52 protein-coding genes, 1 pseudogene and 1 riboswitch (2 of these 54 only partly in view) are annotated in these 57,671 nt (G+C 42.0%); of the genes and pseudogenes, 38 read left to right on the top strand and 15 right to left on the bottom strand.

What is annotated here, in order from left to right; genetic code table 11:
- The 3 genes from MHI53_RS13680 to MHI53_RS13670 all read left to right on the top strand — a co-directional run.
- A protein-coding gene (locus MHI53_RS13680; RefSeq protein ID WP_340371534.1) for an ATP-binding protein crosses the window boundary here: on the top strand, positions 1-804 show its 3' portion. It extends 612 nt beyond the left edge of the window; 804 of the gene's 1,416 nt are visible here — the last part of the coding sequence; its start codon lies off the left edge, out of view; it ends in the stop codon at positions 802-804.
- A 19-nt stretch (positions 805-823) separates the two neighbouring features.
- Entirely contained in the window at positions 824-1,261 is a 438-nt protein-coding gene (locus MHI53_RS13675) for a FixH family protein (RefSeq protein WP_340371533.1), read from the top strand.
- Positions 1,262-1,925: 664 nt separating this feature from the next.
- Positions 1,926-2,687, top strand: a complete 762-nt coding sequence (locus MHI53_RS13670) for a CAP domain-containing protein (RefSeq protein ID WP_340371532.1) — start codon at positions 1,926-1,928, stop codon at positions 2,685-2,687.
- Positions 2,688-2,823: 136 nt separating this feature from the next.
- Here MHI53_RS13670 and MHI53_RS13665 read toward each other — a convergent pair whose 3' ends face one another.
- On the bottom strand, positions 2,824-3,234 hold the full coding sequence (locus MHI53_RS13665) for an Hsp20/alpha crystallin family protein (protein WP_340371531.1): 411 nt from the start codon (positions 3,232-3,234) through the stop codon (positions 2,824-2,826).
- A gap of 216 nt (positions 3,235-3,450) precedes the next feature.
- On the opposite strand from MHI53_RS13665, the gene MHI53_RS13660 reads away from it, so the two are divergent.
- Positions 3,451-4,221, top strand: a complete 771-nt coding sequence (locus MHI53_RS13660; RefSeq protein ID WP_340371530.1) for an SDR family oxidoreductase — start codon at positions 3,451-3,453, stop codon at positions 4,219-4,221.
- Between the two features lie 37 nt (positions 4,222-4,258).
- Here the strand turns inward: MHI53_RS13660 and MHI53_RS13655 are convergent, their stop codons facing one another.
- From MHI53_RS13655 to MHI53_RS13645, 3 genes are all read right to left on the bottom strand, one after another.
- On the bottom strand, positions 4,259-5,614 hold the full coding sequence (locus MHI53_RS13655) for an MATE family efflux transporter (protein WP_061140465.1): 1,356 nt from the start codon (positions 5,612-5,614) through the stop codon (positions 4,259-4,261).
- Positions 5,615-6,488: 874 nt separating this feature from the next.
- Positions 6,489-6,926: a mechanosensitive ion channel domain-containing protein gene (locus MHI53_RS13650; protein ID WP_340371529.1), complete on the bottom strand. Its 438-nt coding sequence runs from the start codon at positions 6,924-6,926 to the stop codon at positions 6,489-6,491.
- Entirely contained in the window at positions 6,812-7,600 is a 789-nt protein-coding gene (locus MHI53_RS13645) for a mechanosensitive ion channel domain-containing protein (RefSeq protein ID WP_340371528.1), read from the bottom strand. The genes MHI53_RS13650 and MHI53_RS13645 overlap by 115 nt, the downstream gene beginning before the upstream one ends.
- Positions 7,601-7,783: 183 nt before the next feature.
- On the opposite strand from MHI53_RS13645, the gene MHI53_RS13640 reads away from it, so the two are divergent.
- Positions 7,784-8,872, top strand: coding sequence for an undecaprenyldiphospho-muramoylpentapeptide beta-N-acetylglucosaminyltransferase (locus MHI53_RS13640; RefSeq protein WP_340371527.1), 1,089 nt, complete (start codon positions 7,784-7,786; stop codon positions 8,870-8,872).
- Between the two features lie 54 nt (positions 8,873-8,926).
- Entirely contained in the window at positions 8,927-9,070 is a 144-nt protein-coding gene (locus MHI53_RS13635; RefSeq protein ID WP_081092263.1) for a DUF2639 domain-containing protein, read from the top strand.
- Positions 9,071-9,115: 45 nt separating this feature from the next.
- On the opposite strand, the gene MHI53_RS13630 is transcribed toward MHI53_RS13635, so the two are convergent.
- From MHI53_RS13630 to MHI53_RS13615, 4 genes are all read right to left on the bottom strand, one after another.
- Positions 9,116-9,799 (bottom strand): LrgB family protein, encoded by a 684-nt coding sequence (locus tag MHI53_RS13630; protein WP_340371526.1) that lies wholly within the window; start codon positions 9,797-9,799, stop codon positions 9,116-9,118.
- A complete protein-coding gene (locus MHI53_RS13625) occupies positions 9,774-10,166 on the bottom strand; it encodes a CidA/LrgA family protein (RefSeq protein ID WP_061140468.1) in 393 nt (130 codons plus the stop codon). The genes MHI53_RS13630 and MHI53_RS13625 overlap by 26 nt, the downstream gene beginning before the upstream one ends.
- Before the next feature lie 186 nt (positions 10,167-10,352).
- A complete protein-coding gene (locus MHI53_RS13620; protein ID WP_061140469.1) occupies positions 10,353-10,907 on the bottom strand; it encodes a GNAT family N-acetyltransferase in 555 nt (184 codons plus the stop codon).
- A 351-nt stretch (positions 10,908-11,258) separates the two neighbouring features.
- Positions 11,259-12,038: an undecaprenyl-diphosphate phosphatase gene (locus tag MHI53_RS13615; RefSeq protein WP_061140509.1), complete on the bottom strand. Its 780-nt coding sequence runs from the start codon at positions 12,036-12,038 to the stop codon at positions 11,259-11,261.
- A gap of 211 nt (positions 12,039-12,249) precedes the next feature.
- Between MHI53_RS13615 and MHI53_RS13610 the strand changes: the two genes are divergently transcribed.
- The 5 genes from MHI53_RS13610 to dapF all read left to right on the top strand — a co-directional run bounded on the left by MHI53_RS13610 (position 12,250) and on the right by dapF (position 16,842).
- Positions 12,250-12,570, top strand: a complete 321-nt coding sequence (locus MHI53_RS13610) for a DUF4870 domain-containing protein (RefSeq protein WP_061140470.1) — start codon at positions 12,250-12,252, stop codon at positions 12,568-12,570.
- Between the two features lie 183 nt (positions 12,571-12,753).
- Positions 12,754-13,548 (top strand): hypothetical protein, encoded by a 795-nt coding sequence (locus MHI53_RS13605; RefSeq protein ID WP_340371525.1) that lies wholly within the window; start codon positions 12,754-12,756, stop codon positions 13,546-13,548.
- Positions 13,549-13,638: 90 nt separating this feature from the next.
- Positions 13,639-14,214, top strand: a complete 576-nt coding sequence (locus MHI53_RS13600) for a carbonic anhydrase (RefSeq protein ID WP_061140472.1) — start codon at positions 13,639-13,641, stop codon at positions 14,212-14,214.
- Positions 14,215-14,368: 154 nt separating this feature from the next.
- Complete coding sequence (locus MHI53_RS13595; RefSeq protein WP_061140473.1) at positions 14,369-15,670, top strand: NCS2 family permease; 1,302 nt, start codon at positions 14,369-14,371, stop codon at positions 15,668-15,670.
- A gap of 185 nt (positions 15,671-15,855) precedes the next feature.
- Positions 15,856-16,842 carry a diaminopimelate epimerase gene (gene dapF / locus MHI53_RS13590; protein WP_340371524.1) on the top strand — a complete coding sequence of 329 codons (987 nt, stop codon included), beginning with the start codon at positions 15,856-15,858 and terminating at the stop codon, positions 16,840-16,842.
- Between the two features lie 267 nt (positions 16,843-17,109).
- On the opposite strand, the gene ligD is transcribed toward dapF, so the two are convergent.
- The gene (gene ligD, locus MHI53_RS13585; RefSeq protein ID WP_340371523.1) at positions 17,110-18,951 is read right to left on the bottom strand and encodes a DNA ligase D; all 1,842 of its coding nucleotides are present in this window, start codon (positions 18,949-18,951) and stop codon (positions 17,110-17,112) included.
- A 152-nt stretch (positions 18,952-19,103) separates the two neighbouring features.
- Here ligD and MHI53_RS13580 point away from each other — a divergent pair, with 152 nt between their 5' ends.
- The 11 genes from MHI53_RS13580 to MHI53_RS13530 all read left to right on the top strand — a co-directional run bounded on the left by MHI53_RS13580 (position 19,104) and on the right by MHI53_RS13530 (position 36,617).
- Complete coding sequence (locus MHI53_RS13580) at positions 19,104-19,943, top strand: Ku protein (RefSeq protein WP_061140476.1); 840 nt, start codon at positions 19,104-19,106, stop codon at positions 19,941-19,943.
- Positions 19,944-20,345: 402 nt separating this feature from the next.
- The gene (locus tag MHI53_RS13575; RefSeq protein WP_340371522.1) at positions 20,346-20,999 is read left to right on the top strand and encodes an MOSC domain-containing protein; all 654 of its coding nucleotides are present in this window, start codon (positions 20,346-20,348) and stop codon (positions 20,997-20,999) included.
- A 106-nt stretch (positions 21,000-21,105) separates the two neighbouring features.
- Positions 21,106-21,204: riboswitch (SAM riboswitch) on the top strand.
- A gap of 103 nt (positions 21,205-21,307) precedes the next feature.
- A complete protein-coding gene (locus MHI53_RS13570) occupies positions 21,308-23,155 on the top strand; it encodes a bifunctional homocysteine S-methyltransferase/methylenetetrahydrofolate reductase (protein WP_340371521.1) in 1,848 nt (615 codons plus the stop codon).
- The gene (gene metH / locus MHI53_RS13565) at positions 23,148-26,597 is read left to right on the top strand and encodes a methionine synthase (RefSeq protein ID WP_340371520.1); all 3,450 of its coding nucleotides are present in this window, start codon (positions 23,148-23,150) and stop codon (positions 26,595-26,597) included. The genes MHI53_RS13570 and metH overlap by 8 nt, the downstream gene beginning before the upstream one ends.
- A gap of 99 nt (positions 26,598-26,696) precedes the next feature.
- Complete coding sequence (locus MHI53_RS13560; protein WP_340371519.1) at positions 26,697-27,461, top strand: polysaccharide deacetylase family protein; 765 nt, start codon at positions 26,697-26,699, stop codon at positions 27,459-27,461.
- 74 nt (positions 27,462-27,535) lie between these two features.
- On the top strand, positions 27,536-28,306 hold the full coding sequence (locus tag MHI53_RS13555; protein ID WP_061140510.1) for a class III extradiol ring-cleavage dioxygenase: 771 nt from the start codon (positions 27,536-27,538) through the stop codon (positions 28,304-28,306).
- Positions 28,307-28,672: 366 nt separating this feature from the next.
- Positions 28,673-31,525, top strand: a complete 2,853-nt coding sequence (locus tag MHI53_RS13550; protein ID WP_061140481.1) for a 2-oxoglutarate dehydrogenase E1 component — start codon at positions 28,673-28,675, stop codon at positions 31,523-31,525.
- A 1-nt stretch (position 31,526) separates the two neighbouring features.
- Positions 31,527-32,813, top strand: a complete 1,287-nt coding sequence (gene odhB / locus MHI53_RS13545; protein ID WP_340371518.1) for a 2-oxoglutarate dehydrogenase complex dihydrolipoyllysine-residue succinyltransferase — start codon at positions 31,527-31,529, stop codon at positions 32,811-32,813.
- 234 nt (positions 32,814-33,047) lie between these two features.
- Entirely contained in the window at positions 33,048-33,803 is a 756-nt protein-coding gene (locus tag MHI53_RS13540) for a DeoR/GlpR family DNA-binding transcription regulator (protein ID WP_340371517.1), read from the top strand.
- Positions 33,800-34,720 (top strand): 1-phosphofructokinase, encoded by a 921-nt coding sequence (gene pfkB, locus MHI53_RS13535; protein ID WP_340371516.1) that lies wholly within the window; start codon positions 33,800-33,802, stop codon positions 34,718-34,720. The genes MHI53_RS13540 and pfkB overlap by 4 nt, the downstream gene beginning before the upstream one ends.
- A gap of 4 nt (positions 34,721-34,724) precedes the next feature.
- On the top strand, positions 34,725-36,617 hold the full coding sequence (locus MHI53_RS13530; protein ID WP_340371515.1) for a fructose-specific PTS transporter subunit EIIC: 1,893 nt from the start codon (positions 34,725-34,727) through the stop codon (positions 36,615-36,617).
- A 150-nt stretch (positions 36,618-36,767) separates the two neighbouring features.
- Here MHI53_RS13530 and MHI53_RS13525 read toward each other — a convergent pair whose 3' ends face one another.
- Positions 36,768-37,181 (bottom strand): hypothetical protein, encoded by a 414-nt coding sequence (locus tag MHI53_RS13525; RefSeq protein WP_340371514.1) that lies wholly within the window; start codon positions 37,179-37,181, stop codon positions 36,768-36,770.
- A gap of 108 nt (positions 37,182-37,289) precedes the next feature.
- On the bottom strand, positions 37,290-37,658 hold the full coding sequence (locus MHI53_RS13520; protein ID WP_061140487.1) for a glyoxalase: 369 nt from the start codon (positions 37,656-37,658) through the stop codon (positions 37,290-37,292).
- Between the two features lie 176 nt (positions 37,659-37,834).
- Between MHI53_RS13520 and MHI53_RS13515 the strand changes: the two genes are divergently transcribed.
- The 3 genes from MHI53_RS13515 to MHI53_RS13505 all read left to right on the top strand — a co-directional run bounded on the left by MHI53_RS13515 (position 37,835) and on the right by MHI53_RS13505 (position 39,527).
- The gene (locus tag MHI53_RS13515) at positions 37,835-38,239 is read left to right on the top strand and encodes a secondary thiamine-phosphate synthase enzyme YjbQ (protein ID WP_340371513.1); all 405 of its coding nucleotides are present in this window, start codon (positions 37,835-37,837) and stop codon (positions 38,237-38,239) included.
- A 23-nt stretch (positions 38,240-38,262) separates the two neighbouring features.
- A complete protein-coding gene (locus tag MHI53_RS13510; protein WP_061140489.1) occupies positions 38,263-38,835 on the top strand; it encodes a GNAT family protein in 573 nt (190 codons plus the stop codon).
- Between the two features lie 92 nt (positions 38,836-38,927).
- A complete protein-coding gene (locus MHI53_RS13505; RefSeq protein WP_061140490.1) occupies positions 38,928-39,527 on the top strand; it encodes a cell wall hydrolase in 600 nt (199 codons plus the stop codon).
- A 69-nt stretch (positions 39,528-39,596) separates the two neighbouring features.
- Here MHI53_RS13505 and MHI53_RS13500 read toward each other — a convergent pair whose 3' ends face one another.
- Entirely contained in the window at positions 39,597-40,184 is a 588-nt protein-coding gene (locus MHI53_RS13500) for a metalloregulator ArsR/SmtB family transcription factor (protein WP_340371512.1), read from the bottom strand.
- Positions 40,185-40,337: 153 nt separating this feature from the next.
- Between MHI53_RS13500 and MHI53_RS13495 the strand changes: the two genes are divergently transcribed.
- Entirely contained in the window at positions 40,338-40,982 is a 645-nt protein-coding gene (locus MHI53_RS13495; RefSeq protein ID WP_340371511.1) for a hemolysin III family protein, read from the top strand.
- Positions 40,983-41,099: 117 nt separating this feature from the next.
- Entirely contained in the window at positions 41,100-41,588 is a 489-nt protein-coding gene (locus MHI53_RS13490) for a YusW family protein (RefSeq protein WP_061140493.1), read from the top strand.
- 278 nt (positions 41,589-41,866) lie between these two features.
- On the opposite strand, the gene MHI53_RS13485 is transcribed toward MHI53_RS13490, so the two are convergent.
- Entirely contained in the window at positions 41,867-42,439 is a 573-nt protein-coding gene (locus MHI53_RS13485; protein WP_061140494.1) for a biotin transporter BioY, read from the bottom strand.
- 759 nt (positions 42,440-43,198) lie between these two features.
- Between MHI53_RS13485 and MHI53_RS13480 the strand changes: the two genes are divergently transcribed.
- The 6 genes from MHI53_RS13480 (at position 43,199) to MHI53_RS13455 (ending at position 50,350) form a co-directional block, all read left to right on the top strand.
- Entirely contained in the window at positions 43,199-43,720 is a 522-nt protein-coding gene (locus MHI53_RS13480) for an NfeD family protein (RefSeq protein WP_061140495.1), read from the top strand.
- 17 nt (positions 43,721-43,737) lie between these two features.
- Positions 43,738-45,270: a flotillin family protein gene (locus MHI53_RS13475; RefSeq protein ID WP_340371510.1), complete on the top strand. Its 1,533-nt coding sequence runs from the start codon at positions 43,738-43,740 to the stop codon at positions 45,268-45,270.
- A 649-nt stretch (positions 45,271-45,919) separates the two neighbouring features.
- Positions 45,920-46,144 carry a hypothetical protein gene (locus MHI53_RS13470; RefSeq protein WP_061140498.1) on the top strand — a complete coding sequence of 75 codons (225 nt, stop codon included), beginning with the start codon at positions 45,920-45,922 and terminating at the stop codon, positions 46,142-46,144.
- A 331-nt stretch (positions 46,145-46,475) separates the two neighbouring features.
- Positions 46,476-46,916: a cell wall hydrolase gene (locus MHI53_RS13465; RefSeq protein WP_061140499.1), complete on the top strand. Its 441-nt coding sequence runs from the start codon at positions 46,476-46,478 to the stop codon at positions 46,914-46,916.
- Positions 46,917-47,218: 302 nt separating this feature from the next.
- Positions 47,219-48,577, top strand: coding sequence for an IS1182 family transposase (locus MHI53_RS13460; protein WP_340371509.1), 1,359 nt, complete (start codon positions 47,219-47,221; stop codon positions 48,575-48,577).
- Between the two features lie 321 nt (positions 48,578-48,898).
- Positions 48,899-50,350 carry a spore germination protein gene (locus tag MHI53_RS13455; protein ID WP_340371508.1) on the top strand — a complete coding sequence of 484 codons (1,452 nt, stop codon included), beginning with the start codon at positions 48,899-48,901 and terminating at the stop codon, positions 50,348-50,350.
- Between the two features lie 246 nt (positions 50,351-50,596).
- Here MHI53_RS13455 and MHI53_RS13450 read toward each other — a convergent pair whose 3' ends face one another.
- Positions 50,597-51,271 carry an HAD family phosphatase gene (locus MHI53_RS13450; RefSeq protein WP_061140349.1) on the bottom strand — a complete coding sequence of 225 codons (675 nt, stop codon included), beginning with the start codon at positions 51,269-51,271 and terminating at the stop codon, positions 50,597-50,599.
- Between the two features lie 19 nt (positions 51,272-51,290).
- Positions 51,291-52,058: a DeoR/GlpR family DNA-binding transcription regulator gene (locus MHI53_RS13445; protein ID WP_061140348.1), complete on the bottom strand. Its 768-nt coding sequence runs from the start codon at positions 52,056-52,058 to the stop codon at positions 51,291-51,293.
- Positions 52,059-52,321: 263 nt separating this feature from the next.
- On the opposite strand from MHI53_RS13445, the gene lacG reads away from it, so the two are divergent.
- From lacG to MHI53_RS13420, 5 genes and pseudogenes are all read left to right on the top strand, one after another.
- Positions 52,322-53,722 (top strand): 6-phospho-beta-galactosidase, encoded by a 1,401-nt coding sequence (gene lacG, locus MHI53_RS13440; RefSeq protein WP_061140347.1) that lies wholly within the window; start codon positions 52,322-52,324, stop codon positions 53,720-53,722.
- A 78-nt stretch (positions 53,723-53,800) separates the two neighbouring features.
- A complete protein-coding gene (locus MHI53_RS13435; RefSeq protein ID WP_061140346.1) occupies positions 53,801-54,115 on the top strand; it encodes a PTS lactose/cellobiose transporter subunit IIA in 315 nt (104 codons plus the stop codon).
- A gap of 15 nt (positions 54,116-54,130) precedes the next feature.
- Positions 54,131-55,843 carry a PTS lactose transporter subunit IIBC gene (locus MHI53_RS13430; protein WP_340371507.1) on the top strand — a complete coding sequence of 571 codons (1,713 nt, stop codon included), beginning with the start codon at positions 54,131-54,133 and terminating at the stop codon, positions 55,841-55,843.
- A 223-nt stretch (positions 55,844-56,066) separates the two neighbouring features.
- Entirely contained in the window at positions 56,067-57,236 is a 1,170-nt protein-coding gene (locus tag MHI53_RS13425; RefSeq protein WP_061140344.1) for a galactokinase, read from the top strand.
- Between the two features lie 389 nt (positions 57,237-57,625).
- A pseudogene (locus MHI53_RS13420) lies at positions 57,626-57,671 on the top strand (glycosyl hydrolase 53 family protein) (its annotated part continues 947 nt past the right edge of the window); the annotation flags it as partial.

The raw sequence follows: 57,671 nt of genomic DNA, 5'->3' as shown, positions 1-57,671 counted from the left end.
CGGGTCTCGGAAGGTGACTATGACATCCAGCTCCAGGTAAAGAGTCATGATGAAATTGGCAAGCTGGCGCAAGCGTTTAATGATATGGCCAATTCCATTCATTTGGAGGAAGAAAGAAAAAAAGAGTTCCTTGAAAATGTGGCCCATGAGCTCAGGACGCCGCTAAGTTACGTCAAGGGTTACACGCACGCCATATTGGATGGAATCGTGAAGAATGATGAAGAACGGAAATACCTTCAGCTGATTTCACGGGAAGCACTTAGACTGCAGCGAATTGTAGGGGATTTGCTGGACTTATCTAAAGTCGATGGCGACTCATTCCAAATATGCAAAACTCCGATAGCTTTTGCCCAATTCATTGAAGATGTCCTGGCTAAATATGAACCGATTATAAAAGAGAAGCAATTGTCCTTGGAATATGAGCTGGATCCAGATCCGATTATAGATGGAGATGAAGGCAGGATGGAGCAAATCCTTCATAATATCATCGATAATGCGATTCAGTATACGAATCAAGGCGGATCCATCCATATCACCCTCATCCAGCAGAATGAGGAATGCGAGCTATCGATATCTGATACCGGCACAGGAATTCCAAAAGCAGATCTTCCATATGTGATGAATCGTTTTTATCGGGTGAATAAAGCACGCAGCCGTTTTGATGGAGGCTCGGGGCTTGGACTTTCCATCGTTAAAAAAATGGTGGAATGGCAGCATGGCAAAATTGAAATCCAAAGCAAGGAAAAAATCGGGACAAAGGTCAAGATCATACTTCCGACAATAAAAGAAGAGTGGACTTCTTAAAAAAGGGGATACGTTCAAGATGAAAAAAATCATATTATTTTGCACGATGTTCATTATGTTGGCTGGCTGTGGAAAGAAGGATGACATTCCACAACTGTTAAATGTCGACTTGGCTGTCGATCCGATTCAAGGCCAAGTGAAGGAGCCTGTGAAGTTCCAGGCTAAGGTGACATATGGGGATGAAAAGGTGAAGGATGCGGATGATGTCAGTTTTGAAATTTGGTTGGCAAATAGTGATGAACATGACAAAATTGCTGCCAAGCATAAGGGCAATGGCATTTATGAAATCGAAAAGACCTTTGATGAAGAAGGTACCTATTATGTATATGCCCACGTAACGGCAAGAGATATGCACAGCATGCCCAAGGAAGAATTCGTCATTGGCAAACCAAGTCCTCCTGAACAAAATGACGGGAAAAAGGAAATGGACGAGATGGATCAAGAAGACATGAATTGAAACTGCGACTACTTCCGGTAACGCAGGATACAGCCAAAAAGGTTTTGGAATGGTTCCCCATCCGAAGCCTTTTTGTTATTTCATTGAATTGAAAGCACGTAAATCCTTGCTCAACCAGTGCCCCAAAGATGGAAATAGCCTGTTCTTCTCCATGAGTCCTCCAGACAAACCGATTGAACAAGATGATTAGGTGAAAGCTTGCCCTTGACTCACGCATAGTCGAATGGAATGGATGATGCGAGTCGATAAGCAACGATCGAAGTCAGTTCGAATCGTTATTTAATTGGAAATATGGGTGTTCCTAATATTGGGACTTAAGAAGCGGAATCGAAAAATTTGTAACATAAAAGTAAAGAAAGTCATAAAATTCAGCTTGGAAATGATATGTCAATTAAAAGTTATTAGTATTCAATGGAAATGGTTCTATGTAACTACCATTGACAAGGAATGTCTGGAAAAATATGAGTATATATACTACTTTTCAAAACATAGATAGATTAAGCTTTTTCGCTTGCTTTCTCTGAAACGTGGATAAAAAACCATTCTCGTTCGTACCCTGTAAATTCGATGGGAATTCATGGTGCATATATTACAAAAAATGCATGTTATGATAATTCCAGAAGCAAGAACAACAAAAAAACGAACATCACAGGAGGAAATACGAATGAAAAAGAAAATGATCATGTCAGCAGCAGCGGCTGCAGCAATTATATTCACAGGAGTAGGAGCTAACCAAGCGGAAGCAGCTAACTGTGATACTGTTAAACAAGTAACATATAAAGCAATGAATCAAGAAGATATGCAAAAGGTCCTAAACCAATATCTAGCTAAATATAATATCACTCTACCTGCTGCACAAGTACAAGCACAAGAAAAACCAGTACAAAAACCAGTACAAAAACCAGTACAAAAACCAGTACAAAAACCAGAACAAAAGCCAGTACAAAAACCAGAACCAAAACCTGTTCAAAATGGAACGACTAACCAAGCAAAACCAGAAGCTAAACCAGAAAAACCTACTAATGAAAAAACCGAGACAAACTCTGAATTAAGTGCTTTTGAACAACAAGTCGTTAAATTAACGAATGCAGAGCGTGCAAAACAAGGTTTGGCTGCTCTTAAAGTCGACAAAGAGTTGAGCAAAGTTGCTCGTATCAAGTCTCAAGACATGAAAGATAACAATTACTTTGACCACAATAGCCCAACTTATGGCTCACCATTCGATATGATGAAAAAATTCGGCATCAGCTATTCATCAGCTGGTGAAAACATCGCACAAGGTCAGCAAACACCAGAAGAAGTGGTACAAGCATGGATGAACAGCCAAGGTCACCGTGAAAATATCATGAATTCTAGCTTTACTCACATTGGAGTAGGTTACGTAGAATCTGGTAACTACTGGACTCAACAATTCATCGGAAAATAATAAATCGATAGTTTCACATAAGAGCACATCCCATCGAAATGGGGTGTGCTTTTTTTAGCTTCCATTTATTAGTCGAATGGCATGAAGATTGGAGGAAAGCGCAGGAACCGCATCCACTCCTAAGTGTGCTCCTAAATCAAAACTCGGATACATCGATTTCGGAATACTGGGTATGGAAGCTTTTCTGAAGGCGTATTTCCAATGTCGATTCTTTAAATTGGGCGGATGCCCCTTTTTTCTTCACAAGTGCAGGCAGCGTGATGACGTGACGATCGGAGGCTTCTGGAATCCCCTCGATGATCGATTGGTTAGAGGTATGGTAAAGTTTCATTTTCTTTAGCCAAGATTCATCAACGATCGGAATTCTTACAAACACATATAAATGGGTTTCGAATACATCAGCTTGCATGGGATGCTCTGTTCGGGCCGGTGCTTTTTTTGAACCGAGATTATTTTGGTTCATCATGCCTTGCATATTGTCAGGAATGACTTGTGAAAATACTTTTTCGATGAACGATTGTACATCACTTTGCTGCATATTTTTCATGAAGTCCTTTTGATTAGGGTTGTTCTTAAAAGAAAAAAGTGAATTCCAGGGAAACATATCGAATTCCTCTCTCCTGCATATGGACTGACAGGTTTATTTATTGCATTTTATGCAGGCTAAAGCCTAGAGGTTCGTTCAAACAATTACTAAATTATAGAAAATGGGCTAAACTTATGTATAATTAAGTAAAATCCTTTAGATAAAGAGGGATGGCCTGTGGATGAAAAAGTAGCTTTTATTACTGGAGGCGCAACGGGAATCGGCAAAAGGGTGGCATATTCGTTAGCGGAAAAAGGAATGTCTATCGTCATCACGTATCGAAAAAGCAGCAAGGCAGCTCTAGCTTTGGTGGAAGAATTACGGAAAAAAGAAGTGAAGGCGCTCGCCATCCAAGGTGATGCAGCAAGTGAGGAAGATTGCCAACGTATCATGGGTAAGGTGCTTGAGACCTTTGGCCATGTCGATATCTTCGTGCATAACGCTGGGCCGTATATGCACGACCGTAAACCGATGAATGAATACAGCAGTGAAGAATGGAAATATATCATGGATGGTAATTTAAATGGATTTTTCTATTTTGCCAAGGTACTTATTCCACAAATGCGCAGAATAGGCTGGGGAAGAGTCATTACTCTTGGATTTGAACGCTGTGAAACTGCACCGGGATGGATTTACCGCTCAGCATTTGCCGCCGCAAAAAGTGGCTTGACCTCCTTAACGAGAACATTGGCTGCGGAAGAAGCCGCGCATGGCATTACCGTGAATATGGTCTGTCCTGGCGATATCATCGGTGAATGGAAGGAGCAGGAGATTAAGGTCGCGAAAGAGGAAAAGGATGGTACCGTACCAATCGGCAGACCAGGTACAGGGGAGGATATAGCGAGGGTCATCTCGTTCCTATGTGAGGAAAAATCGGATTTCATCACAGGCAGCATCATACCGGTCACGGGCGGGAAGGATGTCCTTGGGAAAAGATCTTCCGTGTGAAAAAAAGGTGAGGCCGGTAATCCAGCCTCACCCATTTTTACGCCAATTTTTTAAATTTGACTTGCTGGATGAACCTTAAGCGGGCCGCCAGTCCAACCGCTCCCAAAGCCAATCCGGATATTAGGCCGATCCAATATCCAAAGGCGCCCATATCGGTATACCGGGCAAAGAAAAAGCCGATCGGAAGCCCGAGAATCCAGTAAGACACAAGCGACATCGCAAATGTGACATTCACATCCTTGTATCCACGCAATATGCCTTGAATCGGTGCCTGGAGGGCATCTGAAATCTGAAAGAAGATGGCATATATTAAAAAATGCGATGTCAGCATCATGACCGCATGATCTTTTGTATAAGCAGAAGCAACAGGTTCCCGGAAGAAAAATAGGATCGCTGATAATACGAGTGACATCATCAAAGCGAGAGTAATGCCGATCATGCTGTATTCCTTGGCATCTTTGTAGCGAGCCGCTCCGATTTCAAAGCCGATGACTATCGTCAATGCCATGGACATGCTAAGCGGCATCATATAAAGCAGGGACGCAAAATTCATGGCAATCTGGTGCGATGCTATTGTGACGGTATCATATTTACTCATCAAGAGGGTAACGGCCGAGAAAATGCTTGTTTCAAAAAAGATGGCCAACCCGATGGGGACCCCGATCGATAATAAGGCGCGCCATTCTTTCAAGGAAACCCGGAAAAATTCACGAAAGATGTCATAAGTGGAAAACGGGCTGATCTTCACCACCACGAGGATCGCAACAAGGGCAATGATCCAATAGGTTATGGCAGTGGCATAACCGGAACCGACACCGCCTAGTTCGGGGAAACCTAGCTTTCCGTAAATGAAAAGATAATTGAATATGACGTTTATCGGGAGTGCACCCAAAGTGATCATCATGGAAATTTTAGTTTGGCCCAACGCATCTATGAAGGCCCTCAATGCGTTATAAACGAATAGGGGAACGATTCCGATAGATAGGGCAATTAAATAATCATGGGCTACCCGATGAACATTATCCTCAAGATTCATGGCATTCAAAATCGGATTTATAGAGAACGCCCCGACGATTAAGATGACCAAGGCCAAAGCGATGGCTAAATAGACCGCCTGCATGACGGAATAGGAAACGGATTTAAATTTCCTGGAACCAATAAGCTGTGAAACGATAGGCGTCAAGGCGATCAATATCCCGCTCAGCCCCGTGTAGACGGGAGTCCAAAGTGAACTGCCGATCGACACGCCGGCAACGTCTTGCGTGCTGTACTGCCCAGACATCATCACATCGAAAAATGTCATGGCATACATGCTGAGTTGGGTAATCAGGATGGGAATTAATATATAAAATAACAGGCGGATCTTTTGTGCTTTCGTATAAGTCTGATTCATCGATGTACCTCTATATCTAATTTTTAATTGTAAACACAATGAAAAGATTATATCACATAATGGTGTGATGTTTTTAAGTTTATTTGGCAATAAAAAGACTTGCCGATTAAGAGCAAGTCTTTGGATGTAGACAATTCGATTTTAGTTTTATAAAATCTGACCTTTCCATTCCACTATGCGTGAGATGATTTGTATGATGATCGTTTCGTTTCACTGCGAGTGCTCGCTTTCCGCGGGCGGTCCGTGAGCCTCCTCGGCTTTTAGCCTGCGGTGTCTCACGTCGACACGCATTTCCCGCAGGAGTCTCGCACCCTCCGTTCCACTTCACTCTGCGTGAATACGAAAATGGCATCCTGCTTGCTCCCCGTTTGATGATTTATATTCTGAACCTTTCGTTTCAATGTAAGTGCTCGCTTTCCGCGGGCAGTCCGTGAGCCTCCTCGGCTTTTAGCCTGCGGTGTTTCACGTCGACACGCATTTCCCGCAGGAGTCTCGCACCCTCCGTTCCACTTCACTCTGCGTGAATACGAAAATGGCATCCTGCTTGCTCCCCGTTTGATGATTTGGATGATGAAGGTTTCGTTTCACTGCAAGTGCTCGCTTTCCGCGGGCAGTCCGTGAGCCTCCTTGGCTTTTAGCCTGCGGTGTCTCACCTCGACACGCATTTCCCGCAGGAGTTCTGTACCTCTTCAAGAATGACTCGGTAATATCATGACTAGTTTAAAAGATTATCTATGCGAATTAGAAGACGGCAAAAGTGAGTATCACTCTTTCATATCCCATATTCAAAAAGCCAAAAGGTTTCGGAATGAGACTTCCGAAGCCTTTTGGCTTACAAGAGCTACGACTTGCCGATTTAGGGCAAGTCTTTTTGTCAGTCGCGCATCGATTCAAATTCGTTCATTGCTTCTACATTTGAGTCTTTTTGGAGAATGAAGGCTTGGGAAGGAATGGCGATTTGGACTTCTTCCCGTTCGAGTATCTCCATTATTTTAAAGTTGACGTCTTCCTTGATGGATAAATATCCGCCAAAGTCAGTTGCATTGGTAAAGAAGTAAAGATAGAGATTGAAACCGGAATGACTGAATTCATCAAATTTGACGAGTATCGTTTCCGGATGCACCTCTTTGTGCTCAATCAGCATAGTCTCGATGTCTTTAATGACATTTTCCAGCTTTTCCTTTGGGGTTGTAACGTTCACACCCAAATGGAAGGCAATTTGGCGTTTCCCCATCTTGGACCAGTTGATGATCGGTTCGTTCGAGAGGGTCGCATTCGGTACGGTAACGAGCGCCTGGGCAAAGGTCCGCACTTTGGTGCTTCGGAACGTGATGTCTTCAATCGTGCCCTCCACACTGGGGTTTTGATCCAATCGCCTATGGTGAATGGCTTCTCGGTAACGATGACGATTCCTCCGAAGAAATTGCTGACGGTATCCTTGGCAGCAAGAGCGAAAGCTAATCCGCCCAAGCCAAGGCCTGCAACAAATCCGTCGACATTGAATCCCCATTCTTCCGCAATGATGGATGCTCCAAAAGCGATGATGATCAATTTAATGATTTTTGTGAAAAACGGCAGGACAATTTGGTCAACTTCCAGGCCGAATTTACTTACAAGCTTCGGAAATAAAATGGTCAAGATCGAACTGATATTGAAAATCGTCCAAAAGAATAGGAAAACAAAAAACGATCTGTAAATTTTTGATTTGAGTTCATCCGAAGGTGAGTCAATCGGAAAATAGTTCAAGGAAATAATGACACCGATTAATACGATAAGCCATCTTACCGGCCTTTCCAAAGCGAGCATTAAGTTGGCGGCAAATTCAATTTTTCGTTTTTCAGCAATTCGAAGAAAGAATTTGAATATATATGTAGTGAATACTTTCCGAAGTAAAAGAAAGATTAGGAAAATGCCGATTGTAATTCCTAATTGGGTCCAGGCATCGATTCCATCGAATTGATTTAGTGATTCAGAAACTTCTTGCAATGTATTACTCCTCCAATGTATCTTGTAGTATTGTAGAATACTAAGATTATAATATATCCATGCTGAAAAAGGAAAAATTATTGATGATTGAAGAGAGCGCGATCCACATAAATGCTTTTTCAAGTTATTAATGGCAAGGATATATGGTAATATGGATGCAAAGTGACTTTTTAAGTTTGGAAGGTGGAAATATTGACTAAGAAAATAGTGTTTACCGGTGGCGGTTCTGCCGGTCATGTATCAGTTAATGCAGCAATCATCCCAGAATTCCTCAAGCAGGATTGGGATGTTACCTATATTGGTTCAAAAAAAGGCATCGAAAAAGATATTATCGAAAAGGAATTTCCCGAGGTGCGTTATGAAACGATTTCCGTTGGGAAATTCCGTCGGTATCTTTCCATTGAAAATATGAAAGATCCTTTCAGGGTCATAAAAGGGATTTTCGATGCAAGGAAAATTTTAAAAAAGGAGAAGCCCGATTTCATCTTCTCTAAAGGTGGATTCGTTTCCGTTCCCGTCGTTTTGGCAGGAAGGATGCTGAGGATTCCGATCGCCATACATGAATCGGATTATACTCCTGGCCTTGCGAATAAAATTGCCATGCCACTTGCATCAAAAATATTCACGACCTTCCAGGAAACCGAAAAAGGCCTTCCACATGATAAGGCGATGTATCTGGGGGCTGTATTGCGGGATGGAATTTTCAAGGGAAACGCTTCTGCCGGCAAGGCATTCTGCGGGTTTACAAGCAAAAAACCGGTGTTGCTCGTCATGGGCGGCAGCCTTGGGGCAGTGAAAATCAATAACTTGATCACTGATAATCTCGATGTCTTATTAAAGGAATACCAGATCATTCACATTTGTGGAAAAGGACATGTGAAAACGGAATTGAAACAACCAGGATACGCACCATTCGAATTCGTCCATGAGGAGTTATTCGACCTTCTGGCGGCTGCAGATGTGGTCGTGTCAAGGGCTGGATCCAATTCAATTTTTGAATTCCTTGGTTTGCAAAAGCCGATGCTGTTGATCCCCCTAAGTGCCAATGCATCACGTGGAGATCAGATCCTCAATGCATCCAGCTTTGAAAAACAGGGATTTTGTAAGGTCCTTCAAGAAGAAGAGTTGAATGATCGGGTTTTCAAAGACACACTAGCAGAATTGGTCGATCAATCCGGTGAATATCAGGAGAAAATGCGTCAAAAACGTCCATTCAAGACTGCTTCAGAAATGTATGATTTATTACTTGAAGTCATGACAGCAAAAAAATAAGTATCAATCCCCTCCTTGAAGCATATCTATTTCTTGAACAGAGGAGGGGGCAGTATGGCTTATGAATATTCCAAGGGGTGGTTCATCCAGCAATTAAAAGCCGGAGGGATAAGCTATCACCCAATCGAGAAGAAAAAGCTCGAGCTTTATAAAACACATATTTTAAGGCGTTTATACGAAGACCTGAAGAAGAATTAACCATAAAAATAACCGCAACGTCATTGGCGTTGCGGTTATTTTTATTTAAAGGAAATGACTGATGACAGGAAAGAAGCATGAAATCAGGATACCTGCAATCGCCATGGCCGCACCGGCAACAGCTCCGGTAAACTCGCTCTCCTGAGCCGCTTGCGCCGTTCCAAGACCATGAGCGATGGTCCCATATGCGATACCGCGGGCAAAGGGCATGGTAATGTTCAATTTATCCATCATTTTCGGAGCGATCATCGTTCCCAGCACACCGGTCAAAATGACGAAGGCTGCCGATATATTGGAATCACCGCCATAAAGCTCGGTGATTTCCACCGCGATTGGCACGGTTATCGACTTAACCGCCAAGCCTTGAAGGATGAATTGCGGTAGTGAAAAGGCCTGTGCAATGGTGAAGGCGATGGCCAAGGTGACCATAAGGCCCAATATCATCCCGCTAATCGCCGGTATCGCATATTTAACGATTATCCTTCTATTTTTATAAAGCGGAACAGCCAAGGCGACGGTTGCAGGGCCGAGGAAATAGGAGATGATATCCTTTGCTGGCGAATAATCATCAAAATCCAAACCGGTGGCCAATAAGATGAGAATGATGGTGATAGTACTGAAAAATACAGGCGTTGTAAATGGTGATGGGCGTTTGGCATATAATTTCCGTCCCATATAATAGGCAAGGAAAGTTATCAGGATGCTATAAGGTGTGATTAGCGCTGTCATGCTGATTGACCTCTCCTCTATGAGAAAATTTCTGAACGGTCCATGCGGAAACGATGAATCCGAAAATCAAGCTGACTCCAAGTGTGAGTGCCAAAGGCAAACCGAATTCAATAAATAGCCATCCCATGGTCATTAAACTGATGGAAATGGGAATAAAGAAAAAGGCGAGGTGCTTCACTAAGAATCCTGAAGCCAGTTCAATCCACTCGACCTTTAAAACCTTCGTTTGTAATAAAATGAATAATAAAATCATGCCGATGACATTGCCAGGGATGGGTAAATGAAATAAGTCAGCCAAATAATAGCCGAGCTTGCAAATGACGAGCAGCACGGTAAGCTGCACGGGAAAAGCCAATATTTTTTTCATGATTAAATCCTTTCAATGACGCTTTGAATATATCGTTGAATTGGTCAATTGTATTCATTATAAAAAAATATCCCTAAAAAGAATAGGGAATTCCAACATTCTTTTCGGTGCAGCTCTTGAAAACGGGAAAAAGAGCTATCCAAATTTGGAAGCTCCCATCCTATATATGAAAAGATTAGAAAATTTTTATGCTTCGAGTAATTGCTGTTCGTCATCATCATGCTGCCTAAGGATATGAAAGGTGTATAAATCTTTAGGGATTTCGAACAAATCGAAGATATCTCCTTCATGATTGATCTGATCATAAAGAGACTTTCTTGTATCATTGGCATTGACGGCATAAGGCAGCTTTTCAGCAGCTTTGATCGAACGGATATTCTTTTTGCGGATTCGCATGAAGACCGTCTCCAATCCGAGCTCAAAGAAAAGCTCTTTAAAGAAAGCGTCTTTTGCGATTGCATTATATCCTTTTCCATGATAAGACTTGCCAAGCCATGTGCCTAAGAAACCTGCACCATTTTCAATGTCGTATAAAGAAATGCAACCGATCGGATTTTCCCATTCGTCCAGGATCGTTCGTGAAATCAGTTCCCCAGCTTCTTCTGCCTCGATCGTTTGCTTAGTAATGAATACATATTCTTCATATGAATCTACTTTATGGCGCACGAAAGGGAAGACATCTGGATGCGTCATTTGTTCATAAAGAGAAAAACAATCTGAGAAATCTCTCTTTTTTAACATTTCCGTCCCTCCGTTTGAGGGCAGTTTTTATGCGTAGTCGCTGCCCACCCTCGAAATTTTTTAAGTCGTTCATCAAAAAATTTCGGGGTGGGAATCGAACCCACTAGAACCGGAAACCGGTGGCGCACCATTTGCCTTCCCTATTTTTATTGTCAGAAATTATATAAATCTAAAGAAGCTTACGAAGGTATAATACTAAAAAAAAATCGGTTTGGGAATAGGTTTTTTGCCTTTTTTTTTCGTCAAATTCCAACTTTTTTTCGACGTGAATAAATAGCGGGCAAACGCTTGTATTTCTCCCTTGAAAATGCGGTTTTTCACCTGTTTTTCAAGAAGGAAATGATACAATCCTTAAAACTTTCCTGTGTACTGCATGCATAAAATGATGGCTCCAAGCGCCCATACGTAAATGGAGAATATTTTAAGCGACCGTTTCTTTAGGAAGTCGATCATCCATACCACTGCGATATACCCAAAGATAGCTGCTGCAAGGGTCCCGACAAAAAGGGCAGTAAGGGGAAGCCGCTCAACCTCCCCTGTAAAAATGGGCTTCATCTGAAATACAATGCCGCCAGTAATGGCTGGAATCGAAAGCAAAAAGGAAAAATAGGCGGCAGTGGCCCTATCCAACTTGCAAAAAAGCCCGGCAGCTATCGTAAGTCCTGAACGCGAAAGCGCAGGCATGATCGCAGCAGCCTGGAAGGTTCCGATGATCAAAGCATCTTTGACGGAAATTTCATGGAGTGATTTTCCGCCCTTTCTGATTCCGTCCGCTACCCATAAAATCAATCCAGTCGCTAAAAATTCCCAGCCGATGGTCACACCTGTTTTTGAAAGGCCATCAAACCAATCGCTGAGTAAAAGGCCGGCAATCACTGCAGGGATTGTCCCGACAATGAGGACCAAGGTCAGTCTGGAAAAAGGATTTTTCAAAATGGAGAGGATATCATTCTTATAAACCACCAATAATGCCAGCAACGTTCCGATATGAAGCATGGTATCTAGAAAAATGCCTGCTTCATCAAGATGGAATAAATGCCTCCCCAAATATAAATGTCCGGTGCTCGATATAGGTAAAAACTCCGTCAGGCCTTGAATGACCCCAAGGATGAAGGCCTGGAATTCGTTCAGCAAATTCATCACTCCATTCCTGAAAATATCGGAAATTCCATTATTTTATCTTTATGCACCAGCTGGTTGAACATGTCCGCATATTTTGTCGTTGAGGATTTAGCAAAAAAGGTTCTCTCCTTTACTTTTTTTCGAATAAAATGAAAAGAAAATGAAACCAATCCTCATTTGATTCGTAATTTATTCTTATAAGAGAGGAGGAGAAGACACTATGCCTACTAAAGATGAAAGAGTGTTTGCTGCCCTTATATATGTGATCAGCTTTTTCACAGCATTTATCGGTCCTTTAGTGATTTGGTTACTGAAGAAGGACTCATCACCGTTTGTGGATTATCATGGAAGGGAATATTTGAATTTTTTCATTTCCTACACCATTTATTCGATCGTAGCAGGGATCCTGACGATAGTCTTGGTTGGATTCTTGCTATTGCCGGTTATCGGCATCGCGTTAATCATATTCACGATCATTGCTGCCATTAGGGCTTATGAAGGAACGGATTACCGGTTCCCGCTGATTTTTAGGATACTATAGTAAGAGATAGAAGGATTCCGTTCATAACGGAATCCTTTTTGCGCCTGGAATAGGCAGATTAAAAAAGGGAATCGATCATCTGAAAGCGAATTAAGTGAACGAAGGGGATTGGTTGGCTGGCGCCTTGGAATGCTAGGTAGGCGGAGAAACTTTCTTAGTGAGGAGTGTGGAGCTGAATAGTATATGAATATACGAGAATATTATCAAAAGATGAGCCATTCCAATTTTCATGCTTCCTCGATATCTCTTGGGTTGGCCGTTATCTTTTTCATTGGCCATGTTGTCGGTTTGATCCCTGGCCCTATTATCTTGATTACGGCTCCGTTCATGTTAATTAGTATTGCCCTATATATCGTCCATCGAATATATGAAAGTCGAATCAAGGAATTGCCTCGTGATCTATATGGCACGAATCCCGGCTTATTGGATGCCGAACATATTTTGCTGACATTCTTGCCGGCACCGACATTGCGTTTGCTTCTATTTGCACCTGATGGTAACCTGATGGGCGAGATCCGGGATAGGAATATGAAGTGGTTCATGTGGATGGTACCTAATTTCTTGTCGATGCTCTTGGCCAAACGGTATGATCTAGTCAATCCTGAGGGTCACGTACTTGCCGAGTATCATATCGGGAGGGGGCTATTCAATGAAATGGCGATCATGGATGAAGAAGGGAGCCTCATTGGCTCCTATCAAGAAAAAAGGACCTTTATGAAAATCGAAGGAATGATCTACAAGGAGGATGGGACGGAATGGATGCCCATTGACACGCCGGGAAGTTTAAATTCATTTGAGATTGCAACGATAGATGGGAAAAAAATCGTAACCTACCAAGAAGGATGGATGCCTGTTGAGTGGGGAAGGCGATTTAAGACAAATACGCCTATCCTTACCTTTTCATCTCCTGTAGAAAAAATCCCCAGATTAATCATCTTCGGGTTTTGTGCCGCCGCCTTAAATCATCGTTCAAATTGACTACGACCATACCCTTTAGTAAATCTATTAAATATTTGATATAATAAAAGGGAAATACTTTTGCATAATTACATAAAAAGGGTGGTAAATATGAGTTTACTTAATGAGATTCTGGATTACAATGAACAATTTGTAGAAAAAGGGGAATATGTTAAGTATAAAACTGATAAGTTCCCTGAAAAACGAATGGTCATCATAAGTTGTATGGATACAAGGCTCGTGGAGCTACTGCCAAAATCGATGAATGTTAAAAATGGCGATGTGAAAATATTGAAGACTGCCGGGGCAATCGTCTCCCATCCGTTTGGAAGTGTGATGCGGAGTATCCTAGTTGCCATTTATGAGCTTAAAGCGGATGAAGTATTGGTCATACCTCACCATGATTGTGGGATGGCTTCCGTCGACGCGGATTCTGTCGTCGAAAAGATGGTCGCACGTGATATTCCGAAGAACACCATCGATACACTGGGAGCGGCTGGAATCGATATCCGCACCTGGCTTCGTGGATTTGATGATGTTTATGAAAGCTGTAAAAACAGTGTGGAAATCATAAAAAGCCATCCTTTGATTCCTAAAAACATACCTGTACACGGACTCATCATTTCCCCTGATACAGGGAAGCTGGAAGTGGTAGTCGATGGGTATGCTGCTGTAGAAGAAAAGTAATAGAGAGCTTTGTAACTGCCGGAACTATTTTCGGCAGTTTTCTTTATTTTTAATAATTCTATTTATTTTTTTCCGTAATTTTGATAAAATCGCCAAGTGTAGTTTGTCACTTAAACAAACGGGTGGGCGAGGGACAATTTAATAAGGATACAACATGAAGAAATTAAATTTGGAATCCCTTTTCCATTTTTCTAGCCATGGAACGAATGGAAAACGAGAAATCCTTGCCGGAATGGTAGGGTATTTTACGATCGTATATATCCTCATCGTGAATTCCCTGATCTTATCGGAAGCGGGCATACCGATTAATGGTGCGGTCATTGCCACCATCCTTTTATCCGCCGTAAGCTGCATCATGATAGGAATTTGGGCGAATGTCCCGATCCTCCTCGTTCCAGGAATGGGCGTGAATGCACTATTTGCTTATACGATGGTCCAAGGAATGGGTTTATCCTGGCAATCAGCGCTTGGTGCTGTATTTATCTCTGGAGTTATTTTCGTGATCATTGCTTTTACTAAATACTCCAGGTTAATCAGTGATTCTATACCAAGTTCGCTGAAAGATGCCATATCAGTTGGCCTAGGCTTATTCTTGATGCTGATTGGTCTTGAAAAGGGCGGGATTATCACGGAAGGTTCAACCTCCATCATTGCACTGGGAGATTTAAGCAACCCAGCTGTATGTGCTACGGTGCTGACCTTTTTGCTGGCAATTACGCTTTTCATCAAGAATGTGCCTGGTAATTTCATGATCACCATCCTGGCAGGCAGTCTTATTGCCTACTTGTGCGGGACGATTCAATTATCTGATATCCATTTTTCAGGGATGGATACAGCTTCTTATAGCGATCTTTTCTTTTCATTATCGTTCATGGAAGCGGACCGGATTGAGTTTTGGATAAGTGTCTTTGCGATGACGATGGTTCTTGTTTTTGAAAATATCGGTCTCGTACACGGACATGTAGACAGTATCAATCGCCAGGATGCTTATAAAAAGTCGCTTAAGGCGACAAGTGTTTCCGTTCTGTTATCAGGTATTTTCGGTTCAAGTCCTACCGTTGCAACAGTTGAAACGGCAGCTGGAATTGCATCTGGAGGCAGGACCGGATTGACCTCGGTTGTAACAGGCTTGCTTTTCATCCTTTCATTGCTATTTATCCCAGTGATAAAAGTGATCCCGGATAGTGCCATTGCGCCGATCTTGATCATCATTGGCATTTTGATGCTAGGGAACATTAAAAGATTGGATTTCAGCGATCTTACCGAGAGTGTACCTGCAATCATGATCATTACGATCATTCCATTCACGTACAGTATTGCTGATGGAATGGCATTCGGTTTCATTCTCTATCCATTCTTGAAGCTTGTAACCGGAAAGGCGAGAGAAGTTTCAGCCCCGATGTATGTGAGTGCGGCCATGTTTATCGTCTATTTCATCATCGGTTTGATCGGTTAATACTTTTGGAAGAGCGGTTGGAAAGGAGGATTTCTCCTGTCGGCCGCTCTTCCTTGCATAGTACATAATATTGAGGGATCGGATGATTTTTTTACTTTTCGCGATGACACATCGATTGTGAAAATGCTATGATATAGAATATTTTAAAAAATGATAATGACATGCATATTTAAGGAAGTGACAGGATGATTATTGAAGGGCTAAAAAGCCATGGCTCAGGAAATGATTTCTTAATCATTGATGAATTGACCACGAACTTGACGTTTACTGAACAAGAAAGAGAAAACTTAGCGAAGGCACTTTGCAATAGGGGGAGACTTGGAGCAGACGGTATTTTGTTTGTGATGAAAAGTGAACAGGCTGATTGCCGGATGCGTGTCTTTAATGCCGATGGATCGGAAGCATCCATGTGCGGTAATGGACTTCGCTGTGTGGCAAGATATGCAAATGATGTGTTAGGACTCGACAAAATGATCGTCGAAACGATGAAAGCAAATTTACTCGTTGAAAAAACGGATGATATTTATCAGGGGATTCCAACGTTCAAGGTTGAAATTTCCCCCGTCAGTTTCAATGTTAAGGATTTGCCGCTCATCATTGAAAAAGAAACGCTGCAAAACGAACCATTGCCAGAGCTTCATTCTTCCCTTTTGTTTTCGGCATTGGCGGTTCCCAATCCGCATTTGATTACCCTTGTAGATAACGCCATTTTACAAAGCGACCTGCAAGAGGACCTTTCCGTCAAGGTCAATCAACCGAATGAGCTTTTCCCTGATGGCGTCAATGTCAGTTTTGTCAAAGAACTCGAACCAGGCAGCATTTACGTAAGGACCTTTGAACGTGGAGTAGGCTTCACCAATGCTTGTGGAACGGCGATGTCAGCATCTAGCCTAGTAACCTGCTTTGCTGGATTGAATGAATTGGAGCGCGAAATTTCCGTATACAATAACGGCGGAAAAGTTAAATGCGTCGTACACCATGATACAGAAAATCAAACCTATTCAATTGACCTAATCGGGAACGCAACCTATGAATTCAAAGTATCACTTGAAATAGACAAAAATCATCCCGACCAATTTGAAATACTCGAAAAAGACGAATTCGAAGAAGAAGCAAGCCTATATGCCAAACTGCAAGATGAAGTTCAAACCTACTTGCAAACTGCATTATAGACAAGAAAAAAAGGATGCGAATCAATGGATTCGCAACCTTTTTTTTGAAACGTAATCTTGAGCGAGTAGCTCTTTCAAGTGGCTCCAATAATGCCCAAACTGGCAAGTAAAGCACCCAAACTGGCGAATAAAGCACCGAAATTCACGAGTAAAGCACCCAAACTCGCAAGAAACCGCTCCCAATCGTGAGAAACCGTCTGCAAATGAAGAGAGAATGCCGTAAACTTACGGGAAAACGCCCCAATTTTACAATTATAAGCGCCAATGCTAGTCTTTCTTTTGCTTGAGAAAGGCCAATACATCCTGGAAGGCAGTGCCATTATCGACATGGCGATATTCCCTGAAAGCACAGCCGTCCCTTTTGATACGGGTCGGGACGGTTAGGATGGTAAAGTTTTTTAGCTGGAGGTCTTCGTCCACTTCTTCCCAAAACAAAGGTGTAGCTACGCCTGCAAAACCATTCCCTCGTGGCGAATATGGCACTATGATGGTTTTTCCTTCACTGTGCTGGATAAAGTCCAAGTAAAGTCGATTATGCCGGTTCACTTTCAATCTTTCCATCGTAAAATCATTGGGGTGGGAACTTGTAAGGTAATGGCCGAGAAAATCGGTGAATATGCGTGTCTCTTGGTAAGTGAATTGGTCTTCGGGCAGCGGGATGTGTACCTGAAGCCCTTTGTTGCCGGACGTTTTAACAAAAGCTTCCATTCTTAATGAGTCCATCACCTTTTTTATTTCTTGTGCTGCCTTTATTGCTAGTGAAAAGTATTCGATCGAAGGAGGATCCAAGTCCAAGACGATTTCATCAGGTTTTGTTTTCCCCGCTTTTTGAAACGGGGCATGGAATTCCAAAGCCAGTTGGTTACCAAACCAAAGTAGCGTTTCAACATCGTTGCATAGCATATATTCAATATCTTCGTCCTTGAACGTTTTAATGAAGCCCGGCGCATAGTCAGGCTTGTTTTTCTGGAAAAATCTCTCTTGATCGAGCGTGCCATGAGGATACCTGATCGTAGTCAATAGTTTTTCCTTTAAGAAAGGTAGGAAGAAAGCGGAAACTTCACGCAAGTATTGGAGGTATTCCACTTTAATCACGTCTTTGCCAGCCGTTGTCCATAATGGCTTATCACGGGAGGTTATTTGAACGGTTTCTGGAAAGGTATACTGGCTTATTACGAATTTCTCCCATGTGCATTCTTTTGGATCCAAGTTCAGAAGCCATTGGGAAAATTGGGGCTCGCGCAATTCATTTTCTTCATAAACATGCAAGCATTGAACTTCGATGCATATCGAAGGTTGGATATAAAAAAATTGGGCGTCCTCTCCAGAGGCATTTCGCTTGATTAAATCATGCAGGATCCCTTTATTTTGGGCACTCAGACCATTTTTGACGCTGCCAATTTTCATTACTTTTCCATCCTTGTATACCCCGAGGGAAACGTATCCATTTTCTTTATGCAATGCCGTGATGAAACAGGAAATGTCCTTCCAATTCTTCACTTTAATCCAGGCGGTGGTTCGCTTCCCTTCTTGCCAGGTTCCCCGTATTTCCTTTGCAACCATTCCCTCGCCATCCAAAAGGATTACTTCATTCATCGCGACATTCAAAGAATTGAAGCTCTTAATTATTTGTACTAAAGCTTTATCTGCTGGGTCAGGAGGACTAGGGAGGCCAAGTTCTTTTCCCATCTTCACCATCCATTCCCTGCGCTCTTCCATGGATTGATTTCTGATGTCCTTGCCCTTTATGCGCAGCAGATCGAACGCTATATAACGGCATGGGGAAAAATGAGCATTTTCAGAAATCAATAATGGGTTACGCAGGCGGCCACGCCATTGGATTTGAAAAAAGTCTGCTTTGGCTTGATTCGTCAGCCAGACCAATTCTCCATCCAACTGCAACGGTAGATACGCTTCAAGTTCCATTTCTTTTATGAATGTAACGATTTCCGGGAATAACGTGGATAATTCCTTCTCGTTTCGACTCTTGATGCTTATCGTATCGGAGTCAATCGTTAAGATGGCCCTAAAGCCGTCATATTTGACTTCATAACGCCAATCGTTAGAGACGGGCGCTTCCGGGTAATAAGTGGGCAGCATCGGTTTCATTTTGAAAAACACCTTCCGCAAATAAATGATTAACATTATTTTGCCAAAAAAACAACGGGTTAGAGTTGGCAAATTTTTTTTCGGTTTTTTTTTTACAAAGGGGAATAATAACTGTGTTCTCAAAATTAAAAATAAGTTATGAGGTGACCCATATGCATACAATGTGGAAGGGGAGCATATCATTCGGTTTGGTGAACATTCCGATTAAACTTCATGCGGCTACGGAAGATAAGGATATATCTTTACGGACACTGCACAAGGAATGTCATTCACCAATCAAATATGAAAAAGTGTGTCCGGTTTGCCAGAAAGAAGTGGGTAAAGATGATATTGTCCGCGCTTTCGAATATACAAAAGGAAAGTTTGTCGTTTTGGAGGACAATGAACTGGAACAGCTAAAAAAACAGAATGAAGAAAAAGCAGTGGAAATCGTGGATTTCGTGAAAATAGAAGAAATAGATCCGATCTATTTTAACCGCAGTTATTATATGTCCCCCAATGATGGGGGGATTAAGGCTTATTCCCTTCTAAGACAGGCACTTAAGGAATCCAATAAGGTGGGGATCGCCAAAATCATCATTCGCTCAAAAGAGCAAATGGCAGTCATTCGGGTCGTTGATAATACCCTTGTGATGGAGACGATTCATTATCCGGATGAAGTCCGCTCCGCAGCCGATGTTCCGAACATCCCTGCAAATGATGCGATCGTAAAAAAAGAAATTGATACGGCCGTGCTTTTAATCGATCAATTAACGTCGACTTTTGAACCAACCAAATACACGGATGATTATCGCACCGCTTTACTCGAACTGATTGAATCAAAGAAAACGGGACAGAAGACGATTGCAGCCAAAACGTCGGAACCGGCAGCAAACAATGTAACCGATTTAATGGAGGCGTTGCAAGCTTCCATTGACCGGACGAAGCATGAAGAACCGGAGAAAAGAACCACCCGTAAGAAGGCGGCAACGAAAAAAAAGAAACAAGCATAATACTAAAAAGCCAAGCGGAGTAGGAGTGCGTCGCTTGGCTTTTTATTTGGGTTTTCGTTTAAGTGGAGATCGATGCAGGGCAAAAAAAAAATCGCTCCCTTAAGAGCGACAATGAGGAATTCAATCGTGAAATCAACATATAGGCGAACCGTTGTAGTTTTCGACTATATATTGTGTTCATATTCTATCATATTTAATTCTGAAATAGCAACAAAATTACGATAACTTACTGATGATTTTTTCTGGAATTCCATGATATTTCAACCAATTGAAAGCATGGGAACCGTTTTCGGTTTTTAAGTTTGGGATATTCTCCTATTCGGCTATAGAATCAAATGGATTTTTAGTATAATTTATTCATATAAGGATGGTATATACTAAATGAGGATAGGGAGACGAAGAATGGAAAACAAGAAAATAGTTTCACTTCAAGTCAGTAAGCCCAAACAAGAAACATTTGCGAATGTCAACATTTTTTCTGCCATGAATAAACAAGCAGTGGACACCGTGACTGTAACGAAATCTGGCCTAATGGGTGATGGGGTAGGCAATGAAAAGTTTCATGGAGGCCCTGATCGAGTCGTATGTTTTTATCCCTATGAACACTACGCATTATGGAATGAGAAGTTCAATAAAAGGCTTGATATTCCCGCGTTTGGTGAAAATGTAACCGTTGCAGGGATGACAGAGGATGCTACCTATATTGGTGATATTTATCAAATAGGCGATGCGATCGTCCAAATTAACCAGGGAAGGATCCCATGTTCGACGATTTCCCATTTTAACCGTGAGGCCGGGCTTTCGAAAATAGTTATGAAAACGGGTTTCACTGGTTATTTTGCAAGAGTGATCAAAGAGGGGACCATAAAGAAACAAGATGAAATTTTGTTACTCGAACGCCAGCAGGAAAAAATCACGGTTCAATTCGCAACTGAGGTGATCCTTCATGGACGGGACGGGGAGGAAGGAGCGAGTGCATTACTTGCTGTGGATTCACTCGCGGACGACTGGAAACAAAGGGCCGTAAAGCGCATTCAGGCTGGCAGGACTGAATGAATTGTAGGGAAAATGAAAAAATGCGCGGTAAGGTATTGAAATTAACAGATTATTAAGGTAAATTAAATATAAATAAATTTTAAAATTTTATGAAAATTATATATCGATCTTATCGAGAGAGGTGGAGGGACTGGCCCGACGAAACCTCAGCAACCAGCTTAGGCAAAGGTGCTAAATCCAGCAAGCGGAGCTTGATAGATGAGGAGAATGTTCCAAGAAACCTTCTTCTTTGAGAAGGTTTTTTTTCTTTTCTCTCATACGCTTAGAATATGACAAAAACAGAATTGTTTTTGAGAGAGGGTGTAATAATGAATTTTCGTAAAGAATTGAAAGAAAGAATGCTGGTTGGAGAAGGGGCGATGGGGACTTTATTATACTCCTATGGCATCGATCAATGTTATGAGGAATTAAACTGTACCAATCCAGGTCAAATAGAATCGATCCATCGTGCCTATTTGGAGGCAGGTGCCGACATCCTACAATCGAACACGTATGGTGCCAACTTCAACAAGTTGAAGCGACATGGACTAGAAGATGAGGTAAGCAAGATCAATCGTCAGGGAGTCATCCTTGCCAAAAAAGCGGCAAAAGGCAAGGCCTATGTCTTCGGTACGATCGGGGCCCAGCGGAGTATAAGAAAATCGGATTTAAGCATGGAGGAAATAAAGCGAGGCTTTCGTGAACAACTTTACAGCCTGCTGATGGAAAGCCCGGATGGGATTCTCCTGGAAACCTTTTATGACCTCGAAGAACTGGAAACCGTGCTGGAAATCGTAAAAAAAGAAACGGAACTGCCAATCATCGCAAATGTTTCAATGCATGAATTGGGCAATCTCCAAAATGGGATCCATTTGAATGAAGCCTTTCAAAAACTCGAGCAATTGGGAGCCGATGTCGTCGGCGTGAATTGCCGACTTGGTCCGCACCATATGATTCGTGCCTTGGAAGAAGTGAGCCTGCCAAAGCATGCTTCGATTGCCATCTATCCAAATGCCAGTCTCCCGGATTATGTGGACGGCAGGCTCGTCTATAAGGCAGTGCCTGAATATTTCAGTTCGAGTGCCCTGGACTTACGTAAGCAGGGTGCCACGATCATAGGCGGATGCTGCGGTACGACTCCTCTGCATATTCAAGCTGTGAAGAATGCAGTTGGAAGCCTGGTTCCCGTGAAAGAAAAATTAACGAAACCCCGTGAAATAGAAATAATGGAGATCAGTGATAGAGAAGGAGAACTTCCTCTATATGAAAAGGCCAAAACAGAAAGGACGATCCTTGTTGAACTCGATCCACCGAAGAAGCTGGGAATAGAAACTTTCATGGTCGGGGCGAAGGCTTTGAAAAGTGCAGGGGTCGATTCGATTACATTAGCGGATAATTCACTTGCTTCCCCGAGGATATCGAATGAAGCGTTGGCAAATCTACTGAAAGATCAATTGAATGTGAAACCAATGGTACATATAACATGTCGTGACCGTAATTTAATCGGCCTGCAATCCCATTTAATGGGCCTGCAGACGGTAGGCTTGAATGAGATATTGATCATTACCGGCGATCCATCCAAGATCGGGGACTTCCCTGGAGCCACTTCGGTTTATGATTTATCCTCCTTTGACTTGATAAGCATGGTCAAACAATTTAATGAAGGCCTTTCCTATTCGGGTCAAAGCTTGGGCCAACGGGCAAATTTCAAAATTGCCGCCGCATTTAATCCCAATGTGAAGTACTTGGATAAAGCGGTGCAGCGTATGGAAAAGAAAATTGCCTGTGGTGCTCATTCCTTTTTGACACAGCCCATTTATTCAGTCCAACAGATGGAAGAAGTTCATGAAGCGACCAAACATTTGGAAACGCCGATTTTTATCGGTATCATGCCCTTGACAAGCACGCGGAATGCCGAATTCATCCACAACGAAATCCCAGGCATCAAATTGCCTGACAATGTCAGGAGAGCGATGGCATTAGCCGGGGATGATCCTGTAAAGGCAAGGATAGAAGGCGTGAGCATTGCAAGGGAGCTAGTGGACGCAGCAAGGGATAAATTCAAGGGAATCTATTTAATCACCCCATTCCTTCGTTATGAAATGACAGCCGAACTTACCAAATATATAAGGAAAGCCGATAGTAAACAAACATCAGAGGTGGCAGTGCATGAATAAAAAAGCGATACAAGAACAGTTGGATTCCAAAATTCTCCTGCTTGATGGAGCGATGGGAACCATGCTTCAGGCAGAGAATTTGACGGCAGCGGATTTCGGAGGCGAGCAGTTCGAGGGATGCAATGAATATTTATCGCTGACGCAGCCGGAACTCATCCAATCCATCCACGAAACTTATTTGGCAGCAGGTGCAGATATCATCGAGACAAATACTTTTGGTGCGACAAGCATCGTTCTTGATGAATACCAAATAAGCACGATTGCATACAAACTTAATAAAATTTCCGCAGAGCTTGCCGTCAACGCTTGTGAAAAGTATTCAAAGGGTAGCTGGCCAAGATATGTAGCAGGCTCGATGGGGCCCACGACAAAAACCCTATCGGTTACAGGAGGAACGACTTTCGATGTTTTAACCGACTCTTACGAAGAGCAGGCACTCGGCCTCTTGGACGGCGGTGTCGACCTTTTATTGGTGGAAACGTGTCAGGACATGCTTAATGTCAAGGCGGCCTTTTCTGGAATAAAAGCCGCCTTCGCCAAAATCGGAAAAGAAGTCCCGGTGATGATATCCGGTACGATCGAACCGATGGGCACTACACTTGCCGGCCAGTCGATAGAAGCTTTCTATTTATCGGTCGAACATATGAAACCTATTGCTGTCGGCTTGAATTGTGCGACAGGACCGGAGTTCATGATCGATCATATCCGGACGCTTGCAGAGATTTCAAATAGTGCCATCAGCTGTTACCCGAATGCCGGCCTTCCGGATGAGGAGGGACATTATCATGAGTCACCGGTTTCCCTTGCGGAGAAAATGAAGCAATTTGCCGAAAAAGGCTGGGTCAATATCATCGGAGGGTGCTGCGGTACGACACCTGAGCACATAAGGGAGCTTTCCAAGGCGCTCTCCGGCCTGCAGCCCCGCGTAAAGGCTGAATCTGCTCATGGCCACGCCGTATCAGGCATAGAGCCGCTCATTTACGATGAGTCAATGCGTCCTTTATTCGTAGGAGAGAGAACGAATGTAATCGGATCAAGAAAATTCAAGGAGCTGATCCGTGGAAAACATTACGAGCCAGCAGCCGAAATAGCACGAGCCCAGGTGAAAAAAGGTGCACATGTCATTGATATTTGTCTCGCAGACCCGGATGGCGATGAGCTCGGCGATATGAAGGAGTTCGTGGAAGAGGTCGTCAAAAAGGTGAAGGTGCCCTTGGTCATCGATACGACGGATGAAGCCGTCCTTGAGCAAGCATTAAAACATTCACAAGGAAAATCGATCATCAATTCCATAAATCTTGAAGATGGTGAAGAACGTTTTGAAAAAATCGTACCATTTATCCATCAATATGGTGCCGCCGTCGTCGTCGGAACCATCGACGAAACGGGGATGGCCGTCAATGCTGAACGGAAAATCGAAGTGGCCACACGTTCTGTCGACTTGCTTGTCAATAAATATGGTCTAAACAAAAGTGATATCATTTTTGACCCGCTTGTATTTCCAGTCGGTACCGGAGATGAGCAATATATCGGATCTGCATTGGAAACGGTGAAAGGAATCAAGGCAATCAAAGATAAGTTTCCGGAATGCTTGACGATACTTGGCATCTCGAATGTTTCGTTCGGATTGCCCGCACGGGGCAGGGAAATCCTGAATGCCGTTTTCCTTTATCATTGTACAAAAGCAGGCCTCGATTACGCTATCGTGAATACGGAAAAGCTTGAACGCTTCGCCCTGATACCTGATGATGAAGTGAAATTGGCTGAAGCCCTCCTTTTCGAGACATCCAGTGAAACCTTGGCCACCTTTACTGAATTTTACCGTGGCAAAAAAGCGGAGAAGAAGGATGATGGTGTCGTCCTGCCATTGAACGAGCGGTTAGGCAACAATATTATCGAAGGGACGAAGGAAGGCTTAATTGAAGACTTGAATAAGGCCATAGAGCGCGGCGATGCTCCACTGGAAATCATCAATGGCCCATTGATGGCTGGAATGAGTGAAGTGGGGCGATTATTCAACGACAATCAGCTTATTGTCGCGGAAGTGCTTCAAAGTGCAGAGGTGATGAAGGCGGCAGTGTCTCATCTTGAGCCGCTGATGGAGAATTCCGAAGATAGCGCGAAGAAAGGGAAGATCCTTTTAGCGACTGTCAAGGGGGATGTGCATGACATCGGCAAAAACCTAGTGGATATCATTCTCTCGAATAATGGGTATGAGGTCATTGATCTTGGTATTAAGGTTGCGCCTCAGCAAATCATTGAAGAGGTCCGGAAACATGAACCAACGATCATTGGACTATCAGGCTTACTAGTGAAATCGGCACAGCAAATGGTCTTGACGGCCCAGGATTTGAGACAAGCGGGCATAGATACCCCAATCTTGGTTGGAGGGGCTGCCTTGTCCCGTAAATTCACCGATTTTAAAATATCACCAGAGTATGGCGGTCCTGTGCTATATTCCAAGGATGCGATGGATGGGTTGGCGGTAACGAATATTTTGCATGATACGAACAAAAAAGTCGTGTATTTGGAGGAGCTTGTCGAGAAACGAGAAAAATCGAAAGCAAATGCCGCCATTGCTGCCACGCTGGAAAGACCGGAGCGGAGGCAATCGACAGCTGCCCCTTTAAGCAACGTTCCTGTTCAAAAGCCTCGTGATACGAAGCGTCATGTTCTGAAAAACTATCCATTGGATGTCATCCAACCTTACATTAATCGGCAAATGCTGATTGGACATCACTTGGGATTAAAGGGTAAGGTAGCTGATCTGCTTAAGCAAGGGAATGAAAAAGCCGTACAGCTGAATGACCTCGTCGATGAATTGATTGAATTTCTAAAAGCGGAACCGGATTATGGGTTGAATGCCATATATCATTTTTTCCCTGCCCAAAGTGATGGGGACAGGCTCTTGATATATAATCCCGATAATCATCTGGAGGTATTGGAAACGTTCGATTTCCCGCGTCAGGACACGAATCCTCATCTTTGTTTAGCGGATTTCGCCAAGCCCGTCTCATCGGGGGAAATGGATTTTGTTGGCTTTTTCCTCGTTACAGCCGGTAAAGGAATCAGGAAATGGGCAGAAAAACTGAAGCTTGAAGGTGACTTCCTGAAAAATCATGCCCTGCAGTCACTTGCACTCGAAACGGCCGAGGGTTTTGCCGAAAGGATACACCAATTGATGCGCGATGATTTAGGGATAAGCGATCCAATTGATATGTCCATGAAAGAGCGGTTTGCAGCCAAGTATACCGGACAAAGATTTTCATTCGGTTATCCCGCTTGCCCCAATCTCGAAGACCAGGAGAAGCTTTTCCGCCTCCTTCAGCCAAGTGACATTGGTGTTGAATTGACCGAGGGATGCATGATGGAGCCAGAGGCTTCCGTTTCTGCGATCGTCTTCGCTCATCCGGAAGCACGATACTTCAATGTCGATCGTTAAATGCATGGATAAGGCAGCGGTATTTTTTTCCGCTGCCTTATTGCGCATGAAACCCCTCCGTTAGTACATCTTAAGGGTCAAGAGGAAGGGGAGCGAACGATGAAGAATCTGCTTGGTTTTTTTGTTTCGGTGGTATGTTTTTTTATTATATGTATGCTTTTGCCTGGTTCAGGGACGCATGTCCATGCATATGTCCCCGAAGAGATGACCCCGCTCGTTAAAAGTAAACAAAACCAGAAAATCGCTTATTTAACTTTTGATGATGGACCTTCATTGAATACGATGGATATCTTGGATATCTTGGATCGTTATCATATTAAGGCCACATTTTTCGTGATGGGCAATGAAGAACCATATGCAAAAAAAGGATACGAGGAAATGAAATCCCGAGGACATGCGATTGCCCTGCATTCCTATACACATGATTATTCAATCGTCTATAAGTCGCCAGAAAGCTTCTTCCAGGATTTGAATCGACTTGAAGCAAAGCTGCACAAGGAGTTCGGCATAAAAAGCCGTATTGTCCGCCTGCCTGGCGGCTCGAATAACCTTCTGCGGCACCAGGCTGCAACAAGGCCCATCATAAATGGAATCCTGCAACAATTATCGGAAAAAGGATATATATATGTCGATTGGAATATCGATTCGACGGATGGCATCAGTCCATCGATAAGTGAACAGCAAATTATTTCTTCCGTACAAAAAGGGACGAAAGGTCAAAAGCATGTTAATATCTTATTGCATGACATCAATAGTATGAAAAATACCGTGAAGGCATTGCCGGATATAATCGAATACCTTAAAAAAGAAGGCTATTCCTTTGATACGATTGATGAGACAACCCCGAAAATACAATTTAAATGATGAACACTTGGTTCATATATAGTAAATTAGGGATGGGGTTAAGAGATTTTATTGCGAAAGGATTTATCGTTTTTATGATGCCATCATTGTTTTTATCACATGGTACACCGTTATTGGCTTTGGAAAAGAATAGTTACACCGCTTTTTTGAAGGATTATATGAAGGCTATGAATAAACCTGCTGCGATCGTTATTTTGTCTGCACATTGGGAAAGTGGAGAGCAGATGATTTCGGCAGTGAGGAAGCATCAGGTCATTTACGATTTTGTTGGTTTTTCCGAAGAAATATTCAAAATAACATATCCTGCTCCAGGGTGTTTGGAACTGTCCGATCGGATATTGACCTTATTGTCGAGGATAGATATATGGGGGGAACTTGATGATAGGCGCCCTTTGGATCATGGGGCATGGGGTCTGCTGCACATCATGTATCCGGAAGCCGATATTCCGGTCGTATCGTTATCCATCAATCCTGAACTTCCATTAAATAAGCAATATGATATCGGAAAAGCTTTGGGGGAACTGAAAGAGGAAAATGTCCTTATCATCGGAAGCGGTGGTATCGTACATAATTTTTCCCATATTCAGAAGGATATGAATGTAGCGGAGGGCTGGGCCATCAATTTTGAGAACTGGGTCGAAGGGAAAATCAGGAATTGGGATTTGGAAGCTCTGTTTAATTATGAACAGAAAGCCCCGTATAGCCTGGATGCGGTGCCTACCAAAGAGCATTACATACCTTTGATCATCGCAATGGGGGCAGGAAATGAGCATAAAAAGGCGGCTCTGCTGCATAGGAGCTTTCAATACGGAAATTTGAGTTTAACAGCTTGGAAGTTTGATTGATTATAGTGGTTTTTCGCCTAGTAATATATACCCGCCAACGATCAAATATACAAAAATACATAAATCTTTTTTTAGCGAAAAAAGATTTAAATGAGCAAAAAAGTCAATTAAAGGCGCATATTGGCGAATTAAACAGAAATATAGTATCAAAAAGGTTGCATAAAGTCGTTTAACCTTTGGATATTTCGACAAAAACATGTTAATATAACATCTGAAAACGTTTTATCCTTTAAAATTTTATTATTCATTGACCAAAGTTATTTAATTATCATTTCATATATTTGGGGAATAGTTAGAAGATAGAAATTTGGGGATGGATAAAACGAATTGAAAAAAACTATGAGAGAAATTTGGGGGTTTACAAAAATGACCATCAAGGATGCTAAGGCATACGACCCATGGAAAGCTTTTTCAGGTCCAAACCTTGGGTATGTCATGGAGCAATACGATCTATTTCAAGCCAATCCGGAAGAAGTAGATCCGGAGCTGAAAAACTTTTTTGAAGTATCAGGTCCTCCTTCATTCGATGTATCAGCAGAAACAACAATCGGAAGTGCACCAATCGCACAAGCTGGAGAAGTTCTTCCAATGAAGAAAATTATGTCTGCAGTGAAGCTAGCGGAAAACATCCGCGCTTACGGACATCTTGCTGCAAACATTTATCCTTTAAAAGAAGAAGCACTGGATACAGAACAAATTCACTTTGAAAAATACGGCTTAACTGCAGATGATTTAAGAAAGATACCGGCTGACCTTATTTGTCCAGAATCACCAAAGGACGTAAAAGACGGTTACGAAGCCGTACAATACTTAAAACAACTTTATACTAAAACGATAGCCTTTGAATTTCACCATGTTAATGACTTGGAAGAAAAGCAATGGCTTACAGATATGGTCGAATCCGGAAGCATGTTCCCGGAAGTGACTAAAGAGAAAAAAGAACTGTTACTGAAGCGGCTGAATGAGGTGGAAGGGTTTGAAAAATTCCTTCACCGCACATACGTTGGGCAAAAACGTTTCTCTATAGAAGGACTAGATATACTAGTGCCGATTTTAGATGAAATGATTTCACAGACGGTTCAAAATGGAACGGGCAATGTAAATATAGCCATGGCTCACCGCGGACGCTTGAATGTGCTCGCACACGTCCTAGGAAAGCCATATGAAGTCATCTTCTCGGAATTCCAACATTCGCCTAATAAAGATTTGGTTCCTTCTGAAGGTTCTACAGGGATTAACAATGGGTGGACAGGTGATGTTAAGTACCATTTAGGTCTTGATAAGCAGATCACCAAAGCCAACATACAAAAAGCAAGGATCACCCTTGCCAATAACCCAAGCCACTTGGAAGTAGTCGGTCCAATCGTGGAAGGGTATTCCCGTGCGGCACAAGAAGACCGTTCGGCGAAGGGATTCCCAGTACAGGACATTTCCAAATCGCTGGCAATCCTGATTCATGGTGATGCAGCGTTCCCTGGTGAGGGAATTGTACCAGAAACATTCAACTTAAGCCGTTTACGCGGTTATCAAGTTGGCGGCGCCATCCATATCATCGCCAATAACATGATTGGTTTTACAACGGAAAGTGAAGATTCGCGTTCAACTAAATATGCCAGTGATTTGGCTAAAGGCTTTGAAGTGCCGATCGTGCATGTGAATGCAGATGATCCTGAAGCATGTATGGCTGCCGTTAACCTTGCCAACCAATACCGCGAGAAATATAAAAAAGATTTCTTGATCGATTTGATTGGATACAGACGTTTCGGCCATAACGAAATGGATGAGCCACTGGTGACTCAACCTGAAATGTATGCCTTGATCCATAAGCATCAAACGGTTAAAGACCTTTATAGCAATAAGTTGGTTCACTCTGGTGAGTTCACGGAAGAAGAAGTGAAAGCTATCGCTGAGCAGGTGGATACAAGACTTGCTGACGCCTATGCGAAAATTTCCGGAAACAAACCGGAAGCTTCCAAAGAGTGTAACCCTCCTGGCATTATCGAAAAAGGACTTCCGACGATCGAAACCGGTGTTCCGAAGCAAGAACTGGTTTCCATAAACGAAGAACTTGTTCAGTGGCCGGAAGGATTCACACCTAATAAAAAACTAGGAAAGATTTTATCACGCCGCTTGGATTCCTTTGCTGCTGAAGGTAAAATCGATTGGGCTCATGCCGAGACGCTGGCTTTTGCGACCATTTTGAATGACGGTACGCCAATTCGTTTGACAGGACAAGATTCAGAGCGCGGAACATTCGCACAGCGTAATATCATGTTACATGACAGTGTGAATGGAAAGACTTATTCACCACTTCACACACTTGAAACGGCCAAAGCTTCTTTCGCTGTTCATAACAGCCCGCTTACTGAAACGGCCGTTCTGGCTTATGAATATGGGTATAATGTATTCGCACCTGAAGCACTTGTACTATGGGAAGGCCAATTTGGAGATTTCGCCAATACTGCACAAGTCATCTTTGATCAATTCATCGCTGCCGGCCGTGCAAAATGGGGTCAAAAATCAGGACTTGTCATGCTGCTTCCGCACGGATATGAAGGACAGGGACCAGAGCACTCAAGTGCACGCCTTGAACGTTTCCTTCAATTGGCGGCTGAGAATAACTGGACCGTTGCCAATTTAAGTTCGGCAGCCCAATACTTCCATATCCTTAGAAGACAGGCCAAGATTTTGGATCAAGAACAAGTACGCCCGCTTGTCATCATGACACCGAAGAGCATGCTTCGTAATCAAGTGATGGCTTCCGCAGCTGCAGAATTCAGCGAAGGCTCGTTTGAATCGTTCGTAGAAACGAAGACATTAGGCAAAAAACCTAAATCGGTTGAACGCATTGTCTTCGCATCAGGTAAGTTGGCGGTTGAACTTCGTGAAAAAGCGGCAGCTGAAAAAAATACGGATTGGCTGCAAATCATCAGTATCGAAGAGATTTATCCATTCCCGTTCACTGGTGTTCAAGAAGCATTGAAAAAATATACGAATCTTAAAGAAATCTTCTGGGCTCAAGAAGAACCAAAAAATATGGGAGCTTGGACATTTGTCGAACCACGCCTTAATGCAGCGGCACCTCGTAACCTTTCCGTAACATATATAGGAAGGAAGCGCAGATCAAGCCCGGCTGAGGGAGATCCACTTGTCCATAAAAATGAACAACAACGGATTATGACTCAAGCAATTACACGCAATAATGAGGGGGAGAAATAAAATGGCTGAAGTAAAAGTACCTGAATTAGCAGAATCAATTTCTGAAGGATCTATTGCGCAATGGTTAAAACAACCCGGTGACCATGTTGAAAAAGGAGAATATGTCCTTGAACTGGAAACGGATAAAGTAAACGTAGAAATCATTTCAGATTATACGGGTACACTTTCTGAACATTTAGCAGAAGAAGGCGACACTGTCCAAGTTGGACAAGCGATCGCCATCGTCGATGAGAATGGATCAGCTGCAGCAGCTCCGAAGGCGGAAGCTCCAAAAGCAGAAGAAGCTAAGGAAGCTAAAGCCGAGCCAGCCAAAAAGGAACAAGCCGCTCCTGCTCAAGAGACTCCAAAAGCAGAAACGAAGGAAGCAACATCCACTCAACAAGTTATTGCTTCACCAGCTGCAAGGAAATTGGCTCGTGAAAAAGGGATTGACTTGACTCAAGTGCCTGTAGCCGACCCGCTAGGCCGTGTACGTGTACAAGATGTAGAAGCTGCAAGCAATGCACCAGCAGCACCTACAGCACCGGCAGCGGCAACAAATACAGCGCCAGCAGCTAAACAACCAGCAGCACCTGTTGAAGTGAATGATGACCGTATTGAAGTGGTTAAGATGACTCGCCGTCGTCAAACCATTGCCAAGCGTCTAGTTCAAGTACAATCCGAAGCAGCCATGCTTACAACTTTTAACGAAGTCGACCTTTCTGCCGTAATGGAATTGCGCAGCCGCCATAAGGATTCTTTCGTGAAAGCGAATGATGTTAAACTTGGCTTCATGTCATTCTTCACTAAAGCAGTCATTGGCGCCTTGAAAAAATATCCGCTATTGAATGCAGAAATCAAAGGCGACCATATCCTGAAAAAGAACTTTTACGATATCGGTGTAGCTGTATCGACTGATGAAGGTTTAGTCGTTCCCGTTGTTAGGGATGCAGACCGCAAAAGCTTTGCTGAAATCGAAAAGAACATTTCGGATTTGGCTGTTAAAGCGCGTAACAATAAACTGGGTCTTTCTGATTTATCAGGTGGGACTTTTACCATCACAAATGGCGGGACTTTCGGTTCCTTATTATCAACACCGATCTTGAATGCCCCTCAAGTCGGGATTTTAGGAATGCATACAATTAAAACGCGTCCTATCGCTGTTGGAGACCAAATCGAAAACAGACCGATGATGTACCTAGCATTATCTTACGATCACCGTATCGTTGACGGTAAAGAAGCAGTCGGCTTCTTAGTGGCCATCAAAGATATGCTTGAAGATCCTGAGCAACTTTTACTTCAAGGATAATAAATGAAATTATGTAAAAAACCTCTGTCAATATGACAGAGGTTTTTTTGCGAAAAAAAATAACTATATATTTTCATAGGTAAGAAATATGCATGCGTGGTTTATAACAATAACATGAAGGTTTGTGGATGATTTTAGTGTATAGTTGAATGAAATTGAATAATTTTAAACGTTTTTGATTGATTCTTTAAACGTTTTCATATATGATGATGGTATTAAAGCGAGGTGGATGGAATGTTAACGACTGAAAGACATGAATTCATCATAACAATTCTAAAAAACCAAGGAACGGTAAAGCTTCAGGAGCTTGTCGATCAGCTGCACGCATCGGAGTCGACGATTCGAAGGGATCTAGTGCAGCTAGAAGAAATGAAGTTGTTGAAACGTGTGCATGGCGGGGCCTCCTTGCTACAAAGAAAGGGCCTTGAACCGACAACGGTGGAAAAGCAAAATAAAGCAACGGCTGAAAAGCGGCTAATTGCAAATCGGGCGTCCTCTTTCATCGAGAAAAATGATTGCATTTACCTTGATGCAGGTACGACAACGGCAGAAATGATTCCCTTTTTAAAAGAGAAGAATGTTACGGTCATGACAAATGGCCTTATGCATATTCCAAAACTGATCGAGCTGCAAATCAAAACCGTCCTAGTGGGCGGCACAATAAAATTTTCGACAAATGCAGTTATCGGAAGCAATGCTGGACAATTTTTGAATGAATACAGATTTGATAAATGTTTCTTGGGAATGAACGGCATCCATCAAGAGATGGGTTTCACAACCCCGGATCCGGAAGAAGCCCAATTGAAGAAGCTGGCAATCAGTCTCTCTAATGAAACGTATGTGCTTTGTGACAGCTCTAAGCTGAATGAGGCGACGTTTGCAAAGGTTGCTGATGTAAGCGATGCCATCATCATAACGGATGGGAATGATGAAGAGGCTGTTGCTCAACTGCAAAAAAATCCAAAGGTAAAGGTTGTGACCATTAAATGATTTATACAGTTACGCTCAATCCATCCATTGATTATTTGGTAGAGGTGGAAAACTTTCAAATAGGGCATGTGAATCGGACTTCTTATGATGCGAAATTCCCCGGGGGGAAAGGGATCAATGTTTCGCGTGTTCTTAAAAGGCTTGGAAATGTTACGACGGCCTTAGGCTTCATCGGCGGTCAAACGGGTGAGTTCATCAAACGATTTTTAAAGCAAGAAGAGATTTATACGGACTTTACGGAGATTGCGGGAGATACGAGAATTAACATTAAATTGAAAACGGAAGTCGAGACTGAAATAAATAGTCAGGGGCCCATCATTTCAAAAGGGAATTACCGGCAATTATTCAGCCAGATCGAGCAGTTGAAAAATGATGATATCCTCATTTTGTCTGGCAGCATTCCTTCAAGCGTCCCTGCCGAGGTATATGAAGCAATGGCAGAGACTTGTTCTGCTAACGCCATTAAAGTGGTGGTGGATACAAGCGGCAAGGAATTACTGAATGTCCTTCCTCATCGGCCCTTTTTAATCAAACCCAATCATCATGAACTGGGCGAGCTATTTGGTACAGAAATCAGAACAGTTGCCGATGCCGTTGAGTATGGGAATAGATTGGTGGAAGAAGGGGCCCAGAACGTGATCGTTTCCATGGCGGGAGCGGGTGCGGTGCTTTGCTCGAACGGACAGTGCTACTCGGCAAATGTGCCAAAGGGAAAAGTCATCAACTCGGTAGGTGCCGGTGATTCCATGGTGGCAGGGTTCATTGGAACCTATGAAAAGACCGGTGATCTATTAGCTGCCTTTCGCTTCAGTCTTGCGGCAGGAAGCGCTACTGCCTTTTCATCCGATCTTGGTACATTGGATAAAATTGAGGAATTATTGCCGCAAATCGATATCAAACAACTAACAGGAGGCTGACTCTATGAAAATCACGGACTTGTTAAAATTGGATACAATCATCATCGATCTTCAAAGTGCTACAAAGCAAGCTGTCATTGATGAATTGTCAGGGAAGCTAGCCGAGGCTGACCGATTGAATGATGTGGAGGCATTCAAAGCCGCCATCCTAAAACGTGAAAAACAAAGCACGACAGGAATTGGAGAAGGAATTGCGATCCCTCACGCTAAAACGAGCGCCGTGAAGATACCTGCCATCTGTTTCGGTAGATCTATGAACGGTGTCGATTACGAATCGCTTGATGGCATGCCTGCACATTTGTTCTTTATGATAGCAGCAAGCGACGGAGCGAATGCGGATCACTTGGAAACCTTATCACGCCTTTCTTCCTTATTGATGGATGAACAGTTCAGGGCCCGCTTGATCTCCGCATCCTCCGGTGAGGAGATCATTGAAATCATCAACCATAAAGAAATGGAAGCCGATGCAGAAGAAGAGGAAGAGCTGCATTCGAGCAATAGTGAAAGCGGTACAAAAAACGGCAAGGTCCTCGCTGTTACAGCGTGCCCGACAGGGATTGCCCATACCTATATGGCAGCCGATGCGCTCAAGGCGAAAGCGAAGGAAATGGGTATCGACTTCAAAGTGGAAACAAATGGCTCAACAGGAATCAAGAATGCTTTGACCGCTGCAGAAATTGCAGAGGCGGATGCGATCATCGTAGCCGCTGATAAACAGGTGGAGATGGATCGTTTTAATGGGAAGCATGTGATAATCGTTCCGGTTGCCCAAGGAATCCGGAAGACCGAAGAACTGTTGACTAGAGCCGTGAAACAGGATGCGCCTGTTTACAAAGGAACTGGCCATGATAAAAGAGACGAAGCGGACTCAACTAAAAGCGGTCTGGGCATTTACAAACACTTAATGAATGGGGTAAGTAATATGCTCCCATTTGTAGTAGGTGGCGGTATCTTGGTTGCGCTTTCTTTCTTTTTTGGAATCGAGGCCGCTGATCCGACAAATCCGGAGTATAATCCGATTGCCAAAGCATTGAGCGATATCGGAGGGGGAACGAGCGGTGCCTTCTTCCTGCTTGTTCCTGTACTTGCCGGCTTCATCGCTTCCAGTATTGCCGATCGACCAGGCTTTGCCCCTGGTATGGTTGGGGGGCTATTGGCTGCACAGGCCAATGCCGGTTTTCTTGGCGGACTGATTGCCGGTTTCCTTGCTGGTTATGTCGTCTTGCTATTGAAGAAATTGTTTTCAAAGTTACCTCATACCCTTGAGGGAATAAAGCCTGTACTGCTTTATCCTGTTTTTGGGATGTTAATTACCGGATTGATCATGATTTTTCTCATCAATGAACCAGTGACGGCCATTAATCAAGGCTTGACCAATTGGCTCCAAGGATTATCTGGCACGAATGCAATATTCCTTGGGTTGATCCTTGGGGGCATGATGGCAGTGGATATGGGCGGCCCCCTTAATAAAGCGGCTTTCACTTTTGGCATTGCGGCTATCGAAGCTTCAAGTTTTGGACCGCATGCCGCAGTAATGGCCGGCGGAATGGTCCCGCCACTCGGAATTGCTTTGGCGACAACGTTCTTCAAAAGCAAATTCAGTGAAATGGAACGGAAATCAGGCTTTACCAACTACTTTATGGGCGCTTCATTCATTACAGAAGGAGCGATCCCTTTTGCGGCAGCGGATCCACTGCGCGTCATCGTCAGCAGTGTAATCGGTTCAGCGACTGCGGGGGCACTGTCAATGGCTTTTCATGTAACACTGCCTGCACCCCATGGAGGAATATTCGTCGTTCCGCTTGTTAATCATCCACTTCTCTATTTGCTGGCCATATTAATAGGCTCTCTCATCACGGCTTTACTATTGGGTGTATGGAAAAAGAAACAGCTATGAATAAAAAGGACGGGTCCAATTAAATTGGACCCGTCTTTTGGATGTTAAAAAGCTTTTGTTATTTCATCGCGCTAGGCATATTTATAAAGTCCTTGCTTTTCTTACATGGGCATTCCGGGGAAACTTCTTTCATGTCTGCCTGCCAGCCATTCAAGAAAGCTTAACATACAGTGTTTTCTTCACACCCCTTTCTTTAATGAAAAAAGACTTGCTAACAGAAATCGTATATATGAATACGATTACTGACCAAATGAAATTCCCGGTAAAAGGGGGGTGATTATTGTAGAATGAAAGAACACAACTTATCATTCCAAATCCAAAAGAGTATAAAATCATTAACCAAAATCCCCATTTTCTTAAGCTCATATAACCATATATGACGATCAGTGAAAATATCGCCAATGTGATCCTGAATGATCGTTCCGGGAAGAGAGGTAAACCGAATCGCTCCGCCACACTAACATCATTAGCATTTGCATCGAAGAATAGTGCCGTGGCAATCAATACAACCGCGCCAAACAAATAAAAATAGCTGATCAACGTTACGCCTAAAGGTCTTTTCATTTATTCACCTGCTTTATATTTTTTCGAAGGATTCCACGGAATCTGATTGTCTTATGAAAATCCTCACACCATTATGGATTTTTCTTGGGTCCGGATTGGACACCAACATTATTTCCATTCCAAAATTTCGATCCGGTTTCCGAAGGGATCTGCTACATAAATGCGGTCTGCTCCAGGTAGCCTCTCATCTTCAATAAACGATATATCGTTTTGGTTTAAATGCTGTTTCAGTCCTGAAAGATTTTCAATTTCAAGCGCTGGATGGGCCTTTCGGGCAGGAATGAATGGTTCCTCTATCCCGATATGTATGTTGACCGAACCCGCTTCGAACCATACTCCCCCGTTCACTTTAAGGCTCGCGGGCTTTTCGACTTCCCTCAGCTTTAGAATGCCATGATAAAACTTCCTTGATATGTCCTCGCTGCCCTTGGGGGATGCTAATTGGAAATGATCGATCGATTTAAATTGGAATTCCATTATTCTACACTCTCCTTATTCATTATATTTCCAATTTTAAAACGAAAACTACAATAAGGAAAGCTTAATTAATCTATCGGAATCGATAAGCAGGCTTTATCGCCTAATCGAAGACAAAGGCATAAGTTTTACGCTACTGGGTATAGAAATAAAAAGAAAAAAAGGAGTGAACGTGAATGCTGAAGAAATATACGTTAAAAACGACAAAAAGGGATGATATGATCGATGTTTCAAACGATGTGCAGGCTTTCATTTCTGAATGCGGGATTCAAGAGGGCATAGCGCTCATTTATTGCCCGCATACGACGGCTGGAATCACGATCAACGAGAATGCCGATCCGGATGTCAAGAAGGATATGCTTAGAAGGTTGGACGAGCAATATCCTTGGGATCATACACTGGACTTACATATGGAAGGAAATACGGCGGCACATTTGAAATCAAGTACGGTCGGTTCTTCACAGCAGGTGATCATTCATGGAGGGAATTTGATTCTTGGTACATGGCAGGGTGTGTTTTTTTGTGAATTCGACGGACCGAGAGATAGACACTATTTCATTAAATTGGATGTTTACAGGTGAATTGGGAAAATGGAGGATAAAAAATGGAAGATGTTCGAATCGTGGGTAAAAGAGTTAGTTTACGAAATGTGAAGGAAGCCGATTTCAAATGCTTATGGAGCTTGAAATATGGGGAAGTTAGCCCGGAATGGAAGAAGTGGGATGCACCGTATTTTCCTTTGGAGCTCGTTGATTTCACTACGTTTATCGACAAAGAAACGAAGATGAAAGCGTTCGATGAAAAAATAGGGGCTTATTCAGAGCTTCTGCTTGAAATCGATGATCAAATAATAGGTTCCATTGTTTATTACTGGGAACACCAACCTTCACGTTGGCTTGAAATCGGAATTACGATTTTCGATCCAACGTATTGGAATGGAGGCTATGGAACGGAAGCGTTGATTCTGTACATAAGCTACTTGTTTGAAAATATTGAGATCGAAAGGGTTGGGCTGACCACCTGGTCAGGCAATCCGCGTATGATGGCTGTTGGGGAAAAGGCAGGTATGCAAATTGAAGGCAGGATGAGAAAATGCCGTTATCATGATGGCGTTTACTATGATTCAATCAGAATGGGACTATTACGTGAAGAATGGGAATCAAATAAGTCCGTGTAATTTTTTCCTTGATTTCCTTGGAAAAAATTTAGCGCTGTTTTCTCTTATATGGTCTGTTATCCTTGGTAGATGCTTAACAAGGAGGTTACAAGATGAAATTATCAGCAATAATAGCCGTGATAATGACTCTAAGCGTCATCGCTATAGGAATCGTTTTTCCTAAAGGAACGACCAGTAAAGCTTCTGATGGAGCAACCAAGCATGTCATCAAACAAGGCGAATCGATATGGGACATTGCCAAGCAGTATGGTGTACCGATCGCGAAGTTGAAAGAAGCCAACCATAATGTCAACAATGTTGCCGAACCTGGTAAAAAATTGATCATTCCACATGTAATGAGTGAAAAAGATAAAGAATTATTAGCAAGGCTTGTGCATGCAGAAGCCAAAGGGGAACCGTACAGAGGTAAGGTGGAAGTCGCAGGTGTAGTATTGAATCGTTTGGACAGTGATGAATTTCCCGATACTGTAAGGGAAGTGATTTACCAAAAAAATCAGTTCTCTCCTGTCGGTGATGGCAGTATCAACCGACCTGCCGGAAAAGACGCCAAGAAGGCCGTTAATGAAGCGTTGGCCATTCATGGCTACACAAATGATGCCTTGTATTTTTGGAATCCAAGCATCTCGGACAGCAAATGGATGAAAAAATTGGAGGTCATCAAAGTCATCGGCGGCCATCATTTTGCCATTTAAAAGAATTGACCTTGAGTAAACCGGCTCAACCCATCATGGGAGGCCGGTTTTTTATTGCCATGAAGCATGTTACTCGATAGTAGCCCACATCTCGCGTGGGTTCAGTTCATAAATACCGTTTTCCCTATACATGATGCTGCCGATGATGAACTCACGTCTTATCGTTGCGTGATCATCATGAAAGGAGTGAATGAACGCATTCAGTTCTTTTTCCTCATATTTACGGCCGCTTTCCAAGAGGCTTGCCATATGATAAAGAACGATCAATTTCTTCTTCCTCTGGGCTGGGATGGTTTTTAATCGGCTATCTGCCGTTAGGAAATTTTCAAGGATCTTTTTATGATCTCCTGACAGTTTTTCATTGTCCATTTTATTGGATTCCCCCTCATTAGAAATCATTTCAGGTAATGCTCGTGAATAATGCTGAAGCACATCATCATTCAAATAATAATATACCGAATTTTTTTCCCGCCGATCTCTCACTAAATTGACCTCTTTCAATTTCGTCAAATGGTGTGAAATGGTAGGGGCTGTCAGGTTCAACATGCCTGCAAGTGCCTGACCGCGTTTTGGACCATTTGCGAGAATGGATATAATCCGTATCCTCGTCACATCCCCCATTGTTTTATGGAATGCGATCAATTTTTCAATTTGCACATGGATTCCTCCTGATTAGATTATTGTCTAATTAGATACTAATCTAATCAATTTATGATTTCAAGTTAATATTCACTTTTCTACATGGCTTTTACTTAACTGATGTATAATAAAGATATGAAAAATGTTAATGGAAGAGTTAGGAGCTGTAACATGGCCAATACACATGTGTATACAAGAAAAGAAGAAGTGGTCAATGCGATAACTCATGGAATCGGTGCGTTATTAAGCATTGCCGCCCTAGTGTTCTTGATCATTTTCTCTGCCCAGGAAGGACCGGCTTGGCATGTCGTCGTTTCAGTCATCTATGGCGTCTCCATGCTTATTTTATATATTTCATCTACTTTGGTTCATAGCTTTCCGGAGGGGAAAACAAAAGATATCTTTGAAATCTTCGATCATTCAGCGATTTACCTATTCATTGCAGGAACATACACACCCATCATGCTGATTGTGGTTCAAGGATCCCTAGGTTGGACGTTGCTGGGAATCATTTGGGGAGTCGCAATCATCGGCGTCGTCTTCAAGGCGTTCTATGTGAAAAAGTTCTTATTCCTTTCAACGATCCTTTATATCGCCATGGGATGGATGATCGTTATTGTATGGGGCCCTCTTACTGCAACGATGCCTTCTGCCGGCATCCAGTTGCTGATTGCAGGGGGACTGCTTTATACGTTTGGCGCGATCTTCTATGTATGGCGCGGTTTTCCCTTCCACCACGCCGTTTGGCATGTATTCGTTCTTGGGGGCTCGGTCACACACTTTTTTGCTGTATTGTTTTATATCCTTCCACTATGAGTCATTCTGACTTTCCTTTAATTTGGCCTACCTTTGGAAATCTAAAAGGTTTTTGGTTTTAAAAGACTTCTTTTAGGAAATAGATAAGGTATACAACTTGCTAAGGAGGAATTGACAATGAAAAAACAATTGAAAGTATTATCAGTCCCGTTTGCGGCCATGCTAGTTTTGGCTGGGTGTGGGGAAGACAAGGACGAAGTGAAAAATCCACCGGTGCAGGAAAATGAAAACCAAGCAGACACGAATACTGAAACGGGAACGGATAATAATAATGAAAAGCTACCATTCACATTCAAGGATTTCCAATTGGAAGTCGACTATCCAGGCAATGATAACGACTATGAAGCGGAATATGATACTACAGGGGCCCAAACGGAAGCTTCAATTGAAGATGAAGCGAACAAACACAAAGTTCTTGGTGATGAAGCCATGAAAGAGTTGACTCCTATGTTAGAAAAATTGACCTTCACGAAAGATTCCACAGATGAAGAAGTCATTCAAGAAGTGACTAAAGTGTTTAATGTGAAGGATGGCTATGAAGAGTTGGATTTAGAGGTCGTTTTTGATGATGGCACGAAAAAAGAGTATAAAGCGAATAATAAATAACAGGAAGAAAACCTAATAAAACCTATCCTTCATAAATGTGAATGCTTGCTTATATTTCCTCAATGGTTGTCAAAATGCCTACCGTATAGTAGAATGGGTACGGTTAGCAAAGGGGATCATATATAATTGCAAATTTCGGACTTATGGGGATAGGGCCGCAATGGACACTAAAAAAAAGATTCTTATCTAAGAGTCTTTTTTTTTTGAGGTTACGGTAAAAAAAGAAGGAAGGGTACCGATAAACGGCCCCTTCCTTCTTGCTTTGCCCCGATTTGATCTCAACGGGAAAGTGTCGCATTGTTTTTTGGAAGCATGTTGGCCGACGCTAACCTGGAACGAATCGTAATTCCAAGCCAAGATGCAAGGAAAGCCTTCAGGACCCCGACAATGATGAATGGAGCAAAACCGCTGGCAAATGCCACTGTCCAAGATAGCGAACTCATATACTTCAACCAAACCGTTCCGATTATCAAAGTAAGGATCATTCCGATTATATTTGCAAGGAAGGCCATTGGTACAGTGAAGCGGGTTTTTTCCAATATTAGGCCAGTTATATAAACTGTAGGAATATAGGATAATAAATAACCGCCAGTTGGACCGAATATTTTGGCTAGACCGCCGGACATTTCGGCGAAGACCGGCACTCCTGCCGCTCCAATGAATAAATATAGCAATACGGAAGAAGTTCCGTAACGCGACCCAAGGATGGTCGCTGCCAGTCCCACAGCCAGTGTCTGGCCTGTAATTGGTACCAATGGAAGAGGGATCGTAATTTGTGCGAGGATCCCGATAAGTGCTGCAAACAAAGCTGTAACCATCATCATTCTTAACTTCTCATGACTTTCCTTCATCGTGCTTCCTCCTATTGTAAACCTATTGATTTTAAAGTTAACATATATAGAATTTTAATATGTTCCGCAAGCACTGTCAATAACAATATGCATCGTGGAACCTCAGGCAAGCAGAAAATGCTCAACTAGTCCGGAAATAAGCTTGGAAAAATATCTCCAAGCTCCTTTTGTGATTGAAATTCTTATGTAGGCCAACGAAATCGCAGCAGTGGTGGTGCACAAGCTTCGGGAGTACCGTTCAACAGGGCAGTATGATAGATGTCAAATACTAAGTAAATGCAAGGTATTTTCTAGTTTAGTAGAACGACCCTTCTTTTCTCCAACCCATGAATCAGTGTTTTCAACTGGTTCATGCTCCACCATTAGATGTAATCTATTCATGTTTTGAACTTCATTTTCAAAAAAGGAAACAACAAGCTGTTGAGGAAGGTAATCTTCATCGATGCTATAGCTTGTCTTCAAAAGAAATGGCAGTCATCGGAATAAAGGGGATTTCCATTATTTCCCCTGAAATAAATACACCAAATGCTTGCGACTGTCGGGTCGATGAATCTTTTATAAAACCTGGAGTAACGAAAAATGGATGAAATCTTCTAAAGGTGGGAGAAAAATGAAACTTTTTTGATCTGTTGTCCGTATTAAAGGTATGCAAAATAATTGGAGGGGATTATAAAATAGAACATATTCATGAATAGGTAGCAAACTGTCATTCAGGAACGGAAAAGCGGCCTGGAAAATCAAATTTAAAGGATGAAAAAGATGGAGTTATTTGGAGTTCCATTAGAGACAATCTATTTATATGGGTTAATTATATTCGGGGGGCTAACATTCTTATTTATTTTGTTTAATGATATATTCTCTGGTCTCGAATTGCCCGATATATTTAATCCGACACTCATTTTCAGTTTTTTAACGGTCTTTTTTGCAAGTGGTTTTTTGCTTGAATCGGTTACAGGACTGAATAGTGTGATGATTGCCGTGATTTCCCTGCTAATTTCACTTTCGATCGTCACCCTGTTGAACGTATTTGTGTTGATTCCCATTTCATCAGCGGAGGAAAGCTTAACCTTTCATGACAACGATTTGAGAGGCAGGGTCGGCAGGGTCCTGACATCAGTCCCCGTTAATGGATTTGGGGAGGTATTGATCGAAAGCATCAGTGGAAGCATTGCGAAGACTGCGGCCAGTTATAAGAATGAAGAAATTGTTTCGGATACAAAAGTCTTGATCATCGAAGTGAAAAACGGGGTAATCTATGTTATGCCCCACGAGAATGAATAACGGGTAGGAGGTCTTTTATGTTTAGTTTAATTTGGATTGTTGTTGCCATTGTGGCATTTTTATTGATCGCACTTATTGCTGTTTTTGTGACGAAATACCGTACTGCCGGCCCTGATGAGGCATTGATTGTGACCGGAAGCTATTTGGGAAGCAAAAATGTTCATGTTGACGAATCGGGAAATAAAATAAAGATTGTCCGCGGCGGGGGTGCTTTCGTGCTGCCTGTGTTCCAGCAAGCGGAACCATTAAGCTTGCTATCTAGCAAACTTGAGGTCTCGACCCCAGAGGTATATACGGAACAGGGCGTTCCTGTCATGGCGGATGGTGTCTCTATTATCAAGATTGGCGGTTCGATCACGGACATTGCCACAGCGGCTGAACAGTTTCTCGGTAAATCGAAAGATGACCGTGAACAAGAGGCACGCGAGGTGTTGGAGGGTCATCTTCGTTCCATCCTTGGTTCGATGACTGTCGAGGAAATTTATAAAAACCGTGAAAAGTTTTCCCAGGAAGTGCAAAGGGTGGCCTCGCAGGATTTAGCCAAAATGGGGCTCATTATCGTATCGTTCACGATTAAAGATGTCCGCGATAAAAACGGATACCTGGAATCCCTTGGTAAGCCAAGGATCGCCCAAGTGAAGCGGGATGCCGATATCGCTACGGCTGAAGCAGAGAAGGAAACGCGGATCAAGCGGGCCGAAGCATCGAAGGAAGCCCAGCGCGCCGAGCTTGAAAGGGCGACTGAAATAGCCGAAGCCGAAAAAATCAACAAACTGAAGGTAGCGGAATTCAGGCGTGAGCAGGATATTGCCAAAGCCCGTGCTGACCAAGCTTACGATCTGGAAACCGCCCGTTCCAAACAGGATGTAACCGAGCAGGAAATGCAAATCAGGATCATCGAACGGCAAAAGCAAATCGAGCTGGAGGAAAAAGAGATCCTTCGCCGTGAAAAGCAATATGATTCCGAAGTGAAGAAGAAGGCGGATGCCGACCGTTATGCAGTCGAGCAGGCTGCCTCCGCAAATAAAATGAAGCAGATAACGGAAGCGGATGCGGATAAATATAAAATCGAAGCCATGGCACAAGCGGAAGCGGAACGCGTTCGTATGGACGGTCTTGCAAAAGCGGACGCACAAAGGGCACAGGGTACGTCCGAAGCGGAAATCATCCGCTTGAAAGGGGTGGCAGAGGCGGAGGCCAAGCAGAAGATCGCCGAAGCCTTCGAACAGTTCGGTCAGGCTGCCGTCATGGACATGATTCTGAAAATGCTGCCGGAGTACGCCAAACAAGTTGCAAGCCCGCTTAGCAATATCGACAAAATTACTGTCGTGGATACAGGCGGAAGCGGTGCAAGCGGTGGGGCCAATAAAGTGACGGGCTATGCAACGAATTTAATGGCCACATTGCAGGAGTCACTAAAGGCATCTTCAGGCATTGATGTCAAAGACTTGCTTGAGAATTTCTCGGGGAAGCGCAATATATCATTAGCGGCCATCAAACAAGAAAATCCTGAAGTGAACATGGATATGGTAGCAGGCAAGGAAGAGTAACCGGAGGAAATAAAAAGGTATCGGAGTGAGGATCATTCCGATACCTTTTTATATTGTTTTGGCAAAGAGACGCTAAGGTTATACAAGATGTTGATGCAATCAAGCGTCTTAACAAAATCCGTTACAAGGCTTTCAAGAACATGACAAAAGTGAGAGAACCAGAAGGTGAATTTTTTCGTATGCTGCTGAACTTAAGCTCACTGGAGTTACTGATACTCGAAGCACTAAAGCAAAACTCTCGGTAATGATACGTAAGACCGTATCTCCAGCTTTGGCCGATCCATAACGATTAACGAAGCTGCTGAATCAAGTAAAACGACATACAGCTATGACATCACAAATTTGGTGGATTTTTATTTGGGGACAAGGAAAAGGGTAATGGTGTTCAAAAGAGAATTAAAAATTTTAACTGGTTCTAGTGTTAAAAATTTCAGCCAAACCCACATACACTCACCGTATCGCTGTTTAATGTGTTCTCATGCTGTTACTTCATTTTAAATCTTTTGTACAAGTGTGCACAATAGCACTTAATGTAAGAAGAAATTATCTCCTAAGTAATGAATAAGCTCATAGATGTTCAGAAAAGACAAAGATATACAGGTACCCATTTTTTAAAAAGCAATATGATGTCTTTGAAGGAGTGAAGACTATGCCATGGCAACAAAAAATTAATTTTTTAATTGGTCAGCCTGTTGGAATTTCATTAGCAAATGGACAAGGCACATCAGGTGTATTGTGTGGTACATCTGACAATAAGCTTCTTGTCATTGAATATTTGTATCAAGCTCAATTTGCCTTAAAACAATATGATTTTCATATGATTCAGGATATAAATGGATTTCCTCCTTGTCAGAACCCAGAACCGTTATATTAATGAAATGTCCCACTATAGAGTGTAGTATGTGTCAACTCTAACCTTAGTCCTATGAACCAACGGGTGAGTTAGCTGTAGATCGGAGCGGCCTTAAGGCAGCTTTTCTTATGCACCATCGAGGCTGGATAGATCAGCTCTTTTTCTTTATATGGTAAAGGAAAGGAATGGTCAGACAGGCAGGTTATTTTAATACTCCACTGTAAAAGGTTTAGTGGAATAAAGGGTGAAAAGAATGCCATATTTCTCACTTTACTTAAACTAAGGATTCTTTTGTATATTCAAGGACATGAATGCATGCTTTTTTTCATACTCTATTTTTAGAGGTGAGAAAATGGCAAGAGTAGCTTACCGAAGTGCAGACGTTGATTTAATGGCAAGAATGATGAGGGCGGAGGCTGAAGGCGAAGGAAACCAAGGGATGCTATATGTTGGAAATGTGATTGTTAACCGTGTTGTTGCGGACTGTACGGACTTTAATGAATTGAAAACAGTTCGTGATGTCATTTTTCACGTACAGGGAGGCAATTACTCATTTGAAGCTGTTCAAAAAGGTAATGTATTTTATCAAAGACCGAGAGAATCTGAAAGAAGGTTAGCAAGGAGAAATTTGGATTCTTGGAGAGAGCACCCAGCGAAATTTGCTCTTTGGTACTTTAATCCATACGGTCCATGCCCTTCAACCTGGTATAACCAACCCTTTACTGGTCAATTTAAACAACATTGTTTTTATGAACCAGCACCTGGAACATGTGCGAGTGTTTATATCGGCTAGTGAAAGTAGGACCATTAAAAATGGTCCTTTCAGACTGTAGACAAACTCGATGAAAATCGAGTTTGTCTATTTTTATGGCCTGTACAATTTAGACGTTGATTTCCACTCCAGGCACTCGCTTTCCGCGGGCGGTCGGGGAGCCTCCTCGGCTTTGCCTGCGGGGTCTCCCCTAGACGCGCTTTTCCCGCAGGAGTCTCGTACCTTCCGTTCCAATCAACTTTGTCTTACCTTTTAGATAGAACACTTTTGACTGGAGTCATTTTTGTTTTAAAATTGAAGGATTAAAACTTGAGGTGATGAGGATGCTTTCTAAACATGATTCTATTCAGCGAGATCAACTTGAAATGATTACTTTAGATCAACTGGTGCCACCGAACCATTTGGTTCGTAAAATGGAGGCTGCCATTGACTTCACTTTCATTTATGACTTGGTGAAAGATATGTACTCAGAGGTAGGACGCCCAAGTATTGATCCAGTTATTTTAGTTAAACTGACTTTCATTCAATATACCTTCGGTATTCGTTCCATGCGTAAAACGATTGAAGAAGTTGAAACCAATATGGCTTACCGTTGGTTCTTAGGCTATGGTTTCCATGATAAAGTACCTCATTTCTCTACGTTCGGAAAAAATTATGAGCGACGCTTTAAAGATACAGACCTGTTTGAACAGATTTTCTGTCGCATTTTAATGACAGCTGCTAATAAAAAGGTAATAAGTGTAGAACACGTTTTCGTGGATTCCACACATGTGAAAGCCAGTGCGAATAAACGGAAATTTGAAAAGAAAATCGTTCGTAAAGAAACACGAGCGTATCAAGGACGTCTTCAAGAAGAAATCAATCAAGATCGTGAAAACCATGGAAAGAAGCCTTTTCCACCAGATAAATTTGATAAGGAAGAAACCAAAGCAATTAAAGAAAGTACTACGGATCCTGAGAGTGGCTACTATGTGAAAGATGAACGAACAAAACAGTTTGCCTATTCATTCCATGCGGCCGCAGACGGCAACGGTTTTGTATTGGGAACGATTGTAACACCTGGTAATACACATGACAGTCATATTTTGGAGCCACTTGTTGAGCAAGTGATTGAGAAAGTTGGAAAACCAGAAGCAGTTGCCGCAGATGCAGCTTATAAAACACCAGCGATTACAAGCTACCTATTTAACAAAGAAATCACACCTGCTTTACCCTATACACGTCCTCGTACAAAAGAAGGATTCTTTCGCAAACATGACTATGTTTACGATGAACACTTTGATTGTTACCTTTGCCCTTCGGGAGAAACTTTAAAGTACTCAACAACAAATAAAGAGGGCTATCGCGAGTACAAATCGCCCAAACAAATTTGTGCAACATGCTCATTTTTATCACGGTGTACGGAAAGCAAAGACCATCAAAAAGTAGTGACACGGCATATCTGGCAAGCATATGTGGAAGAAGCAGATCATCTGCGTCATCATCAAGAGGTAAAACCTATATATGCGAAACGCAAAGAAACGATTGAGCGTGTATTCGCAGATGCAAAAGAAAAGCATGGTATGCGTTGGACTACTTTAAGGGGACTTAAAAAATTGTCGATGCAGGCGATGCTTACTTTCGCTGCCATGAATTTAAAGAAGATGGCCACTTGGACATGGCAAGGTCCTAAAATGGCTTAACATAGTGGCTCGAAGAGCCCAAATCTCGTAACCTTTGGTCAAAATTTCAAAGGAATTTCAAAAGGGGTTCGGAATTTTTTAATTCCGAACCCCTTTTGTCTACAAACTGGTAGGACCATTAAAAATGGTCCTTTTTTTGGTAGTTCAGCATGATTATTGGTCCGCGAAACAATCAATCCAAACAAATGTTTACCACGATAAAATGCTAAAGGAGACAGACGTTTCGATTCTTTATGGATTGAACTTGCGCTGCATTGAATGAGAATAAAATTCAAGATATTTCCTCAAACTAAAGTGAATAAACTTTAAGGGTGAAATTGAATGAGTAAAAAAGATTTGCAGGAAACCATTCAAGAAAATATTAGCGATCTAAAGAAAACATTTCATCATACATCTGATCTTACCGTTAGAAAGATAAAAACGGGCTTCAAGAGTTCTGTCGAAATCAACATTGTCTATTTGGATGGAATTATTGATACAGACCTCATACAGGAATATGTTGTCAAACCATTATTGGAGCCTTTCAAGACTGTAAAGTGTAATGAATTACTTACTGATCAAATTAATGAAAGATTGATTGAAGCTGCTGATGTGAAAACCACGACTCAGTACATAGACGTAATAGAAGCTATCGTAAAAGGAAATACCATTATATTGATTAATGGCCATCGAAAAGGAATTATCGTACCATCAGCCAATTGGAAGGAAAGAAGCCTTGAAGAATCACTAGGGGAACGTTCTCAAATGGGTCCCATTGTTGGTCTGACAGAACAAATGAAAACAAATATTAATATGTTAAGAAGTACCATTAAAACTCCTGATTTCTGTGTAGAACCAATGGAATTTGGAACATTCTCGAAAACAGCCGTTTCAATATTATTTATAGAAGGGATTGTGGATAAAGGAATTTTAAAAGAAGTACGAAAGAGGCTAAAAAGCCTAAAAATAAAATATTTGCTAAATTCAAAAGTTGTGGAAGATGTATTGGAAGGAAAACCAAGAACCATTTTCAATTTAGCAAGAACTTCAGGACGAATTGATGGAGTTGTATCCTCATTATATGAAGGAAAAGTAGCAATTATAGTGGATGGTTTCCCTAGTGCAATTATTGCACCTACACTTTTTATGGATTTATTACAGGCGCCGGATGAGTATCACGTAAAAGCGGGTCGCTTTTCAAATCGATTAATAAGAATGATTTGCTTTTTCTTAGCTGTATACCTACCTGGTGTTTATATCGCGATAGCAAATTTTCATAAAGGAGATTTAACTAATAAAATTTCGAAGGCACTCATAACTAAAAATGAGTTATTACCAACCTTTTGGGAAATAGCTCTTCTCTTATTTATCATAAGAATCTTATTGGATGCATCTTATCGTATTCCGAAGGCTTCAGTGATTTTGCTTTCCTTGATCGGAACTATCGTAATAGGCGAAACAGCTGTTACGGCAAAACTAATTCATCCACTTAGTCTCATAATCGTAGGTATAACGACTATTTCTAGTTTTCTACTCGCCAACAGAGGAATGCTAGCTGCTGAAAGTACTTTAAGACCGCTTTTTTTGATTATTGCTTATTTTTATGGATTTAATGGATTAATCATTGCTGCAACAATTAAAATAATATATATGGCAAGACTTAAATCTTTAGGTGTTCCCTATCTTTCGCCTTTGCTTCCGTTTAGGATACAGGAATGGAAAGATACAATATATAGGGGAGATTTACAGACACTAATTAATAGCAAACACACTTATCCTGAGGAGAATGATTGATTCATTTATTCGTTATTTTGGTTCAAGCTTGCAAACCTTTTGCTGTGGTGAAAAAGAATTCAAGACAATTGCAGCGATTCTCCATTCTACGAAAAACCTCGTTGAAATTCAGCGAGGTTTAGGCTTATACATATGTTCTGATTTGTTTACTCCCACTATTGAATCGTGACAGTTCATTGTTATGACAAGAAATCTCCCAAGTCCATCCCCATAAAAAGAGCCCCAGTATCACTCTCCTCAAAAGGATTAACTTGCAATCACTTCAAAAAATTTAGTGAAATCGGTTATGATTCCATCGCTTCCTAGTTGTTTTTCTTCGAATAACGAGCGATTTTTACCGAATGGATCGATGGCGATGATCTTGCCGATTCCTGCTTTCTTCGCTGCTGTAAGTCCCGAAAAAGCATCTTCAATTACTAAGCATTCAATTGGTATAAGCCCTAATTTCTTCGCCGCAATAATGAATATATCCGGTTCCGGCTTGCCAGGGAAGCTCCCGTCATCAAAGGTCACTTTGTCAAAATCAAACCACTGGTCCAATTGAAAAATATCAAAGTAAAATTGAACATTTTCCTTTACCGTAGCGGTCGCAATGGTGATGGGCATTCCTGAAGCTTTCAGCTGATTTAACATGTCCGCGAGGCCATTGGTCAGCTTTAGTTCATCCTTGTTCTTCAGACATAATTCCCTGTAGTAGGCTTCTTTTTCAAAAGACATCTTTTCGATTTGCGCATTTGTCAACTCTTTTGAGATAAAATGGGTAAGGATTTCCTTATTCGTTCTTCCATGAATGTTAAGCAAAATATCTGTATCCGATATGGCCTTAGGGGAATATTTCTTTACCATGTAAAACCATGCCTCTTCGTGAATATGCGAATCTAGAAACATGGTGCCATTAAAATCAAAAATAATTCCTTTCAATGAACTACCCCTACCTTTTCTATTCATTTTTTTCTGCGATTTTGATATCTACATATTGCTCGTAATGGGCTAGGACATCCTTCACAACGTTATCATCAGTAATCAAATAATCCATATCATGTAAATCATAGAAAACGTAAAAATCTTCTCGATTGAATTTTTTATTGTCTACTAACAAAAATTTGGTTCGAGAATTATTCAGCGCAATTTGATGTGCTTCTCCTTCTTCGACACTATAAGTAGAGATTTCATCATTATGAATGCCATTTGCACTAATGAAAGCCTTCGTGAAATTGAATTTTTGCAAAGTATTATTGGCAATAGGCCCAACGAAAGCACCAGTGTTTTTTCTATAGTCGCCGCCAATCAGGATAATATCTGCCGCTTCGCAATGCGTTAAAATATTGAATACAGGATAGTTATTCGTAATAATCCTGATTCGTTTGTTCAATAGATATTTGGCTAAAAGTTCAATTGTAGTACCTGGTCCGAGAAAAACCGTATCGCCGTCTTCTACATACGATGCAGCCAGCTCTGCAATTTTACCTTTTGCTTCTACTTGAACACCAAGTTTTTCATGATGTGATAACTCTCGATCTATTGAGTGGGAAATACTCTGAGCACCGCCATGGATGCGAACGATTTTTCCGGCTTTGTCAAGTTCCTCTAGATCTCTTCTAACTGTCATATCGGAAACATCCAGTTCATCCATGATCTCATTCACCGTAATGATTCCTTTGGAGTTAACGATATCGATGATCTTTAATAACCGTTCTTTTTTTAACACATCTAATCACCTCAACTTTAAACACAATTTATCATAGAAGAGAAACATAGGTCAATAAAAAAACAAAAACAAACATTTATAAAGAGCGCTAAACGATCCTGTTCATATCGTGATAAACAGTGATTAACCTAATAATCAATCGCTTACATTTTTTGAAAAATCTATTGACAATCATTTTGTATACGCTTACGATAAACAAAAGTTAACAAAAACAAACATTTTTTAACTAGCTTGTATAAACTTTCATTAGGGGGATTCAAGTCATGCTGAAATTACCAAGTGATTTTATTTTAGGCGGTGCCACAGCAGCGTATCAAGCAGAAGGTGCAACAAAAGAAGGCGGAAAAGGACCTGTTGCTTGGGATGAATTTCTAGAAAAGCAAGGAAGATTCAGTCCTGATCCTGCAAGTGATTTTTATCATCAATACCCGGAAGATATAAAGTTATGTAAAAAATTTGGCATAAATGGCATTCGCCTTTCCATTGCTTGGACAAGAATTTTTCCAAATGGCTCAGGAGAAGTCAATCAGGAAGGCGTCGATTTCTATCATGATGTTTTCGCAGAATGCCAAAAACATAACGTCGTTCCTTTTGTTACGCTCCATCATTTCGATACACCAAAAGAATTATTCGATAAAGGTGATTTTTTAAATCGTGAAACACTAGAAGCTTTTGTTGACTATGCAGAGTTTTGTTTTAATGAATTTACCGAAGTTAAAAATTGGAGTACGTTTAATGAAATCTATCCCGTTGCGACAAACCAGTATTTACTCGGTGTGTTTCCTCCATCTATCAAAAGCGACTTCACAAAGATCATTCAATGCTTACATAATATGATGGTGGCGCATGCAATGACGGTTAACTTATTCAAGGAAAATAACTATCCTGGTGAAATTGGCGTCGTCCACTCGTTGGAAACAAAATACCCTGCCAGTGACTCAGAAGAAGACCGTCATGCCTGTTTCCTGGATGACGCGTTATCAGTCAGGTTTCTCCTTGATGCCACTTACCTCGGTTATTATTCGGAGAAAACCATGCTTGCACTGGATGAGATCTGTCAGGCAAATGGTGCGAAATACGAGTTTTTGGACAGTGATTTTGAAATCATGAAAAAAGCTTCAACACGAAATGATTATCTCGGCATCAATCATTATCAATGCCATTTCGTTAAAGCATACGACGGAGAAACCATGATTCATCATAATGGCACCGGCGACAAAGGAACCTCGGTTTATAAAGTAAAAGGGATTGGTGAAAGGATTTACAAAGAAGGACTGAAAAGAACGGATTGGGACTGGCTCATCTATCCTGAAGGAATGTATGACATTCTCATCCGTATTAAACAAGATTATCCAGATTATAACAAAATATACATTACGGAAAATGGCATGGGCTATAAAGATGAATTCGATGACGGAATCATCATGGACAAACCAAGAATGGAATATTTAAAAGTTTATTTGGAAGCCATTAGTAAAGCTATCACTGATGGTGTCAATGTAAAAGGGTATTTTTTATGGTCCTTAATGGATTTATTTTCTTGGACAAACGGTTATAACAAACGTTATGGTCTTTTCTACGTCGATTTTGAAACCCAAAAACGATATCCGAAAGAATCCGCCTACTGGTACAAGCTTGTAAGTGAAACGAAAACGATCGTTTAATTTTCACGCATGATGGAAAGAGTCTCTTTTCATCATGCGTTGCCAAAAAATATGAAATCGCTATTGGAGGTTACTTATATGAATAAAGAAGAAATACAAATGCTCGGTTTTGAAATTGTTGCTTATGCTGGGGATGCTAGAAGTTCATTATTAACATTACTAAAAGAAGTGCGTGCCGGAAACTTTGATAATGTGGAGGCAGGCCTAAAAAGTGCCGATGAAAACTTACATCTCGCCCACAATGCACAGACGAAGATTCTATCGGAAGAAGCCGCAGGAAAAGATATGGATATAGGATTTATTTTCATACACGGCCAAGACCACTTAATGACAACTTTGCTTCTTCGTGAACTCATCCAAGATTTCATTGAACTCTATCGTAAAAACCGTTAATTTGGAGGGGAAGTAATGAACGGTGTAATCAAGCAAATCGAAAAAGGAAAACCTTTTTTTGAAAAAATTTCAAGAAACATTTATTTAGGGGCAATTCGTGACGGTTTCCTAGCCGCCATGCCGGTCATATTGTTTGCGAGTATGTTTATTCTTGTTGCGGCTGTACCGGAAGTATTCGGTTATACTTGGCCTGAAAATGTATCCACTTGGCTTTGGAAAGTGTACAACTATTCAATGGGAATCGTGGGACTGCTTGTTTCTGCCACAACGGCAAGATCTCTGAGTGAATCGGTAAATCGCAGAATGCCAAAAAATCAGTATATTAACTCTACTTCCACAATGCTCGCTTCCATCGTTGGTTTTTTAGTTTTAAGTGTTACTCAAATCGATGGCGGTTTTTCATCGGAATATCTCGGTACAAAAGGTCTTTTAGCCGCTTTTGTATCTGCTTTCATTACGGTCAATCTTTATAAGTTCTGTGCACTTAAAAATATAACGATTAAAATGCCAAAAGAAGTTCCAGGAACGATATCGCAAACGTTTAAGGATGTCTTTCCATTCGCCTTTTCCGTTCTTGCCATGGTTATCATGGATTTAATCGTTAGAGGTACACTTGGGGTCCCTTTTGCAGAAGCACTCGCTACTCTGCTGTCTCCGTTATTCACAGCTGCTGATGGGTACCTGGGAATCTGCATCATTTGGGGAATGATGGCACTATTTTGGTTTGCCGGGGTACACGGACCTTCTATAGTGGAGCCAGCTATTGCCGCCATTATTTACGCTAATGTAGCCACAAACTTACAGCTTCATGATGCCGGTGAGCAAGCATCCAACGTGCTTACGGTCGGACTTGGAAACTTTGTCGGTACTATGGGAGGGACCGGTGCTACCCTTGTCGTTCCGTTTATTTTCCTTCTTCTTGCTAGATCAAAACAGCTGAAAGCAGTCGGAAAAGCATCCGTAGTACCCGTGTGTTTTGCCGTTAATGAACCGCTTTTATTTGCTGCACCAATGATTTTAAATCCTTATTTCTTCATTCCGTTTTTAATGACGCCAATGATTAATGTTTGCTTGTTCAAGTTCTTCGTTGACGTTATCGGGATGAACAGCTTCATTTATGTCCTGCCATGGGCAACACCAGCACCAATCGGCTTAATACTTGGTACAGGTATGGGACTCTGGGCTTTGGTTCTTGCAATCTTATTAATCGTCGTCGATTTCCTTATTTACCTTCCGTTCTGTAAAGCCTATGACAACGAATTGCTGGCAAAAGAAGCAAAAAATGCTGAATTGGAAGCAGCTGTTGGAGTTTCCCGAGCAGCGCAACCTGCAATGGTCGGTGCAACAGGAACAGATACATTCGCCATCATGAACAACAATGCTCAAGTGGAGGAATCCGCACCAACGCTGGAGAAAAGCATCAACGTCTTGGTGCTGTGTGCCGGAGCGGGAACAAGTGCCATGTTAGCTAATGCATTAACGGAAGGCGCTAAACAATACAATGTCCCGATCACTGCATCAGCAGGTGCTTACGGTTCTCATTACGAGATCATGAAAGACTTCGATATGGTGATTTTAGCTCCGCAAGTAGGATCATATTATGATGACATTAAAGAAGACACAGACCGTTTAAACATTAAACTCGCTGCCACAAAAGGGGCAGAATATATCAATCTCACTAGAAATTCGCAAAAAGCCATTGATTTTGTCCTGGAACAGGTCAAATAAAAATGGAAGCGACAATGAATCCTCCAACAACGATTCAAGGCGGTGCCTAGTTAAACGAGTACCATATTAAGCTTTTAAAGAACGGAAAATCAATAATCGGAAAACGGAATGCACCTTAAATTTTAGACGAAAATCTGATATTTGGGGTGTATTTTTAATGGAAATAAGTCAATTGAACAAAGTCCTTGAACAAGGCAGGAAATAAAAAAGGTGGAGGCTTGGCATGGATACCACATTATTGAAAACAAAATTCAAAACCGTTTTCAGTCGACAAGACGGGGAAGTATTTTTTGCACCGGGGCGGATTAACCTGATCGGAGAGCATACGGATTATAATGGAGGACATGTTTTTCCATGTGCCATTACAATCGGAACGTATGCAGTAAGTGCAAAAAGAGAGGATAGTCAAATTCGATTCTACTCGGAAAATTTTCCGGAAATAGGCATGATTTGTTTTGACCTTTTCGATTTAGCTTACAGAAAAGAGGGTAACTGGACCAATTATCCAAAGGGCATGATCCGTTATCTCAAAGATGCTGGTCATGAAATCGACAGTGGATTGGATATTTTGTTTAATGGCAACATCCCGACCGGTGCTGGATTAAGCTCTTCCGCTTCAATTGAAATGCTGACAGGTGTAATCTTACGAGAAATATTCGCATTGGATGTTTCTGATCTTGATTTAGTTTTGACGGGAAAAAAAGTTGAAAATGAATTTATCGGTGTGAATTCAGGCATTATGGATCAGTTTGCCGTGCAAAAAGGAAAAGAAGATATGGCCATTTTACTGGATTGTGTAACCCTGGGCTACGAAATGATCCCCCTTGTTTTAGATGGATACAAAATAGTCATCATGAATACGAACAAGCGCCGCGAGCTTGCGACTTCAAAATATAATGAACGTCGTTCTGAATGTGAAGCGGCTCTTTCGGAACTACGGCAATACCGGAATGTGAACTCGCTTGGAGAACTGACATTGAAGGAATTTGAAAAGCTGGAAGGATATCTATCGAATGAAACGTTACGGAAAAGGGCGCGTCATGGGATCAGTGAAAACGAACGGACAGTACTAGCTGCAAAGGCATTAAAGGCAAACGAATTGAAAACGTTTGGGGAACTGATGAATGCTTCGCACAGATCATTGCGTGATGATTATGAAGTGACGGGCATTGAATTGGATGTGTTATCCGAAGCGGCCTGGGAGGAAGGAGCCCTTGGCGCAAGGATGACAGGTGCCGGTTTCGGCGGCTGCGCGATAGCGATCGTGGAAAGCGAAAAAACGGAAAGCTTCATCCAGAGCGTTTCAGCTAAATATCTCGGCAAAATAGGATATGAAGCTTCATTTTATATTGTGGATATTAGCGATGGCGCTAAGAAATGGAAGGTGGGATAAATAACGACAAATCCTAGGTGGTGCAGGTAATGTGGCTCACATGCAGTCATTCATTTATTGACAAAGGATAGGAAGGTTGGGGAGCGGTGAAGGGATCATTTGCAGACAGGCCAACGGGAAGCTGTACATGAAAAAAAGGGAGTTAAGCCGTTTTCCATAGTAAAGGTAAAACGGCAAAAACAAACGATAAGTTGTTCAATTATCATGGTTTTTCCGAGCATTGTACTAGTTACAGGCAAGTCAATAAACCGATGAATTGCTGTCATAGGAGGATGAATTTCATGTTGAAAAAACAGATAAAAGGTTTTATGGTAAACGTGATGGGCTTAGTTCTTGCTTTAACTGGCTTAGCTAGTGTAGATGTTTTCCATAAGGTGGAAGCATCGACTCCATTTGCATATGGAGCTGACATAGGCTGGATGAAGCAAATGGAAG

Origin of the sequence: Peribacillus sp. FSL E2-0218 (assembly GCF_037992945.1) — a bacterium.
In the GTDB taxonomy this organism is placed as follows: domain Bacteria; phylum Bacillota; class Bacilli; order Bacillales; family DSM-1321; genus Peribacillus; species Peribacillus simplex_B.
Note: the sequence above shows the minus strand (reverse complement) of the source record. Positions and strands in the feature narration are given on the sequence as shown.

Bases quoted from the DNA above. Each gene is read 5' to 3' on its own strand.
- MHI53_RS13675 (WP_340371533.1), top strand. From the start codon at position 824: ATGAAAAAAATCATATTATTTTGCACGATGTTCATTATGTTGGCTGGC.
- MHI53_RS13670 (WP_340371532.1), top strand. From the start codon at position 1,926: ATGAAAAAGAAAATGATCATGTCAGCAGCAGCGGCTGCAGCAATTATA.
- MHI53_RS13665 (WP_340371531.1), bottom strand. From the start codon at position 3,234: ATGAAAAATATGCAGCAAAGTGATGTACAATCGTTCATCGAAAAAGTA.
- MHI53_RS13655 (WP_061140465.1), bottom strand. From the start codon at position 5,614: ATGAATCAGACTTATACGAAAGCACAAAAGATCCGCCTGTTATTTTAT.
- MHI53_RS13635 (WP_081092263.1), top strand. From the start codon at position 8,927: ATGGCTTATGAATATTCCAAGGGGTGGTTCATCCAGCAATTAAAAGCC.
- MHI53_RS13630 (WP_340371526.1), bottom strand. From the start codon at position 9,799: ATGACAGCGCTAATCACACCTTATAGCATCCTGATAACTTTCCTTGCC.
- MHI53_RS13625 (WP_061140468.1), bottom strand. From the start codon at position 10,166: ATGAAAAAAATATTGGCTTTTCCCGTGCAGCTTACCGTGCTGCTCGTC.
- MHI53_RS13620 (WP_061140469.1), bottom strand. From the start codon at position 10,907: ATGTTAAAAAAGAGAGATTTCTCAGATTGTTTTTCTCTTTATGAACAA.
- MHI53_RS13610 (WP_061140470.1), top strand. From the start codon at position 12,250: ATGCCTACTAAAGATGAAAGAGTGTTTGCTGCCCTTATATATGTGATC.
- MHI53_RS13605 (WP_340371525.1), top strand. From the start codon at position 12,754: ATGAATATACGAGAATATTATCAAAAGATGAGCCATTCCAATTTTCAT.
- MHI53_RS13600 (WP_061140472.1), top strand. From the start codon at position 13,639: ATGAGTTTACTTAATGAGATTCTGGATTACAATGAACAATTTGTAGAA.
- MHI53_RS13595 (WP_061140473.1), top strand. From the start codon at position 14,369: ATGAAGAAATTAAATTTGGAATCCCTTTTCCATTTTTCTAGCCATGGA.
- dapF (WP_340371524.1), top strand. From the start codon at position 15,856: ATGATTATTGAAGGGCTAAAAAGCCATGGCTCAGGAAATGATTTCTTA.
- ligD (WP_340371523.1), bottom strand. From the start codon at position 18,951: ATGAAACCGATGCTGCCCACTTATTACCCGGAAGCGCCCGTCTCTAAC.
- MHI53_RS13580 (WP_061140476.1), top strand. From the start codon at position 19,104: ATGCATACAATGTGGAAGGGGAGCATATCATTCGGTTTGGTGAACATT.
- MHI53_RS13575 (WP_340371522.1), top strand. From the start codon at position 20,346: ATGGAAAACAAGAAAATAGTTTCACTTCAAGTCAGTAAGCCCAAACAA.
- MHI53_RS13570 (WP_340371521.1), top strand. From the start codon at position 21,308: ATGAATTTTCGTAAAGAATTGAAAGAAAGAATGCTGGTTGGAGAAGGG.
- metH (WP_340371520.1), top strand. From the start codon at position 23,148: ATGAATAAAAAAGCGATACAAGAACAGTTGGATTCCAAAATTCTCCTG.
- MHI53_RS13560 (WP_340371519.1), top strand. From the start codon at position 26,697: ATGAAGAATCTGCTTGGTTTTTTTGTTTCGGTGGTATGTTTTTTTATT.
- MHI53_RS13555 (WP_061140510.1), top strand. From the start codon at position 27,536: ATGATGCCATCATTGTTTTTATCACATGGTACACCGTTATTGGCTTTG.
- MHI53_RS13550 (WP_061140481.1), top strand. From the start codon at position 28,673: ATGACCATCAAGGATGCTAAGGCATACGACCCATGGAAAGCTTTTTCA.
- odhB (WP_340371518.1), top strand. From the start codon at position 31,527: ATGGCTGAAGTAAAAGTACCTGAATTAGCAGAATCAATTTCTGAAGGA.
- MHI53_RS13540 (WP_340371517.1), top strand. From the start codon at position 33,048: ATGTTAACGACTGAAAGACATGAATTCATCATAACAATTCTAAAAAAC.
- pfkB (WP_340371516.1), top strand. From the start codon at position 33,800: ATGATTTATACAGTTACGCTCAATCCATCCATTGATTATTTGGTAGAG.
- MHI53_RS13530 (WP_340371515.1), top strand. From the start codon at position 34,725: ATGAAAATCACGGACTTGTTAAAATTGGATACAATCATCATCGATCTT.
- MHI53_RS13525 (WP_340371514.1), bottom strand. From the start codon at position 37,181: ATGAAAAGACCTTTAGGCGTAACGTTGATCAGCTATTTTTATTTGTTT.
- MHI53_RS13520 (WP_061140487.1), bottom strand. From the start codon at position 37,658: ATGGAATTCCAATTTAAATCGATCGATCATTTCCAATTAGCATCCCCC.
- MHI53_RS13515 (WP_340371513.1), top strand. From the start codon at position 37,835: ATGCTGAAGAAATATACGTTAAAAACGACAAAAAGGGATGATATGATC.
- MHI53_RS13510 (WP_061140489.1), top strand. From the start codon at position 38,263: ATGGAAGATGTTCGAATCGTGGGTAAAAGAGTTAGTTTACGAAATGTG.
- MHI53_RS13505 (WP_061140490.1), top strand. From the start codon at position 38,928: ATGAAATTATCAGCAATAATAGCCGTGATAATGACTCTAAGCGTCATC.
- MHI53_RS13495 (WP_340371511.1), top strand. From the start codon at position 40,338: ATGGCCAATACACATGTGTATACAAGAAAAGAAGAAGTGGTCAATGCG.
- MHI53_RS13490 (WP_061140493.1), top strand. From the start codon at position 41,100: ATGAAAAAACAATTGAAAGTATTATCAGTCCCGTTTGCGGCCATGCTA.
- MHI53_RS13485 (WP_061140494.1), bottom strand. From the start codon at position 42,439: ATGAAGGAAAGTCATGAGAAGTTAAGAATGATGATGGTTACAGCTTTG.
- MHI53_RS13480 (WP_061140495.1), top strand. From the start codon at position 43,199: ATGGAGTTATTTGGAGTTCCATTAGAGACAATCTATTTATATGGGTTA.
- MHI53_RS13475 (WP_340371510.1), top strand. From the start codon at position 43,738: ATGTTTAGTTTAATTTGGATTGTTGTTGCCATTGTGGCATTTTTATTG.
- MHI53_RS13470 (WP_061140498.1), top strand. From the start codon at position 45,920: ATGCCATGGCAACAAAAAATTAATTTTTTAATTGGTCAGCCTGTTGGA.
- MHI53_RS13465 (WP_061140499.1), top strand. From the start codon at position 46,476: ATGGCAAGAGTAGCTTACCGAAGTGCAGACGTTGATTTAATGGCAAGA.
- MHI53_RS13460 (WP_340371509.1), top strand. From the start codon at position 47,219: ATGCTTTCTAAACATGATTCTATTCAGCGAGATCAACTTGAAATGATT.
- MHI53_RS13455 (WP_340371508.1), top strand. From the start codon at position 48,899: ATGAGTAAAAAAGATTTGCAGGAAACCATTCAAGAAAATATTAGCGAT.
- lacG (WP_061140347.1), top strand. From the start codon at position 52,322: ATGCTGAAATTACCAAGTGATTTTATTTTAGGCGGTGCCACAGCAGCG.
- MHI53_RS13435 (WP_061140346.1), top strand. From the start codon at position 53,801: ATGAATAAAGAAGAAATACAAATGCTCGGTTTTGAAATTGTTGCTTAT.
- MHI53_RS13430 (WP_340371507.1), top strand. From the start codon at position 54,131: ATGAACGGTGTAATCAAGCAAATCGAAAAAGGAAAACCTTTTTTTGAA.
- MHI53_RS13425 (WP_061140344.1), top strand. From the start codon at position 56,067: ATGGATACCACATTATTGAAAACAAAATTCAAAACCGTTTTCAGTCGA.